Source organism: Pelomonas sp. Root405 (genome assembly GCF_001425165.1).
Taxonomy (GTDB): Bacteria; Pseudomonadota; Gammaproteobacteria; order Burkholderiales; family Burkholderiaceae_C; genus Pelomonas.
In genome coordinates this window covers 1-56,277 of sequence record NZ_LMDU01000003.1, presented here as the reverse complement: position 1 = coordinate 56,277, position 56,277 = coordinate 1, and the positions used below count along the sequence as shown (strand labels likewise).

The window sequence follows — 56,277 nt, the reverse complement described above, 5'->3', positions numbered from 1 at the left end:
ACCTGTTCCAGTGCGTGACCGACCGGTAGTTCTGGTCCTTGTATGAGCCGGTCAGCTCGGGAAAGTGCTTGACCTCCGCCTTGTATTCGCCGATCAGTACCGGGATACCCCGGTCGGTGAAATACTTCATCTTGGCGAGTTGAATATCAATGAGGCTTTCGTCGTTGCCCGCCGCGACATTGCGATTCGTCAACTGATTGGCCACTTTATAGTTATATCCCCAGAAGGCTTTCCAGGTCCCCCATGTCTCGTCCGTTGTCATCAACGTGTAGTCGAAGGGGTCATAAAAGTGCACTTCGACCATCCGCTTATTTGCCGGATCCGTAGGCAGATTCTTTCCCCAATTGATCGTGTTATCGATATTGGTGTTCGGCCCTTGGACGATCAGCCAGCGAACGGCATTGCCGCCGCCATTGGCGCGCATGGCATTGATCCAGTTCTGCTGGTACTGGTAGAGCACATTGGTCTGAGCCTGGGATGGCGCATCAGGTTCGTTCGCGACAGCGAAGGACAATTTATCGCTGTCGTACCATTTGAAGGTGTTCGCAACCTGGGTCCACATATTGATCAACTTGGCGTTGATCGCGGGGTCGTAGGAATGGAAGCCGTTGCGCTCGAACCAGCCAAGGTCATAGTGGTCGTTGATGATGACGTACAGGCCCGCGGCGAGGGCCCAGTCGACCGTCTGCTTGACCTGGGCCATGAACGCCGGATTGATCGTTCCGTTGGTGGAATTGAAATCCCACGCAACGGGTATGCGCAGGGTCTTGAACCCCCTATCCCTGATGGAATCGATCAGCGCCTTGGTCGGCGGCGTATACCCCCAGAAGGAATCAAAAGTATTTCCCAGGTTGATGCCGGGATTCGGCATGACTTGGGTCTGCGCGCCAGGCACGGTGATCACGAAGGCCTGGGTGGTCTTGGCGCCGCAGCTGTTGGTGTAGGTGGCCGTGGCCGTGCAGCTGGCAACGGGCGTGATGGTCTGCTGGCGTGCCGAGCCCGACGTGCCGCAGCCGCTCCAGCCCCAAGAGCCGCTGGTGGCCGGCTGCGGGCCGAGGATGGCCGAGTTCCCCGCGGTGACCATGGCCGACGAGGTCTGCGTCCATGAGCCGTTGGTGCTGATGTAGGGCGTGATGGCCGTCGGCGCGCAGCTGCTGCCGCGCGTGGCGCTGGCCGAGCCGGAGTTGTAGCTGCCGGCGCTGGTCGTGAACTTGACCCAGTACCAGTAGGGCGTGCCGGTGTTGGCCGAGGCGTCGGCGTAGGTCCTGGCGCTGGTGGCTGGCACGGCGATGCGGGTGCGGCCCGCGGGGTTGGCGTCGGTGTCGCGGTAGACCTCCAGGCGCGAGACGTTGCCGCTCACGGTCCAGTTGAGCTGGTTGTCGTTGGCCGAGCCGCTGGCGCTCAGGCAGACGGTGGCGCCGCCGCCGCTGCCGCAGCTTTGCGCCTGCGCGAGGCTGCCTGCGCTTGCGCCGAAGGCAAGCAGCAGTGCTGGTATCAAGGTTCTCATGTTCTACCTTTCAAGGTTGAAAGTGCTCGGCCGGTTGTCTCCTCCGGACACGAGCGTTATGAAGACGCAGCTCAATGCATGGGCTACATCCCGACGACGCGGTAATAGTCAAAGTCCACACGGCCGCCGGCGGTCTTGGTCGAATAGAAGAAGAGGCCGTAGCGATAACCCATGAAGTGCTTTGGGTAGGAATAGGTCAGGCGCGAGGGACGCCCGATGGGGGTCCAGGTCTTGCCGTCGAGGCTGTACGAGAACCGGGCGAGTTCGGGCGCAGGTTCGAACTCGGAATCGACCTTGAGGTGGACGGTCTTGGCCTTGAGCGGAATTGACGCGATCTCCTCGGGCTTGTCGGAGTCCGCGCTCACCATGACGAGCGACCGGACGCCGTCGGTCATCTTGACGCCGACAAAACCGTACAGCTTCTGGAAGACGGTGAGGCCGGCCACATCGCCGTCCTTCATGCCGCTCACATCGAGGCTTGTGGTGGCGGAACTGGCAGGGCCAAAGGTGCGCTGGGTGAGGGTGTTCGTGGCCTCCGGCAACGAGGCAACAACCCGGCTGGTGACGAGGCTCAGGTGGCCTGGGCGCTTGGTGAGCGACCAGTCATTGGGCCTCGGGTTGTGATTCCATTGCCAGGCCAGAGGCAGCGCGGGGTCGCCAGGTTCGCGATTGAATTCGTCGGAGGCGACGATGCCCGAGGCGCCTGAGACGCCCTGTGCACCGGCCGCGATGTCGAGCGTCATGGGCACCTTGCCGTCTTTGCCGAACACGGGCCAGCCGTCCCTCCAGGTCACGGGCACGAGGTAAGGGATGCGACCGACGGCGCCGTTGCCCTTGAAGAGGTAGGCGTACCACTTGCCGTCCGGGGTATCAATGAGGCCGCCCTGGGCGATGCCACGGTCATCAAGCACGATGCGACCCTCGTAGGGGCCGTCGATGCGGTCGGCGCGGTGGACGATGACGGTGGGCGCCCAGCGGCTGCCGGGCGAGGCGATGTTGAAGAAGTAATAGCGGCCGTTGATCTTGGAGAGATGCGTACCTTCGCCATTGAGCCCGCCCAGGTCGGTGCCGAAGATGGTGTTGACGTTCTCGATGAGAACCTTGTTCACGCCGCCGGGCTTGATGCCGGAGAGATCGGGCTTGAGCTCGACCAGCGTGATGCGACCGCCGCCGTAAACCATGTAGACGCGCCCGTCATCGTCGAAGAACAGGCTGTGGTCGTGGAGCACGGGCTCGAAGCTCGTCTCCTTCCACGGGCCGCGCTCCGGATCACGCGTGGTGTAGATGTGGGTGCGTCCGCTGGTGTACGAGAACGTCGAGGCATAGAACACGCCATCGTGGTAACGCAGGCTGGGGGCCCAGGAGCCGGCCGCGTAGGCGTCCTTGCCGTTGTCGAGGCGCATCGCGTCGTTGTCGGCAAGGGTTTCGTAGGCGTACGAGGCCATGCGCCAGTTGACGAGATCCGTCGATTTCATGATCGGCAGGCCCGGGCTCATGTGCATCGTCGTGCTGCTCATGTAGTAGGTCTTGCCGACACGAATGATGGCGATGTCCGGAACGTCGGCCCAGATCAGCGGGTTGTGAGCACGAGCTGCCTGTGGTGCAGGTGCTGCCTCCGCCGCCGGAACCGCCTGAGACCCGACGCAGACGACGAGGGCAATCAGAAGCGAAAGAATCGGGCGGTTCATGAGGCGGGTTGGAGAGCCGGCGCAAGGGCGGCTCAGCTTGTCAGCGTGTTTGTCCATGTTTTGTCGGGATCAGTCAGTGCGGGTCAGAGCCGCCATCAAGGCGGCATGCCGCCCGGCCTGCGGCCGTCTCAGCGCGCGTACAGCGCGAACGCAAAGTCCGCAGGGCGACCGCTTTCCTTGTCCTTCAGCGGCCGGTCATCGAGGGTCGCCTCGCCGTCGGCATAGACGTCGCTGCGGCTGGCGCGCAGGTTGATCGTCACGGCGTCCTTCTGGCCTTGCAGCGCCAGCGCATAGCGGCGGCCGGCCTTCAGCACGACGGACGGATGGGCGCTGAAATCGAAGCTCAGCAGCCCGGCACCTTGCGGCCGGTAGGCGATGGCCAGGCCATTGCCGGCGCCGAGCAATTCGGTGCCCGCCTCCACGTCGCGCAGCGACAGGCGCAGCGAGCGCGTGGCGTCGGTGCCGTGGCCGTCACCGGCATACAGGCTCAGCCGGCCCAGTGATATGTCGGCACGCGGCACGAAGGTCTGCGTCAGGCGGGTCGAGCCGCCGTCTCGGTTGAAGCCGATGGGCTCGGGCGTCTGCTCGAAAGGCCGGGTGACCGAGGCCAGCGCCGGGCTGCCCGGCCAAGTGTCGGGATAGCCCTGGGCGAACTGCTGGACGGCCACACGCGGGTCGGAGCGGCCCGGGTCCGGCAGCGTCGGCACTTTGCCGGTGGGCGGCTGCGGCGGCTTGCTGATGCCGGCTTCCGTCTGCGTGACCGGCCACATACGGCCGTCGGCGTCGTAGTGGAGATATTCCATCGCGACGGAGCGGCGGGAGGTGCCGCCGGTCTCGCCGTTCAGGGTCAGCGCGGCGTTGTGATAAACGAGATAGGACTGGCCCTTGAAGTCGTCAATGACGCCCGCGTGGATGGTGTAGCTGTTGGGCACCGGGCCGGTCAGAAGACCTTGATAGGTCCACGGCCCGCGTGGGCTGGGCGCGGTGGCATAGGACAGGTGCTCAAACAGGCCCTGTTGCGCCATGGACGCGTAGGTCATGTAGTACGTGCCCTTGCGCTTGGACAGCCACGGCCCCTCGGTGTAGTTGGGCAGCGAGATTTTCTCGATGGGGCCATCGATCTCGATCATGTTGGCCTTCAGCTTCGCCAGGTAGAGGACCGGGTTGCCCCAGGCCATCCAGGCGGTGCCGTCGTCGTCGATGAAGACGGTCGGGTCGATGTCACTCCAGCCGTAAGGGCTGGGCGTGGACGCGTCCGTGATCAACGCCGTGCCGCGCGCATCCTTGAACGGGCCCAACGGGTTGTCGGCCACCGCCACGCCGATGGCCTTGCCGTACTGCGTGTTGTCGTGCTGCACGGTGGTGTAGAAGTAAAAACGGCCATTGCGCTGCACCACCTGCGCGGCCCAGGCATCGCTCACCGCCCACTTGAAATCGGTGGGCTTCATGACGGTGCCGTGCGGGGTCCAGTTGCGCAGGTCCTTGGACGAGTAGGCCAGCCACTCCTTCATCAAGAAGAAGGCGTCGCCCTTGGCCTCATCGCGGCCCACGTAGAGGTAAGCCGTGTCGCCCACCACCAGCGGCGCTGGGTCGGCCGTGAAGCGGTCGCGCAGCACGGGGTTGGCGCCCGGCGCCGGTGTAGCGGCCGGCGCGGCGGCGCAAGCGATGGCCGCGCAGCAAAGCGCGGTGTGTTGGAGGAGTCTGGCGAGGCGCATGACTAAGTGAGAACCTTGAAGTAGCTTGTCGGAATGCACGCGGAGCGAGGATCAATGCGAAGCGGCATGGACGCATTCCCAGCGGTAAAGCAGGGGTGTGAGAGTCGAATCCGGTCCAAATGACAGCAACGCTTCAGCATGGAAGCGGCGTGATTCGACGCCGAATCAACTAGAAAAAATGAAAGCGGTCTTACCGCTCGGCAATCTTAGTTTGGTCGACCGTCGAACTAAGTAGGGAAAAACCTAGCAGCCGACCGCTGCATCTACCGGCTCAGGGAATGGTCACCGGCGCGTTTCGAGGACCCGGCAGCGTTCGGCCCGAAACGATTTCGACCGGCAGAACGATGTCACGCGGGCCCGGATACGCCTCCCCACGGCGCTGCGCCTCGATCAATTGCATCAGCACGTCGACCGCGCGACGCCCCATCTCCAACAGGGGCTGGCGCACCGTTGCCATGCGCAAGGTGCGAGCCAGCAAGGTGTCGTCGAAACCTGCAATCGAAATGTCATGCGGAACATTCAATCCGCAAGCTTCCAATGCATCAATGCAGCCGAAGGCGATGTCGTCGCTGCCGCAGCAGAGCGCCTCGGGCAACGGCTGACCCCGGTGCCGTTGCAGCCATTCCTGCATGGCCTGCTTGCCGCCTTCGGCGGTGAACCACGTGCGGATCACATGATCGGAAGCGACTTCCACCCCGGCTTCGGCATGGGCGCGCAGAAAGCCGTCCACACGGCAGTCTGCTCCCTTGGCGCTCACCGGCCCCCCGACACAGAGGATCCGGCGATATCCGAGCCCCAGCATGTGACGCGCCATCGCATAGCCGCCCGCTTCATCGTCGGCCTCGACGTTCACCTGGGCCCGCAACAGCCTGCCCGCGTGGATCGTGACCATGGGCGTATGCGGCGGTAGCCAGGTCGTGTTGTCATCTTCCAGGTAAGGCGCCAGCACGACGAGCCCGTCAACGCGGCCATCGCACAAGGCGGGAATGCGCTTCGGCGCTTCTTCCCAGCCACTGAGCGGAAAGATGCACGTGGTCTGGTGGGCCTCCGTAGCGCCCCTCACGACGCCGTTGAACACTTCAAGGAAGTAGAGGTTGGGCGCCTCATTGGCAATATTGGCAACGAAGCCGATGGCATTGGTGCGTTGGTACGTCAGCGCCCGTGCGTTCGCGTTGGGCCGGTAGCGCAAGCGCTCCGCCGCTGCCAGCACCCGCGCCCGTGTCTCGGCCGACACGCGCGTGGAACCCCTGGGGCCATTGAGCGCGCAGGACGCCGCCACATCCGAAACCCCCGCCTCTCGCGCAACGTCGGCCAGCGTGGGCAACTTGTGACGACGGCTCTTTGGTGGCTTGGAAGGCTTGGGTATTGCGGACACTGTCCGGTCGGCGGGAAGAAGGGGCGAGGCACTCTAGCACTGGGTCGCCGGGAGCCGTCCCATGGAACGCGAGGCACCGCGCCAAAGACGCCTAGCCAGGCTGCGGCGCCGTCGTTCCGCCCGTCGCCGTCTTGCCGGCCCGCCCTTCCGGAGGATCTTGATGCCCGCCCGGACCGTCTTCAAGCGCCCGGCAATCCGTTCTGGCTTTCCCTAGTTAGTCCGGCCGTCGAACAATCTACGATGCTCGGGCGGCACAGCCGCAATCATTTTCAGCAGTTGATTCGGCGTCAAATCACAGCACTGACCTTCCAGGCGTTTCTATGTCCACATCCACTTCGAACATGCGCTTCTCGTCGGCGGATTCATCGGCTGCATATGCGGGCGGCTACCGTCTGGAAGACCCCGTTTACCCTCTTGGGGAGCACGACAGCCTAGCCGTCGGGGCGGACGAGATGGGCGGGCCGTGCTCCGCCTGTCGCCCCAACATGCCAACCAGCTTGAGTGGCTGCGACGACCTTGGCGTCGCAACGACCGAAGCCGGCTTCTTGGCCAATGCGCGCCTCATGGCTGAGCGCCGCTCGCCCTTCGGCGATGACATCGCGATGGTCGGGCCCCGGTGGTACGCGGCGCCGGCTTCAGCTTCCGGCTGCCGACCTTTTGCGCCGTTGGAAATGGATGCCCATGGCCGACCGCAGCCCACGGCAGACCGGTTCCCCAGCGCCATGGAAGGCCTCGGCTTCGCGCCGCTCGCATCTCAGGTCCACCGCCTCGGCTTGCGTTTCGGTGTCCATCTGACGCGCGGCGTCCCCCGTCAGGCGGTCGAGCGCGGTCTGCCTATCGCCGGCAGCCCATGGCGTTGCGATGAGATCGCCAACCCAGGCTCGACTTGCGCGTGGAACACCGACATGTGCGACATCAACCCCGACCACCCCGGCGCTTTTGACTGGTATCGCGCCTGGTTTGCTCAACTGGCAGCCTGCGGCGTCGACGCAGTCGCGCTCGACGACGTCGCGTCACCGACCGCACATGCTGGCGAAGTTGCGTTGATCCGCCGCGCGATCGACGCCATTGGCCGCCGCATCGAGCTGGCCGGGTGTCTGCCGGCAAAGCCTCGTGATGTCAGCGGGCGCCTTGGCAGACCGCCGCGCCGGAATGCCGGAGCGGAAATGCTCCCGTGACCATGACCGAAGTCGATCTGCCGTCTTAGCCGCCGTCCGCCTCTCCAGTCGTTTCCGGCGCATCGCCATGCCAGCGCCGCAGGGCCCGTTGGAAGAACAGGCTGTTGGGCAACTGCAGCTGGGTACCGTTGCTCGCATCCCCGCTTTCGCGCAGCGTGGTGTAGACGAGGTTGATGTCGGCGACCCGTCCTTTGACGAGGGGCGTGCCGCCGGGTTCCAGCAATTCCACGACGTCACCCACGCGGAAGGCGCGGGTGACGTAGATGAGCAGCGCGCAGAAGAGGTTGGACAGAACGCTCCACACCGCGAAGAAGGCGACGGCGGCGACGGTGGCGAAGCCGGTGAACGCCGTCCACAGCACGGTGCCCGAAACGCCGAACCGCTCCAGCGCCCACAGCAAAGCGCCGCCGTAGACCAGCACGGCCGCGATGCGCAGGAAGAGGGTGGCGAAACTGATGGGCAGGCCATAGGTGCGGCTGGCGCGGCGCATCAGCTGTCGGGCCAGCCGCATCACCAGCCATGCGGCGACGCTGATGAGCAGCACTTCCAGCAACGGCACCAGCGTGTCGAGCCAGTCTGCTGCCCAGTCGGGCAGGCGGTCATGCAGGGACTGCAGCAGTTTTCTCATGGGCGTTGGAGTCGTGAGCGCCATGCCGTAGCGCCGAGGCGTTAGTTTCGCCGCTTCCGGTGTGGCCATCCTGCCGGCGCCGCCCTACCCGGCTTTTGGGCTTGGCCGCACCGAAGCGCAACCAAACACAGCCTGGTTACATCTCTCCAAACACATCCGAGACGGACGTCACGGCGCCTCGCCGCTGCAAGCTACCAGACAGACAAGGGCTGGCCGAAGATGCTGCGACCGCAATGCCGCCAGGCATTGAATACCAACGTGCGCGAGGATTTCTTTGCTCCATCTGCCTTTCCGGACGCAGAGCGCCGGGCTCCGGTTGGGCGCCCGACTTTGCGCTTTCGCTGTCGCCCTGACCTGCCTGTCCACCGATGCCAGCGCGCAGGATGCGCTGCTGGACGACGCGCGCGCCAAGCTGACCCGGCGTGACGCCGCGGGGGCCTATGCCCTGCTCGCCGACGCCGAGATGGCACGGGCCGGCGACGCCCGCTTCGACTACCTGCTGGGCGTCGCGGCGCTGGATGCGGGCCATGTCACGCGCGCCATCTTTGCGCTGGAACGCGTCGTGGAGCGGCAGCCCGACAACATGCTGGCCCGCGCTGAACTGGGGCGCGCCTACCTGGCCGCGGGCGATGCCGACGCCGCGCGCGAGCAGTTCCGCCTGGCGCGCAGCGCCGACCTGCCGGCAGGCGTGGCGGCCGCCATCGAGCGCGTGATCGGCGTCGTCAACCAGGTGGCGCCGCCTACCGGCCCGCAGCTGTTGGGCTATGTGGAGTTCGGCGCGGCCTACGACAGCAATGTCAACAGCGCCACCAACCAGGGCGAGTTCGCGATCCCCGCCTTTGGCGGCATCGTGTTCCAGACCGCGCCGGAGAACCGCCAGCGCCACGACCTCGTGGCCTCCGCAGCGGGCGGGGTGAACGCCGAGAAGGCGCTGTCGCCTGCGTGGAAGCTGGTGGGCGCGGCCAACCTGCGCGCCACCATGGGCCGGGTCGTGCACGACATGAACACCGTCTTCTTTGACGCCACGGCCGGCCTGCGCCACACGGCCGGCACGCAAAGGCAGCTGATCGCCCTGCAGAACAACACGGCCTGGGTCGGCGGCAGCCGATACCGCACGGCCAACGGCTTGGCCGCCCAATGGCAATCGCAGTTCGACGCCGCCTCGCAGGCCAGCGTGTTCGGGCAGTGGTCGCGCCAGACTTATCACGGCCAGGCCGAGCGCGACACCGACCGCCTGCTGCTTGGGCTCGGGCTGGCGCGCCAGTTTGGCGGCGCCGGCCCGCTCGTCTACGGCAGCGCCTATGGCGTGCGCGAGCGCACCCGCCAGGCCGAGGTCGCGCACTTCGGCCACCAGGGCGCGGGCCTGCGGCTGGGCGTGGAGCAGCGCCTGGGCGCCGCCCTGTCGGGCTTGGCCGAGTGGCAGTTCGAGCGGCGGCGCTACGGCGGCACCGAGCCTTTCTTCGACGTCGCCCGCCAGGATCGCCAGAACGATGTCGCCGCCGGGTTGCGCTGGAGCGCCGACCCGCACTGGCAGGTTGTCGCGCAGGCGCGCCGCTCGGGGGCCGGGTCCAACGTCGTGCTGTACGACTACTCGCGCAACGTGTTCCAGATCACCGCCCACAGGAGTTTCCAATGAGCCGCATGCATGGACCGCCGAGCCGGCGTGGTGGGCATCGCGGCAGCACGCCCGCGCCGACCAACTGCCTTCGCAATGTTTTGGCGATGGCGGCGCTGTGCGTCGTCAATGGTCTGGCCTGGGGGGCGCCGGCGGCCACGGCCATCTTCACCAGCGGTGACGTTCGCGTCGTCTCGGCCAAGGGCGTGGTTCGCGAGCTGAAGACCGGCCAGAGCGTCGAGTCGGGCGAAACCGTGCAGACCACCAAGGGCCGCGTGCAACTGCGCATGGTCGATGGCGCCATGATGGCGCTGGGCGAGCGCACGACGCTGCGCCTGGATGACTACCGCCTGGCCGGGCCGGCGGGCAACGATGAACGCGGCTTCATGAGCCTGCTGGGCGGCGGCCTGCGCACCATCAGCGGCAGCATCGGCAAACCCCGCACGGACAACTACAAGCTCGAGACGCAGTCGGGCACCATCGGCATCCGCGGCACGGAATACACCGCTGACGTCGACAACGGCCTGCGGGTCGGCGTGACCGGCGGTCGGGTGGCCGTCTGCAACGACGGCGGCTGCGTCGACGTGCCCAAGGGATCGTCGGCCTTTGCGCCGAACCGGTCGGTCAAGCCGAACGTGAGCGCCAAGCCGCTGGTACACCTGCAACCGGCCAATGCGGCCGAAGCGCCCGCCGAGGCCGCCGCCGAGTCCGGCGCGGAAACCGCTGCGGCGCCATCGCCTGCAGCCAGCCCCGCCCCTGCGGCGGCACGGCCCACCTCGGGCGAGAAGACCGCCCAGGAACTCGTGACCCAAGCGCAGAACCCGCCGGCGCCTGTGCCGGTCCCTGCGCCCACGCCCACGCCAGCTCCTGCGCCAGCGCCCGTCCCTGCACCCGCACCCACGCCAACACCGGCTCCCGCACCGGTTCCCGGGCCCGCACCCGTACCAGCGCCGGCTCCTGCTCCCGCGCCGACGCCAGTGCCCGTCCCACCGCCGGCACCGGAGCCAGCGCCCGTTCCTCCGCCTGAGCCGGCACCGGTACCCGTCCCACCGCCTGCACCGGTACCAGCGCCAGCGCCCGTTCCTCCGCCTGCGCCGGCACCAGTACCCGTCCCGCCGCCTACACCGGTACCAGCGCCAGCGCCCGTTCCTGCGCCGGCACCGGTACCCGTCCCACCGCCCGCACCGGTGCCTGCGCCAGCGCCTGCCCCAACACCAGCACCAGCGCCCGTTCCCGCGCCTGGGCCAGCCCCCACGCCTGCACCGCCTCCCACTCCCACGCCGCCGCCGGCCCCGACGTCACATGTCACAGCCGGTCTGGTCTGGAGCAATGACAAGGGCGACATCGCGGCCGATCTGATCGGCGGCACCGCGCAGTTCGACGCCAGCGGCGGCTTGCTGTCGCTGAAAGATGCCGCAACGGGCAGGACCATCCTGGAAAACGGCACATCGACCGACGCGGGCGTCGACGGCGTCATCGCCTGGGGTCGCTGGATCGGCGGGCAAGCGGGTAACAACCGCAACGGCGTTGGCGATGGCAATCTCACCACCCTGCAGTACTTCACCGCGACATCGACGCCGACAGGGCCGACGTCAGGGCTGTTCACATCATTCGCATCGACATCACCGACCGTCCAGTCCAACGGCAACATGGTTGCCACTGGCACCGTCAACAGCGCCAGCGGCAGCTTCGCCGCCGCGCTGACCCTGCAGACCTCCGGCACCGCCATCTACACGCTGACGGTACCAGTGCCCGGCCAGACCTTCACGCTGACCGGCACGGCGACACAGACTTCGCTGTCGACCTTTGCAGGCGTCTCGCTGATCACCAGCACAGGCACCGCTTGCCGCAGCGGCTGCACCGGCAGCCTTGGCAACAACGTCTCGGTCATCGGCCAGATCGCCGGTTCGGCGGGGACGCATGCCGGCGTCATCTACGGCTTCGACAGCCGCCTCGGCAACGTCTCCGGCGTCATCGTCTTCAAGCGCTGAATTCATGAATTTTCCAGGCCCCCATCCGCAGCCATCGCCTTTCGGCGCGGAGCACACGAGCGCGGCCGGCGGCATCCTGGTTGTGCAAGGCACCGAGCCGCATGCGGACCGCAGCCTCATCGACGGCCTGCGCCGGGCGCGCTTCGTCGTTCGCGACTGCGGCGCGGCCGACGCGCTCGCGCAGGTGGACCGCGGCGACTGGGACGCCGTGGTGCTGGATGCGCAAGCCGACTTCGACGCCGCCGTCGTGCTCGCCGCCGCGATCCGCGCGCGCTATCCCGCGACCGTGCTGCCCATCGTCATGCTCGCCACGCGGTGCATGGGCAGCGAGCAGCAACGCGCCTTCGACGCGGGCGCGAGCGACTGCATCGGCTGCCCGGCGGACGTGGCCGAGGTGGGCCGGCGCCTGTCCACCCTGGCCGAGCTGCGTCGCCTGCGCCGCAAGAGCGCGATGGAGCAGAGCCGCTTCGGCGCGGAGCTGTCCTCACGCTCACTGCGCCTGAACGGCCTCATCGAGACCTGCATCGCGATGTCGATGTGCCGCGACCGCGCGGCGCTGCTTCAGCAGCTGCTCAGCGAGGGCCGCCATCTGCTGAACTGCGACGGCGGCACCATGTACATGGTGACCGAAGAGCAGACGCTGCGCTTCGAGTTGCGAACCCGCAGCGACCCGCTGCCGGCGACGCAGATCCCGCTGTACGACCCTGGCACGGGCAACCCCAACGAGAACTACGTGTCCGTCTACACGGCCTTGCACAACCAGGCTGTCCGCATCGACGACGTCTACGCGGAAACCCGATTCGACCTCAGCGGCACCCGCGCCTTCGACGACGCCAGCGGCTACCGCACGGTCTCCATGCTGACGGTGCCTATCGCCCCGCGCGGCGGCTCGCCCATCGGCGTGCTTCAGTTCATGAATGCGCTCGACCCGTTCACGGGTGCCATCGTGCCCTTCGACCCCGAGGCGGGCGCGCTGGTGGAGGCGCTGGCCGCGCAGGCCGCGGTGGCCCTGGACAACATGGAGTTGGTTGACTCGCAAAAGCAGCTGACCGAAAGCCTCATCCGGGTGCTCGCCACGACCATCGACGCCAAGAGCCCGCACACCGGCCGCCATTGCGAACGCGTGCCCGAGTTGGCGATGCGCCTGGCGCAGGCCGCGTGTGATGCCAGTGACGGGCCGCTCAAGCACTTCGCGTTCCGCTCCGAGCGGGAGTGGGAGGAGTTCCGCATTGGTGCCTGGCTGCATGACTGCGGCAAGGTGACCACGCCCGAGTACGTCATCGACAAGGCCACCAAGCTCGAAACCATCCACAACCGCATCCATGAAGTCCGCATGCGTTTCGAGGTGCTGCACCGCGACCTCGAGATCGCGCGGCTGCAGGCCCAGGTGGCCGGCACGTGGAGCGACGCGCAGCAGGCTGCCCATGCCGCCGAACTCGCGCGCCTGAAGCAGGACTTCGAGTTCGTCGCGCGCTGCAACGTGGGCGATGAGGCGCTGGAGGACGACGCCATCGAGGCGCTGGCGGGCATCGGCGCGCGCCAGTGGACCCGGCACTTCGACGACCGCCTGGGCCTGTCAGCAGTGGAGCTGGCCGCCCGCGCGGCGGAGCGCGCCCCTGCCCTGCCCTGCACCGAACCGCTGCTGGCCGACCGCCCGCGCGACATCGTGGCGCGGCCCGAAGGCGAGCGGCTTGATCCGGCCTTCGGCTTTCGCATGGACGTGCCGGAGCACCTCTACAACCGCGGCGAGCTCTACAACCTGTCGGTGCGCAACGGCACGCTGACGCGCGAGGAGCGCTACAAGATCAACGAGCACATGGTGCACACGGTGATGATGCTGGAGCGCATGCCCTTCCCCAAGCATCTCAAGCGCGTGCCGGAGTACGCCGGCACCCACCATGAGCGCATGGATGGCAAGGGCTATCCACGCCAGCTCGGGCCCGAGCAGCTGTCCGTGCCGAGCCGGATCATGGCGGTGGCGGACATCTTCGAAGCGCTGACCGCTGCGGACCGGCCCTACAAGAAACCCAAGCCCCTTTCCGAGGCGTTGACCATCATGCAGCGCATGGCCGGCACGCACATCGACGCCGACATCTACAACCTCTTTCTGCGCTCCGGCGTCTACCTGGCGTATGCGCACAAGCACCTCGATACCGAGCAGATCGACGTCAGCGACCCGACGCCGTTCTGCGCCACTGCGCCGCATGCCTAGCCCCGCCGCCGGCCACGGCATGGCAGGCCTGCGGGCCGCGGTGGCAGCGGGCGCGGCGCCACGCGTTGCCAGCGAGCTGCTGGCGCTGTTCGAGCATGTCGCGCAGCGGCCGGACAAGCTGCAGTGGGTCAATGCCGAGATGACCGCCGACCTCGGCGGCGCCATCGACCCGGCGCTGGCGCGTGCCGGCGCCGCCGTGGCCGCCGCCATCGACGCGCAGCCCGACACGTTCGACCGCCACAGCTATCACAACCGCCAGCACTTCTGCGAGGTCGCATTGACGGCCTACGGCCTGTGCCTGCTGGCCCGTTTGAGCACGCAGGCGACCCAGCTCGTCGTGCTTGCCGCGCTGGTGCATGACGCCGTCCACGAGGGCCGCCCGCAGGCCGCCTTCGTCCAGGAGCGCGCCAGTGTCGACAGCCTGCGCGCGCTGCTGGCTGCGGCCGGCCTTGCCGCCGCGCAGACCGACTGCCTGATGGTGCTGGTGCTGGCCACCGAGACCGGTGGCGGCACCGCCTACATGTCGGCCGTCTGCCAGGCCCACGCCGGCCGCGCCGCGATGCCGCTCGCGGCACCGGCGGGCGCGCCGGAGCTCGCCGCACTGGTGACCGACCCCGAGCTGGCCCAGCTCGCGCGCATCCTGTGCGAGGCCGACGTGTTGCCGTCGATCGGGCTGGACGACGGGCATGCACTGCGCATGCAGGAGCGGCTGGCGCGCGAATGGGGCCGCCCGCTGGGCCCGCGCGACAAGCTGGCCTTCATGGACGGCGTGCTGCAGCAGGGCTACATCGGCGGCTTCTTCCTGCCGTGCGTCCGCGCCATGCACGCGGCGCTGGCCGGCGGCCTGCATGCAGTCGCCCAAGGCTGAACCGGGGCTGGCCCGCTGGGCCTGGGCGGTGCCGCTTGGCATGCTGCTGCTGGCCCTGTTCATGGCATGGGCCGACCCACCCGCACTGCGCGGCCTGCGCTACGCCAGCTTCGACCAGTTCCAGCGCTGGCATCCCCGGCCGCACGACGACGCGCCGGTGCGCATCGTCGACATCGACGACGAAAGCCTGCGCCGCATCGGCCAGTGGCCCTGGCCGCGCGACCGCGTGGCCCAGTTGCTGGCCGCCATCTCGGCACAGCAGCCGGCCTCGGTGGCGGTCGACATCGTCTACGCCGAGCGCGACGGCAGCACGGCCGTCGGCGGCGATGCCGCACTCGCCAGCGCGCTGGCGCAAGGCCATGTGGTGCTCGGTTTCGGCTTGAGCCACCAACCGGCTGCGCCGCGCGTCGGCGTGGACCCGGGCGACGACGGGCTCGCGCTGAAGGCGGGCTACTTCCCGCTCGGCGGCGATCCTGCGCCTTTCCTGCCGACCTTCGCCTCCAGCGTCGCCAACCTGCCGGACCTGCAGCAGGCCGCCGCAGGCCAGGGGGCCATGACCTTCATCCCGGACGTGGACGGCATCGTCCGCCAGGTGCCACTGCTGCTCAATCTCGATGGGCGCCTGGTGCCTTCGCTGACCGCCGAGGCGCTGCGGCTGGCCGCCGGCGTCAGCCACTACACGGTGCGCAGCGCCGGCGACAGCGGCGGCGTCATCGACGTGCGCATCGGCGAGCGGCTCATCGCCACCGACGCCAGCGGCGCCGTCTGGGTGCACTACGCCCGCCCGCAGCCCGCGCGCTACATACCCGCATGGCGGGTGCTCGACGGCAGCCTGCCGGCCGACGCCCTCAAGGGGCGGATCGTCCTCGTCGGCACCTCGGCCCAGGGTCTGATGGACCTGCGCTTCGGCCCGCTGGGCGGCATCATCCCCGGCGTCGAAGTCCATGCCCAGGCGCTGGAACAGGTGCTGACCGGCCAGCCCCTCGGCCGCCCGGGCTGGACGCCGGCGGTCGAATGGATCGTCACGCTGCTCGGCTGCACCGCGGTGGGCCTGCTGGCGATGAAGCGCAGCGCCACCGTCTCGTCGGCCGGCTTCCTCGTGCTGGCGGGCGCCGTGGGCGGGGCAGCATGGGCGGCCTTCGTGCACGGCGGCGTGCTGATCGATGCGGTCACGCCGATGCTCGCCATGGCACTGGTGTTCATCCCCACCACGGTGATGCGCTATCTGCAGAGCGAGCGTCGGCAGCGCTGGATGAAGCAGACGTTCTCGCGCTATGTGTCGCCCAACCTCGTCGAGTACCTGATCACCCACCCCGATGCCCTCGTGCTGGAGGGCCGGCGCCAGCGCTGCAGCTTCGTTTTCACCGACCTGGCCGGCTTCACGCGCCTGATGGAAGGCATGGACCCGGCGAAGGCGGTCGGCCTGGTCAACGCCTACCTCGACCGCATGATCGCCATTGCCTTCGAGCACGACGGCACGCTGGACCGCATCGTGGGTGACGCCGTGGCCATCATGTTCTCAGCGCCTGTCGAGCAAAAAGACCATGAACAGCGGGCCCTGCGCTGCGCGCTGGCGATGCACGCCTTCTCGCGCCGCTATGTCGACGACCTGGGGCGCCAGGGCATCGCGTTCTCAGAGACGCGCATCGGCGTGCACACCGGCGAGGTGACGGTCGGCAACTTCGGCGGCGAGGCGATCTTCGACTACCGCGCGCTGGGCGACCCGGTCAACACCGCCTCCCGGCTGGAAGGCGCGAACAAGCACCTGGGCACGCTGATCTGCGTGTCCGAGGCGACGCTGGCCGGCTGCCCCGGCGCCGCGGCGCGCCCCATCGGCAGACTGCGCCTGGCCGGCCGCACCGGCTATCTGATGACCTTTGATCCGTTGCCGGAGGCGCCGGATGCGGCCTATCAACAGGCCTTCGATTTGATGCGCGATGGCAGCGGCGACGCGCTGCCCGCATTCGAGGCCCTGGCGAACGCCCGGCCGGACGACCCGCTCGTTAAATTGCATCTGGCGCGTCTGCGTGCGGGCGATCAAGGCGACGCCATCGAGCTGGCCGAAAAGTAGCCACAGCCCTGACGAGTTCTAGCGCCTCGGCCTCATCGCCAACATCACGACGGCAATCCCCGCCGTGACGATCAGCGCGTCTTCGATCAGCCCGCTGCGGGTCTGGCCGATGCGGGCCATAGCCTGCTTGCGGGCACCCAGGGTGGCATAGGCCAGCGGGACGGCGGTGCTGACCGCGACGGCCGCGCCGGCACTTTCCCTGCCGCGCGGGGCCAGTGCCGCGCCCGCGATGCCAGCGCTCATGACGCGCGCCAGGAGCCCGAGAAAGACGGTGCGATCGGGCGCCGTCTTCATCTTGTCGCCCAACAACTCACCGATGCCCATGGCCAGCGCGCCGAACTTGAACAGCGGGCGGTCCAGCAGGACCAATTGCCCCGGCGTGCGGCGGCCAGCCAGACGGGCGGCGGCGATGGAGGCCATGGGCGTCATCGAACGGGCGCTGGCGACGGCGCCGATCAACAGGGAAGACAGCAGGCTGCGAAAAGGCATCTTGATCACTCCCGTGCCTTCACCGGCGCGGAGGCCGCGAGGCTGCGCTCACAGGCCGCCCGCTCGGTGGCGCTGCGGGCCGCGATGCAGCGGGCGGCGCCGTCGTTGACGCCCCCCGCCAGGCTGCCGGCGGGCGCCGATGCCGTGGTGGCAGCCGTGGCACCGGCATTCCTGCCCTTGAGCGGCAGGGACAGCTGTGGGATCACCCGTTCCTCGGGTCGCTGCACGCCGGGCTCCTTGGCGTTCTCGGATGCCAGGATGGCCGGGTTGCGGTTCGGCATCACCCGAGATGCCGCGGTCATCGGCGCCGGCGCCGACGCGGCAGACGCTGCTGGCGCCGTCTGTGCGCCTGCGGGGCCGGCAGCCGCCATCGCAACCAAGGCGCCCAGCAGGGCGAGCGATGCGTTCTTCATGGGGCACCACGCTGGAAAGTTCCGATGCGACAAGCGTCGTCCCACAGCGCAAGGCACCGTGTAGGACGCCGGCTTGCGATGCGATGGCACAGCCTCCGATACAGGCTGCGGCGCCGCCACTCGCCGCTTACTTCCTGACGTTGTCCAGATTGGGCGGCGGCGTGTAGCCCAGGTCCCGTGCGCGTGCTTCGAACTGCGAAGCCAGCAGCGGCTGGCCGTTCTTGCGGAAATGCAGCGCCAGCTCGTAGCTCGCGATGCCGTTGCCCAGCGCGACGGCGAACTGCATCCAGCCTTCGTAGCGCGACTGCGCGGACGACGCGCGGCCATAGCCGTCGCCGCCGCCGCTGCTCTCGCCGCGGAAGCGCCATGCCATGCGCGCGGCCGCATCCTTGTCGCCACGGCCGCAGCGCAACAGGTCCTGGCGCTGCTCGTTGGGCATGTCCTCGTTGAGCGAGAAGGCGGTGCGGAACAGGCGCACGTCGTTGCGCCGCAGTGCTGCAAGCGCCGCACGTGCGCCGTCGCGCGCCACCTGCACGCCGGGGGCGAAGGGGCTGTCGGGGCGCGCCTTCAGGAAGGCCTCGGCCACCTGCACGACCTCCGCCGGCCAGGCGAGTTGCTCCAGCTTCTTGAGCTCGGCCTCCTCATTGATGTCGGGGCCGGCTGGCGCTGCAGCGCCCTCACGCTTGGGCTCCACGGTCAGGCGCACGCGGGTGTGGTCGGCGATGAAGGGGTCTTGCGCCAGTTCGCGGACGGCGGCGACCGGGTGGTTGAGCATCGTCTCGCGCACATCGCTGCGCACCAGCTGCATCAGCTCGGGGAAGGTGGTCTGGTCGGACACGCTGTTCATCAGCTTGACCAGCGAGCCGGTGTAGAAGGTGTTTTGCGTTTCGACCGCGGGCGCGATGGCCGGCTTGCCGGCGCCGGTGGAGAAGGTGATGAGGCAGCCGGGCGGCGCCTCGACCTGGTTCAGGCCCACGACTTCACCGGCCCGCAGACCGGTACGGCAGGCATCAACAACGGCAATGATCATCCCCTCGCGCCGCGCCGGCAGGCGGCGCACGACGTCACTGAGCAGCTGCACGCTGCCAGTCTGCAGCAGCTCGCCCTTGGCCGACGGGTTCAGGCCCGCGGGCAGCAGCAGGTTGGATGCATCGACCTGGATGCCGTGGCCGCCGAAGTAGAAGAACACCGTCGTATCCGCCGGGCTGGCCGCCGCCTCGGCGATGAACTGTTCCAGCACGCGGCGGGCGGCGGGCAGGTCCAGGTCCAGCGCCGACGTGACCTGGAAGCCGCGCCGCGCCAGTACCGCTTCGAGGTCGCGCAGGTTCTTGGGAATGGGCGGCAGGTCGAAGGGCGTCGGGTAGCTGCGGTTGCCCATCAGCAGCGCCAGGCGCACCTCGGCGCTGGGCAGCGGCGCGGCGGCCGCGGCATCGGTAGCGGGCAGCAAGGGCGCGGCCAGGCTGCCAAGCAGCGAGCCGCACACCCGGCGCCGCGGCAGGGAGATGGGGGAATGGGGACGGATGGTCATGAAGCCAACGGCTACTTGCAGCTGAGGACGGGCTGGGACGAAGGATCGCACTGCTCGGGCGGTTTTGCACCCTCGCTGCCCTGGGTGGACGGCCGGCCGGGGCCGACCTCGGCGATGACGCCCGAGCGCAGCCGCACGGTGACGTTCTCGGTGCGCACCGTTTCCTGGAAGCGCGCGCGGCGGGCGTCTTCGGCGTCGCCGTTGATGGACGACAAGGCGCCCGAGGCCGCCGGCGTCAGCGGCAGCACGCCGTTGTAGACGACCGGAACCTCGATGGCCTGGCTGGCGCCGTCATGGAAGAAGCGATAGCCCGGGCCGCCGGCCGCCAGCGCGCTGCCCACCTTGGGGCCGACTAGCACGACGGCGGTCGAGCCCTGCGCGCCGGCCTTCGGCAGCACGGTCAGGTAGCCGGCGTTCGGGCCGGTGGTGCGGCCACCGGTGTCGGTCGAGCCGACCTCGACCTGGATGGGCTGGCCGTTGATGCTGCCAAAGCTGCCGGGCAAGCCGAAAGCTGCAACGCTCAGCTCCAGCGTCATGCCAGGTGCCGACAGCGCCCGGCCGAGCACGATCTCGTCGAACGGCAGTCGGGCGACCAGCTTGGCGCCGCCCGTCGTGGCGAGCTGGTCGGCGCGGATGTAGACCGTGTCGGCCTCGATGCCGCTGCCGCCGATCAGCAACTGCTGGCCGCTCACGCGCACCAGCGACTGCACGGCCTGCGCACCGCGCACATTGGGCAGCCATCCGGCGTTGTAGCCGGCCCCGCTGAGTACCGATAGCTGGCCCTTGAAGCTGTTGCCGTCCAGCCCCAGCAGGACCGAGCCGCCGCCGCTGGCGGTGACGGCCAGGCTCGCGCCCTCGGCCAGCGTGATGACGCCGCTGGCGCCCTGCTGCACGGTGGCCTCGGCCACCGCGAGCGGCTGGCCGGCGACGGGCACCTGCAGCGGAGCCTGCGGCAGCGCCTTGGCGTCGTCCGGCGTGGCCGTCGCGACGAGGCCGAGGCTGCCGCCGCTGAGCTGCAACGCGCCGTTGAGCGCGAGGCGCTCGGCTTCGATGCGACCGCCGCCCGACAGGCTGACCTGGCCGAGCTGCAGCGTCTCCTTCAACGTCAGCAGCGCCTGGCCCCCGCTCAGGGACAGCGGCGCGCCGGCGAACTGGTTGGTGCTGCGGCTCGCATCGATCAGCGTGCCGGCCAGCGTCAGGCCGGCGGCGTTGGCCAGCGTCAGGCTTCCGGTGTAGACCTGCTCGGCGCGCGTCGTCAGGTTGCCCGCCAGCCGCACGCTGCCGGCCGCCTGCAACGAGGCGATGGTCTCGTTGCCGCCGAGCTGCAGTTGCGCGCCGGCGGCCACCTGCACGGCGCTCGCATCGGGCAGGCGCTCGGCCGCCGTCGTGACGAGGGCGCCGCCCAGCACCTGGGTCGCGCCGGTGTAGCTGTTGGCCGCGTTGGCGAGCGTCACCTGCCCCTGGCTGACGACGAGGCTGCCGCTGCCGCTGACGGCTTGGTCAAGCGTCATCGCGCCGCTGCGATCAAGGCGAAGTTCGCTTTGGTTTCGGATGTCGCCGGCACCCAGGCTGCCATTGCCAGCCAGGCGCAGCGCGCCGGCCTCGATGACGGTGGCGCCGTTGTTGCTGCTGGCGGCGGTCAGCGTCAACGTGCCGGCGCCCTGCTTGACGAGGCTGCCGCTGCCGCTGACTGCGCCGTCGAAGCGACTGTCGCTGCCGCCCGCGCCGCTGGACAGCTTGGCGCCGTTCAGCACCAGGCTGCCCGCGCCGGTGAGCGACGCGACGGCCTGGGCCGCATTTACCTGCACGCTGGTAGGCGCATCGATGACCAGCGCACTGGCCCCGGCCAGGGCCTGGGCGGTGTCCAGCACCAATGTGCCGCCGCTGGCCACAGTGGCGCCGGTGTAGAGATTGGCGCCGCCCAGCGTCAGGATGCCGCTGCCGGCCTTGGTGAGCCCGCCGCTGCCTTCGGCCACGCCGTCGAAGCGGCTGTCGCGGCCGCTGGCACCGAGCGTCAGCGTGTAGGGGTTGAGCAGCACGCGGCCGCTGCCGGACAAGGCACCCAGGCTCTGGTCGGCCAGCAGTTCCAGCGTCGCACCGCTGGCCACGCTGACGCCTGCCGTCAGCGGCAGCACCGCGAGCCGGCGCACACCCGCCGCGAGCGCGTTGACGCCGCTGCCTTCGAGCTGCAGCGTGCCGGCCTGAACCTGCAGGTCACCGCCCAGCGTATTGCTGCCGCCAAGCGTGAAGGCGCCGGCGCCGAGCTTGGCCAGCCCGCCGGGGCCGGTGATGGCGCCCGCGAAGCGGGTGCTGCTGCCGTTGCTGCCGACGCTGAGCAGCGGCGCCTGCACATCGACCGTGCCGAAGCCGGCCAGCGACCCCAGGCTGGCGTTCTGTTGCACCGTCAGCCGTGCGCCGGCATCCACGCTCACCGCAGTGATGTCGTTGAGCGCCGTGCCCGTTGCCAGAACCAGCTCGCCCGCGGCCACGCGCGTGGCACCCGTGTGCGCGCCGTGGCCGGCCAGCGTGAAGCGGCCACTGCCCAGCTTGGTCAGCCCGCCGCTGCCGGCTAGCTTGCCGCTGAAGCTGCCGTCCTGACCGTCCAGGCCGGTACCCAGCGTGAACCTGCCGAGTTCGACGTTGCCGGCGCCGCTGAGCGAGCCGATGGCCTGGTCGCGGCCCAGCGCCAGCGTGGCACCGGCCGCCAGCTGCACGGCGCTCGTGGCGGGCAGCTCGCCCGCCACACGCAGGGTGCCGGCAGCAATGTCGGTCGGGCCGCTGTACTGGCTGCTGCCGGCCAGGGTCAGCGTGCCGCTGCTCGCCAGGCGCAGGCCGAAGCCGGCACCACCGTCGCCGACGGCGCCACGGATCGTGAGGCCGCCGACACCGGGCAGGAACTCCGTCATCGGCGCCTGCAGCGTCACCGCGCCGGCCAGCGTGCCCGCGCCCGAGGTGTTCAGCACGCGGCCGCCCTGGGCGACCAGCTCGGCCCCCAGCGTGGCGCCGTCGCGCAGGTCGAGCTGACCGGCCGCGCCCAGCTGCACCGCGCCACTGCCCGCCTGGGCCGCTGCGCCGTGCAGCACCACGGTCCCGGACTCGATGCGCGTGCCGCCGCTGTAGCGCTGCGCCGTCGTCATCGTCAGGCTGCCGCTGCCGCGCATGACCAGCTCGCCGCTGCCCGACAGCGGGCCGACCAGGTTGATGGCGCCGGTGCCGCCGAGTTCCAGCCGGGTCGAGACATTGCTCGCGTTCACCGTGTAGCCAGCCGCGCTGACCAGGCTGGCGATGCCGGCACTGTCCACTGCGAAGCCCGGCAGGCTGTTGTCGATGCGGGTCAGCGTGATGTTGCCGCCGCCGGCCTTCAGCGTCGTCAGGCCGCTGACCGCCAAGGCACCGCTTTGCGTGATGGCTGCGCCGGTGGCGACGGTGTCTGCCGTCAGGCTGCCGTAGCTGCCGCCCCCGAAATCGAGAGCGCCGGCCGACGTGACCTCCAGGGTCGCGGCATCGCCGGTGACCTTCAGTCCGTCGCCGCGGCTGCCGTCGCCATCGCGCAGCTGCACGCGGCCCATGCTGCCGCCGGCCTCGGCCTTCAGTTCCACGCGGTTGAGGTCATTGCCCGCGCCGCCGGTGGCCAGGTCGACCGGGACGGCCACGCCTCGGGCGATCAACGTCGTCAGGCCGCTCACCACCAGCGGGCCGGTCAGGACGATGCCCTGGGCCGCCGCGGCGCTGAGAGTGTCGCTGCGGCCTCCGCCCAAAGTCAGCAGGCCGCCGCTGCTGAGCTTGAGCGTCTGCACATCGCCGCTGAAGCTCAGGTCCAGCGCGCTACTGATGTCGGCGCTGGCGAAGCGGCCGCCGTTGACGCCGCGCATGGCGATGCCGCCCAGCAGCTGGTTGCCTGGCTGGTCGAGTACCAAAGTCGCGAGGCCGCCGTCGGCGACGAAGTTGGCCACGCCGCGCACCGTCAATGCGGCGGACTGGCTGATCCGGCTGCCGCGCGTCGTCGCCGTCAGTGCGCCGTTCCCGGTTCCGCCACCGAGGTCGAGGTCGGCGCCGGCGCTTGCCCTGAAGTCGTTCGCCGTGAAGCTGCCCAGGCGCAGCGCGCCGCTGCTGGCCAGGTCCACATCGCCACCGACCAGGCTGACCGCGCCGCCGAAGGCATTGCCCGCGTCCGCGAGATCGATGCGGCCGCCGCCGGCGCCCAGCGTCGACACGCCGCTGACCGTCAGGCCGCCGGCCGCCTGCGTGATGGCCGTGCCGCTGGCATTGAGGCCGCCCGCCACCGCGCCTGTCCCCAGGCGCAGCGCGCCAGAGGCAGATGCCGTCAGTGCCGCCACGTTGAGGTTGCCTAGGTTCAGCGCGCCCGCGCCGGTGATGATGGTATTGCCGCCGCGCAGGTCGACGCCGCCGCCAAAGCTGTTGCCCGCCAGGCTGAGCGAGATGCCGGCACTGCCTGCGTTCAGGCTGGTGCCGCCGCTCACCGACAAGGCGCCGGATTGGCCGATCGCCCCACTGCTGATGGCCATCAGCGTGCCGCCGACGCTGCCGCTGCCGAGGTCCAGCGTGCCGGCGGCGTTCAGCGTCAGCCCGGCGGTGGCCAGCGTGCCCAGGCGCAGGCCGGCGGCGTTGGTGATGGCGCTGGCACCGCTGCTCAGGTTCACGATGCCGTCCAGCCGGTTGGCCGCATCCGTCATCGTGATGCCGGCGCTCGCCTGCAACGTGGCGTCGCCCGCCACGGTGAGGCCGCCGGCCACCTGCGTGATGGCGCCGCCCAGCGCGCGAGCCGTCAATGAGCCACTGAGCGCACCGCTGCCCAGCGTGATGCTGCCGTTGCTGGTGGCGTCCAGGCTGTTGAAGCTCAGCATGCCGAAGCTCAGGCTGGGCTGGTTGAAGACGGTGACTGCATTGCCAGTCAGGCTCAGCGCACCCAGGAACTGGTTGCCGGCATTCGACAGCGTGATGTTGCCGCTGCCGGAAGTGAAATTGGCCGAGCCGGTCACGAGCAGCGCGCCGGACTGGCTGATGGCGCCATTGCCGCTGTGGGCCACCAAGTTGCCGCCGACATTGCCCTGGCCCAGGTTCAGCGCGCCCGAAGCGCCCGCCGTGAGGTCGCCTATGGCCAGGGTGCCCAGGGTCAGGCCGGCCGAGGTGGTCACGGTCGTGTTCCCACCCGTTAGCGTGACGAGGCCGCTGAGCTGGTTGCCGGTGTCGCCCAGCGTGATGGCGGCGCTGCCGGCATCCACGTTCAGAGCACCGGCCAGGCTGAGGGGCGCGCTCTGCGACACGGCGCCAGCGGCCTTTAGCTCGAGGGAGCGGATGCCGACCGAGCCGAGGTCGACGGCGCTGGCGTCGGTCAGGCGCACGTCGCGGCCGCTCAAGCCGACGGCGCCCGTCCAGCTGTTGGCGGCATCGTCCAGCGTGATGTCGGCCGTGCCGGCGTTGATGCTGGCGCTGCCGCTGACGCTCAGGCCGCCCGCGGCTTGCGTGATGGCGCCATTGCCGCTGGTGGCGGCCAGGTTGCCGGCGACCGTGCCGTGACCGAGGTTCATGGCGCCGGCGCTGTTGACCGTGAGCGCGCCGGTGTCCAGCGTGCCCAGCACCAACGCGCCGGTGGTGCGAACCTGCGTGGCGCCGCCCTTGAGCGTGACGACGACGCCCAGCTGGTTGCCGCTGTTGGCCAGGGTGATGGCCGCGCTGCCCGCGTCGATACCCAGCGGGCCGCTCAGCTGGACCGTGGCACCCGTGCCCTGGCTGATGGCGCCACCGGCCGTCAGCGCCAGCGAGGTGGCGTTGACGTTGCCGAGCGCGACGGCCGAGCTGCTTTCGAGCACGACGTTGCGCCCGGCCAGCGCCACGGCGCCGCCCCAGCTGTTGGCGGCGTCGCCCAGCGTGATGTCGGCGCTGCCGGCTTGGAAGCTGGCCGTGCCCGTCACGCTCAGCCCGCCGGCGCCCTGGGTGATGGCGCCGCCGCTGGTCGCGGTGAGCGCGCCGCCGACGCTGCCCGTTCCCAGCGTCAGCGCGCCGCTGGCCACGGCCTGCAGCGATCCGGTCGCCAGGGCATCCAGCCCCAGCGCGCCCAGGCCCCGGATCTGCGTGCTGCCGCCGGTCAGCGAGACCAGGCCCGCGAACTGGTTGGTCGCCGTGTTCAAGGTGATGGCCTGGCCACCGGCGTCGAAGCGGCTCGTGCCCGTCGCGCTGATGCGGCCGCCGCCGGTCTGGATGATGGCGCCGCCGGTGCCGGTCACGACGAGGGCGCCGGAGGCCGTGATGTCGTGCGCCAGCGTGGCCGACTGGCCCTTGAGCGTCACGGCACCGCCCTTGAGCGTGCCGAAGGTGCTGAAGACGCCGCCGCTGGACAGCGTCAGCGCCTCGGTCCCGGTGTCGATGTTGCTCGTGCCGGCCGGCAGGATGAGGGTGGCGCCGGCTTCCAGCTCCAGGCCCTTGTTGGCTTGTTGGGTCAGCGCGAAGAGATGGAGGTTGTTGGCGCTGCGCAGCGAGACGGCGCCGCCGGTGGCGGTGATGGCGCCTTGCAGGTGGTTGGTGGCTTGATTGAGCGTGATGTCGGCGGCACCGGCGTCCAGCGTCGTGAGGCCGGTCAGCGTGAGGCCGCCGGCCTGCGTGATCGCAGAGCCGTTGCTCGTGGCGTTCAAGCTGCCGTTGACGCTGCCCTGGCCGAGATTGAGGGCACCGCTCGACGTGACCGTCAGGTCCCCGGTGGCCAGCGTGCCGAGTGTCAGTGCCGCGCTGTCGACCAGGGTGGTGGCGCCCCCGCTCAGGCTGACGGCGCTGCCGAAGTGGTTGCCCGCCTGGTTCAGGCTGATGGCCGACGCACCGGCCGACACGGTCGTCGTGCCCGTCACCAGCAGGCTGCCGGCCGTCTGGTCGATGTCGCCGCTGGCCGTCGTCAGCTTCAGCGCGCCGCTGGCCGTGATGTTCTGGCCGAGGACCAGGCCGGTCTGCGCCTGCAGCTCGACATTGCGCCCGGCGAGCACGCCGCCCATCGTGAAGCTGCCGCCGCTGGTCAGCGTCAGGTCGGCCGTGCCGGTGTTGATGTTGGCGACCGGGCCGAGGATGAGGTTGGCGCCGGCCGACAGCGTCAAGGCGCGGTTGGCGGGCTGGGTCAGGCTGAGGATCTCGAGGTCGCCGGCCGAGCGCACATCGAGCGAGTTGCCGACAAGGTGGAGGCCGTGCCACTGGTTGCCGGTGTCAGGCAGGCTGATGTTGCCGGCCGTCGTGGCGTCCAGCGTTGCGATGCCGCTGACGGACAGCGCGCCGGTCTGGCTGATGGCGCCGCCCTGGCTGCTGGCCGCCAGCGTGCCGTTGACGCTGCCGGCACCCAGGTTCAGCGCAGCGCCGGCGGTGGTGTTGACGGTCAGGTCGCCGGTGTTCAGCGTGCCCAGCGTCAAGGGGTTACCGCCGCCGTTGCCGAGCACGGTGGTGCCGGTGGTGGACAGGCTCACCGCGGCTTGCAGGTTGTTGGCCGCGCTCAGCGTGATGTCGCCGCTGCCGTTGCTGAAGCTGCTGGTGCCGGTCACCGTCAGTGCGCCGGCCTGCGTGATGGTGCCGGTGCCCGTCGTCGTCGCGCCGAGGTTGCCGGTGATGGTGCCGCTGCCCAACTGCAGGTTGGCGTTGCTGGTGCTGGCGGTGAGGCCGTGCGTGTTCAATGTGCCCAGCGTCAGCGCGCGGCCATTGCCGTTGACGATCTGCGCCGTGCCGGTGGTGGTGACACTGACCGCACCCTGCAGGTCGTTGGCCGACGCGAGCGTGATGTTGCCGCTGCCGTTGCCGAGGCCGGTGGTGCCGGTCACCATCAGCGCGCCCGCCTGAGTGATGGTGCCCGCGCCGCTGGTCGTTGCGCTGAGGTTGCCGGTGACGGTGCCGCTGCCCAGGCCCAGGTTGGCGCCGCTGGTGCTCACCGTCAGCGCGCGCACGTTGAGCGTGCCCAGCGTGAGCGCGTTGCCGCTGGCATTGCTGAGTTGCGTCGCACCTGTCGTCGTGACGCTGACCGCCCCCTGCAGGTGGTTGCCCGAGGTCAGCGTGATGTTGCCGCTGCCGTTGCTGAGGCTGCTCGTGCCGCCCACCGTCAGCGCGCCGCTCTGCGTCAGGCTGCCGCTGCCCGTGGTCGTGGCGCTGAGCGCGCCGCCGATGGCGCCGCTGCCCAGGTTGATGCCGGCATTGCTGGTGCTGACGGTCAGCGCGCCGGTGTTCAGCGTGCCCATTGCCAAGGCCTTGCCGCTGCCGTTGACGATGTGGCTGGCACCAGTGCCGGTGATGTTCACCACGCCCCGCAGGTCGTTGGCGGACGTCAGGCCGATGCTGCCACTGCCATGGCCCAAGGTGGTCGTGCCGGTCACTGTCAATGCACCGGTCTGCGCGATCGCGCCGGTGCCGGTCGTCGTCGCGCTAAGGTTGCCGGTGACGGTGCCGCTGCCCAGGCCGAGGTGGGAGCCGCTGGTGCTGACGGTGAGGTCACGCGTGCTCAGCGTTCCGAGCGTCAACGCCTTGCCGGCGCCATTGCCGATCAGCGTGGTGCCGGTGGTCGTGATGCTGACGGCGCCCTGGAGGTCGTTGGCGGCGGCCAGCGTGATGTCGCCGCTGCCATTGCTCAAGGCCATGGCGCCCGTCACCGTCAAGGCGCCGCTCTGCGTGAGGGTGGCGTTGCCGGTCGCCGTCGCGCTGAGGTTGCCGCCCACCGTGCCGCTGCCCAGCACGAGATCGGCATTGACGGTGCTGACGGTCAGCGCGCCGGTGTTCAGCGTGCCCAGGGTCAGGGTGTTGCCGTTGGCATTGCTGAGCTGGGTCGCGCCGCTGCTGGTGATGCTCACCGCGCCTTGCAGGTCGTTGGCCGAGGTCAGCGTGATGGCGCCGCTGCCATTGCTCAAGCCGCTTGTGCCCGTCACCGTCAGCGCGCCGGTCTGGGTGATGGCGCCGGTGCCGCTCGTGGTCGCGCTGAGGTTGCCGGTGACCGTGCCGCTGCCCAGGTCAAGGTCGGCGACGCTGGTGCTGGCGGTCAGCGCCCGGGTGCTCAGCGTGCCCAGGGTCAGCGCCTTGCCGGCGCCATTGCCGATCTGCGTGGCACCCGTCGTCGTGATGTCCACGGCGCCTTGCAGGTCGTTGGCCGCCGTCAGCGTGATGTCACCGCTGCCGTTGCTGATGTCGCTCGTGCTCGTCACCGTCAGCGCGCCGGCCTGGGTGATGGTACCTGCGCCCGTCGTCGTCGCGCTCAGAGTGCCGGTGACCGTGCCGCTGCCGAGGATCAGGTTCGCCCCGCTGGTGCTGACCGTCAGCGCATGCGTGTTCAGCGTGCCCAGCGTGAGCGCGTTGCCATTGGCATTGCCAAGCTCGGTCGTGCCGGTGCTGGTGATGCTCACCGCGCCCTGCAGGTCGTTGACCGCGGTCAGCGTGATGTCGCCGCTGCCGCTGCTCAGACCCGTCGTCCCGGTCACGGTCAGCGCACCGGTCTGCGTGATCGTGCCGGTGCCGGTCGTCGTCGCGCTGAGGTTGCCGGTGATGCTGCCACTGCCGAGGTCCAGATCGGCATTGCTGGTGCTGACGGCGAGGCCGCCGGTGCTCAGCGCGCCCAGCAACAGGGCCCTGCCGCTGCCGTTGACGAGTTGCGCGTCGCCGGTGGTGGTGACGCTCACCAGACCACGCAGGTCGTTGGCCGCGGCCAGCGTGATGTTGCCGCTACCGTTGCTGAGCGCCGTGGTGCCGGTCACCGTCAGCGCGCCGCCCTGGGTAATGGTGGCAGTGCCGGTCGTCGTCGCGGTCAGGTTGCCGGTGACCGTGCCGCTGCCGAGGTTCAGGTTGGCGCCGGTGGCGCTGGCGGTGAGGGCGTGCGTGTTCAGTGCGCCCAGGGTCAGCGCGTTGCCGCTGGCATTGCTGATCAGGCTGGTGCCGGTGGTGGTGAGGCTGATGGCCCCCTGCAGGTTGTTGCTGGCGGCCGTCAGCGTGATGTTGCCCGACCCCGTGGTGACGCCCGTCGTGCCGGTCACCGCCAGGCCGCCGGCCTGCGTGATCGTGGCGTTGCCGCTGGTGGTGACGCTGACATTGCCGGAGACGGTGCCCGTGGGCAGCACCACGTCGCCACCCGCAGTGTTGATGGTCAGCCCCGCGCTGGTGACGCTGCCGAGCGCGATGGTGCCGGCGCCGGTGCTCGTCGCGGCGAGGGTGCCGCCGCCGGTGTTGACGGTGTTGCCGGTGATGTTGCCGCCGGCTTGCAGGTTGACGTTGAGCGCCCCCGCGCCCGCGCCGATGCTGCCGCCACCCGTGCCGAAGTTGATGTGGCGGACGGCGATCAGGTTCAGCGTGGCCGCGCCGGTGGGCACGATGGCGGCCTGCACGTCGATGTCGCCCTGCTGGTTGTTGCTGCCGGACGAAGTGGTCTGCACCGTGACCGACGTGCCGCCGGAAAGCGCGTTGTTGAGGGCGCCGACGTCAACCACGGCGCTGTCGTCCGTGCTTGCAAAGTTGGGCGCAGCGCCGACGTTGGTGTTGGTGCCGCCGTTGGCCCTGATGACGACGTCATTGGGATCGAGCAACCACTGCCCCGGCCGCCCCTGTGGCGCGCTGGCATCGACCTGGCCGAGCACGTTGAGGCGCTGGCCGCCCGAGGTCTCGACCATGCCGCCGTTGCCACCCAGGCGCCCGCCGCGGGCCCGGATGCTGCCCAGCATGTCGGTGCGCTGGTCGGCCCAGACGGCGATGCGGCCGCCATCGCCCTGTTCGGTGGCGTCGGCACGCAGTTCGGCACCCGCACCTATCCAGGTTTGCGCTGCGTTGTGCTCGGTGCCCTGGCCTTTGAAGCCGCCACCCACCTGCAGCGTGCCGCCACCCAGCCGCCCCGAGGCGTCGAGCCGCGCCGCGTCCAGCAAGGCCAGCTTCTGGCCCAGCACGGTGATGTGGCCGCCGCGCTCACCGCTGGCGTCCAATGCGCCGTTGACGGTCGTGATGCCCACCGTACCGCCATCAATGACGATGCGCCCGCCCTGCTGGCTGAAGGCCCGCGCCTGGACGATGCCGTCCATGTTGAGCACCTGGCCGGCCGCACCGGCGCGGGCCTGGGCGCGCAGTTCGGCGCTGCCGCCATCGACCTGCACGCGGCCGCTGAACTTCAGCGCGGTTTCCCCATTGCTGCGCGCGTCGTCGTTGCGCAGGTTGAAGAGCACGAGGCCGTCGCCTTCGACGTCCACCTGCACGGTGCTGGCCGCGGCGAGGCCGACGCGGCGGGCCTCGATGCTGCCGGACACACTCAGTTGGCGCGCCAGCAATGAGACCGTGCCGCCCGCGGCCGTGATGTCGCCGTCGGCCTGCAATGCACCGGCCTGGCTGCCGGCCGAAAAGCGGTAGCTGCCGGCGAGGAAATTCGTGTCCGACAAGTCCAGCGTCGACGCCACAAGGCCGCCCACGTCGACCTGCGAGCCGCGTCCGAAGACGATGCCACGCGGGTTGACGAGGAAGACGCGGCCGTTGGCCTGCAGCTGGCCGAGGATCAGCGACGGATCGCCGCCGACGACACGGTTGAGCAGCACCGAGTTGACGCCGGGCTGCTGCACGCGCAGCGTCTCTCCGGCCGCGATGGAGAAGCTCTGCCAGTTGACGATGGCCTTGTCGCTGCCCTGCTGGATCAGGCCCGGCTTGATGGCGACCTGCCCGTGCACGACCTGCGCGCCCAGTGGCAGCGCCGCCGCCGAGGGGTAGGCGAGCGCGAGGCTCAACGCCAAACCGAGGGGTGTGAAGCGCTTCATCAAAAGCTCCATGACCCTTGCGCGTAGAAGCGCAGCTTGCGGTCCTGGGTCGCGCTGCTGGCTTCGCCGTAGGTGGGCGTGGCCAGGCTCATGCGGAAGGAGTACTGGCTGCCGCGCGCCCACACCAGCGACACCCCAGCGCCGCCCAGCCAGGTGCGGTTGACGTAGCCGGGCTCGCGGACGGTAAGGCTGGGGTCGTGGCGGAGTTGCACGAAGGCGGCGTCGTAGAAGGCTGCGAACACCAGCTCGCTGGCCCAGCGCCCGAGCAGGCTGGCCGGCGGCAGCCAGCGCAGTTCCAGGCTGGCGACGGCGCCGCTGTCGCCAGTGCCCTCTCCAGGCGCAAAGGCGCGCACGCCGTTGGGCCCGCCGGCGCGGAACTGCTCGGTCGAATCGAGGTTGTGCAGGGCCCACTGTCCACGCACGGTGACGTAAGCCAGCAGCCGGTTGCTGACGACGTTCTGCAGCCGCGATGCGGAAAAACCGAGCTTGGTGAAGCGCCTCGCATCGTCGCTGCCGCTCGGCGCGCCGCCGTCGAACTGCAGCCGGCCCTGGGCAAGGCTGAGCTCGAAGGTGTTGACGCTGCCGGTCAGCAGGCTGTCGCGGAAATCGCCGCTGACGCCGATGTTGACGTCGTCGACCTGCTTCTTGGTCGCCAGCGCGGCGACGTTGTCGGCATACCGCTTGGCGTTGACGGCGCCGAGAGCGAAAAGGTTGAGGTTGCGCGAGCGTACCCAGGGGTAGAGCGCGAACAGATTGAAGGTCGTGCCGGTGCCGTCCAGGCCGAGGGGGAAGTCGCCCTTGTCGAGCTGGTAGCGCACTGCCGACAGCGAGGCGCCAGCCTTGAAGCCGTCGGCGCCGATGGGGCTGGTGTAGCCCAGCAGCGCGAACAGCAGCCCACCCGTGTGCGAGCTGAGCACGGACGCAGACAGGCCGTCGCCGCGGCCCAGCGGGCTGGCCATGATGGCCTGGGCACCGATGCGGCCGGCGCCGATGAACTGCGAGCCATTAGCGTCGGCGTCGACGCTGCCGCTGTAGCGGGCCTCCGCCCGCGGCGTGAATTCGAGGATCGCGGTGCCGGGCGTGGCGCCGGCCTTGACTTCGGCGCGCGTGACGATGCCGCGCAGGTCGTTGATGAGGAAAACCGTGCGCTCGACAGCCTCGACCGTCAGCACGTCGCCCGGCTTGAGCCGCGCGAGATAGGCCTCGACGACCTCGCGCTCGACGGGCAGGCCTTTGGGTGAGTTGGGCCAGTTCAGCACGACGCGGTCCAGCCGCCCCTCCAGCACGGCGATGCGCACAGTCTGGCCGTCGAAGACCTGCTCGGGGATGTAGGCATAGCCCAGGTAGAGCCCCAGGTCGCGCTGCAGGAAGCGGGTCACTTCATTGGCGGCGTTGACCAGGTCCTCGAAGCCACGGTCCTTGCCGACGAAGGCGGCCGTCAGCCGCGGCAGTGCCGCCCGCAGCGCGGCCGGGGCGTCGGGCGACAGGCTGTAGGCGGGGACGTCGATCCTCAGCTCGTCTTCGGGTTTGCCAAGTTCCCGAGCAGCGGCCGGCCTTTCGGGCGGCAACTCGGTATTGCGGCTGCCCGCGGGCGGCCGGGCCAGTTCGGCCGGCGTGGGCACGACAGGCGGCGTGCTGGCGGCCCAGGCCGGCATGGCGGTCGCCCAGGCCATGACCAGCGCGGTCAGGCAGGCGGGGCGGCGGCGGTGCGGGCGGGCGGGCGGCAAGGCAGGGTCCGGACGGTTGAAGGCGGGGCTGGCGCAGGCTCAGACTGAGGCCCATCCGGGTCGCGGCCTGCCATGGACCTGGCGGTCGCACGCGGGGTGAGTAGCGACAACGGCCTTTGAGTTCCGCCTTGTCCCGTAAATGAGCGTGTGCGCGCCGGGGCCAAGGTGCCGTCCGACAGCGGCGCCGCGGCGGCGTCGGCAAACTCGCCGCATGGCCAGCCGCCCCGACCTGATCACCCGCCGCCCCGAGGGTTTGTATTGCGAGGCGGGCGATTTCTACATCGACCCCTGGCGGCCGGTGTCGCGCGCCGTCATCACACATGCCCATGCCGACCACTGCCGCGAGGGCCACGAGGCCTATCTGGCCCACCGGGACGCCGAAGGCCTGATGCGCTCGCGCGTCGGCCCCGACATGCGGTTGCGGGGCCTGGCCTATGGCGAGGCGCTGCAAGTCGGCGATGTGACGATCAGCCTGCACCCGGCCGGCCACGTGCTGGGCTCGGCCCAGGTGCGCGTCGAGCACCGTGGCGAGGTGTGGGTGGTGTCGGGCGACTACTTCGTCAGCGGCGCGGGCGATGCCAACACCACCTGCGCGCCCTTCGAGCCGGTGCGCTGCGATGTCTTCATCACCGAGGCCACCTTCGCCCTGCCCATCTACCGCTGGGCGCCGCAGACCGAGGTGATCGGCGAGATGCGCGCCTGGTGGGCCGATTGCGCAGCCCAGGGCAAGCATGCGCTGCTGATGGGTTACAGCCTGGGCAAGGCGCAGCGCCTGATCGCCGGGTTGGCCACGGCCGACGCGCCGGGGCCGGTGCTGGTGCATGCCGCCGTCGCACGGTTGAACGCCGCCTATCGCGAGGCCGGCGTGGCCCTGCCGGATGTGGAGACCGTGACGCCGGAGACCAGCTTCAAGGCGCTGCGCGGCGCGCTGGTCATTGCGCCACCGGCGGTGCAGGACAGCCGCTGGGCCAAGGCGCTGGGCCCGCACAGCGATGCGTTTGCCAGCGGCTGGATGCGGCTGCGCGGTGCGCGGCGCCGCCGCAGCGTGGACCGCGGCTTCGTGTTCAGCGACCACGCGGACTGGCCGGGGTTGCTGTCGGCCATCCAATCGACGGGGGCGCAGCGCGTCATCGTCACGCATGGCGACGAAGGCGCGCTGGTGCGCTACCTGGGCGAACTCGGTTTGCAGGCCGAGGCCTTTGCGACGGAGTACGGCGACGAGGCCTTGGCGGGCGCGGAGAGCGGCACATGAAGCGCTTCGTCGCCCTCTACCTCGCCATCGACGCGAGCACGTCGACGCTTGCCAAGGTGGCGGCGCTGAAGCGCTATCTGGCTGATGCCCCGCCGCGCGATGCGGCGTGGGCCGTCTATCTGCTGGCCGGCGGCACGCCGCGCCGGGCGGTGCCGACCAGTGAGCTGCGCGCGCTGGCCTGCGAATCGGCGGGCCTGCCCGAGTGGCTGTTCGAGGCCGGCTACGCCGCGACCGGCGACCTGGCCGAGGCGATTGCCTACGTGCTCCCCGACCCTGAGGACAAGCTCGACGAGCCGCTGGCCGACTGGATGGAGCAGCGCATCCTGCCGCTGCGCAAGGCCGACCCGGTCACGCGACGCGAGGCCGTGCTGAGCGCCTGGCGGGGGCTGTCGGCCGACGAGCGCTTCATGTTCGTCAAGCTGGTCGGCGGCGGCTTTCGCGTGGGGGTCAGCAAGCTGCTGGTGCAGCGGGCGATTGCCGAGTGGTCGGGCAAGGATGTGGCCGGCATCGCGCAGCGCATGATGGGCTACACCGACATCGACACACCGCCGACGGCCGAGCGCTTCCAGGCGCTGCTGAATGAAGACAGCAGCGGCGCGCGCGGCGGCCAGCCCTACCCGTTCTTCCTGGCGCATGCACTGCCCGGCGAGCCGGCGGCGCTGGGCGAGCGCGGCGACTGGCTGGCGGAATGGAAGTACGACGGCATCCGCGCCCAAGTCGTCAAGCGCGACGGCCAGGTGTGGATCTGGTCGCGCGGCGAGGAGTTGGTGACGGAGCGCTTCCCCGAGGTCGAGGCAGCGGCGAGCACCTGGCCGGACGGCACAGTCGTCGATGGCGAGTTGTTGGCCTGGCTGCCGGGCGAGGCCGAGCCGGCGCCGTTCGCGCTGCTGCAAAAGCGCATCGGCCGCACCAAGTTGTCCAAGGCTATCCTGGCGGAAGCGCCGGTGCGGTTGCTGGCCTACGACCTGCTGGAAAGCGAAGGCGTCGACCGGCGCGCCGAGCCCATGCATGTGCGCCGCGCACGGCTGGAGCAACTGGGTATCCCGACATCGCCGCTGGTGGACGCCGGTGAGTGGGCCGGTCTTGCCGCTGCTCGGGAGCAATCGCGCGAAAGGCGTGTCGAAGGGCTGATGCTCAAGCACCGAGAGTCGGCCTACGGCATCGGGCGCACCGTCGGCGCGTGGTGGAAGTGGAAGGTCGCGCCGCTGAGCGTGGACGCCGTGCTGATCTACGCCCAGGCGGGGCATGGGCGGCGGGCCAACCTGTACACGGACTACAGCTTCGCCGTCTGGAACCGCACGCCGCGCGATGCTGAAGAGGCCGAAGCGGCGCTCGACTCGACGGGCGGCGAGTTGATGTTGGTGCCGTTTGCGAAGGCCTATTCGGGGCTGACGGACGAGGAGATCAAGCGGGTGGATCGGGAGATCCGCCGCACGACGGTCGAGAAGTTCGGGCCGGTGCGACGGGTGCGGCCGACGATGGTGTTCGAGCTGGGCTTTGAGGGCATCCAGGCCAGCACGCGGCACAAGAGCGGCATCGCGGTGCGGTTTCCGCGGATGCTGCGGATTCGGGAGGACAAGCCGCTTCATGAGGCGGATACGCTCGATTCGCTGAGGGAGCTGATGGAGGTGGTGGGTTGATGTTGCGTGTTTTTTCGACTGTCCCTTCGACTCGGTGTCGGGTTCCCGGGGCTCCCGGCAAACGTGGCGTCGGCCGAAAGCAACGAGGAATCAACGCCATCTGCCCACTAGCGACTGGTGCAGCCCCGAATGCCTAACCCGACGACCGCCTGGCTGGAAAGCAAAGGCTGGAAGGCCTTCCCCTTCCAGAAAACCGTCTGGAAGGAAATGAAGCAAGGCCACTCCGGCCTGCTCCACGCCACCACCGGCTCCGGCAAGACGCTTGCTGTCTGGCTCGGCGCGCTGCAAGCCTTCAGCGACGTCAACGAACCGCTGAGCGTGTTGTGGGTGACCCCCATGCGGGCCCTGAGCCATGACACGCTGCTGGCGCTGCAAGACGCAGCCAGCGTCCTTGCGCCGAAGTGGACGCTGGCCGCACGCACCGGCGACACCACCAGCAGCGAGCGCGCTTCGCAGCAGCGCCGCTGGCCCACCGGCCTCGTCACCACGCCGGAGTCGCTGAGCCTGATGCTGTCGCGCGCGGACGCGCCCGACATCCTGAAGCGCGTGCGCCTGGTCGTCGTCGACGAATGGCATGAATTGCTCGGCACCAAGCGCGGCGTGCAACTGCAGCTGGCGCTGGCAAGGCTGCGCAGATGGAACCCGGCGCTGCTGACGTGGGGGCTGTCGGCGACGCTCGCCAACCTCGACGAAGCGCGCGACACGCTGGCGCCCGGCGCCGTCATCGTGCGCGGCGCGCAGGACAAGAAGATCTTCATCGATACCCTGCTGCCCGAGCGCATCGAGCGCTTCGCCTGGGCGGGTCATATGGGCCTGGAGATGCTGCCCGGCGTCATCGAGCGGGTCGACGCCGCGGCGAACTCGCTGGTGTTCACCAACACGCGGTCCCAGTGTGAGCGCTGGTTCCAGGCGATGCTGGACGCGCGGCCGGACTGGGCCGGGCTGATCGCGCTGCATCACGGCTCGGTCGATGCCGAGATGCGGCGCTGGGTTGAGGCGGCGATGAAGGCCGGTCAGCTCAAGTGCGTGGTTTGCACGGCGAGCCTGGACTTGGGTGTGGACTTCCTGCCGGTGGAGCAGGTACTGCAGATCGGCTCGGCCAAGGGCGTTGCGCGGCTGCTGCAGCGAGCCGGCCGCAGTGGCCACGCACCCGGACGGCGCTCGCGTGTGACCATGGTGCCGACGCACAGCCTGGAGATCGTTGAGGCGTCGGCGCTGCGCGCGGCTGTCGAGGCCGGCCGCATCGAGCCTCGCCGGCCGCCGGACGCGCCGCTGGACGTGCTGGTGCAGCACCTTGTCACGATCGCGCTCGGCGGCGGCTTCCGGCCCGAGGAACTGCTGCCCGAGGTGCGCTCGGCGCCAAGCTACCGAGGCTTGAGCGATGCGGCCTGGGCCTGGGCGCTGGCCTTCGTGCGCCACGGCGGCGAGACGCTGCGGGCCTACCCGGATTTCCAGCGCGTCGTGCCTGATGACGAAGGCGTCTGGCGCGTGCCAGATGTGCGGCTGGCGCGGCGCCACCGCAGCAACATCGGCACCATCGTGTCGGACGCGGTGGTGAGCGTGCAGTTCATGACCGGCGGCCGTATCGCGACGGTGGAGGAAAGCTTCATCTCGCGATTGCGCAATGGGGACGTCTTCCTGCTGGGCGGGCGCGCGCTGGAGCTGGTGCGGGTGGAGGGGCTGACGGCCTATGTACGCGTCGCCAAGCCGGGCAAGGCGAAGCTGCCGCGCTGGGACGGAGGGCAGTTTCCGATTTCGGACACGCTGTCGGATGCGATGCTGGATCGATTCGCCGAGGCGGCCGAGGGCCGCTACACCGACAAGGAGATGCGCTTTGTCGCGCCACTGCTGAAGCTGCAGGTCGAGTGGTCCGCACTGCCCGGGCCGCAGAGGCTGCTGGCCGAGGTGATGACATCGGGCGACGGCCATCATCTGTTCCTTTATCCGTTCGCGGGCCGCGTCGTGCACCTCGGACTGGCGTCGCTGCTGGCCTGGCGGGCCGGCCGCGACACGCCGGCCACCTTCACGATGGCGATCAACGATTATGGGCTGGAGCTGTTGAGCGCAACCGAGATCGACTGGGCTGGACAGTTGCCGAAGCTGCTGGCGCCGGTGGAGCGCGCGACGCTGCGCGAGGAAGTGCTGGCGAGCCTGAACGCGAGCGAGATGGCGCGGCGGCGCTTCCGGCAGATCGCCCGCATTGCCGGGCTGATCTTCCAGAGCCACCCGGGCGAGGCGCGCAGCCAGCGGCAACTGCAGGCGTCGGCCTCGCTTTACTTCGACGTGTTCCGCCGGCACGACCCGGAGAACCGGCTGCTGCGTCAGGCGGAGGCCGAGCTGCTGTCCGCGGAGCTTGATGTCGACGCCTTGGGCCGCACCTTGGCTCGCATGGCGGCACAGACTTTGGACCTGCAGAAGCCGGCACGGCCGACGCCGCTGGCGTTCCCGCTGCTGGTGGAGCGGCTGCGCGAGCGCGCGTCGACGGAGTCGCTGGCGCAGCGGCTGAGCCGCATGCTGGTCGAGCTGGAGGAGGCGGCCGGCGGCCGGGCGCCGTCACAAGACGTCGCTGCTCGGCTCGTCTTTGGCAAGGCGCCGGAGAAGGCACCGAGATCGCGCGGCCGCCGGAGGCCGCGATGAGCCTGCGCGTCGACGCAGCGGGTGAGACGCTGTGGTTGCTGGCCGATGGTGCGGTCTGGTGGCCCGAAGGCCGCACCGTGTTCGTGGCCGACCTGCATCTGGGCAAGGGCGCGGCCTTTCGGGCGCAAGGCCAGGCGGTACCGGCGGGCAGCAGCGCACAAACGCTGTCGCGCTTGCATGATCTCGTCGTCAGGCACGACGCCGACCGGCTCGTGGTGCTCGGCGACTTCTGGCATGGCGTCCAGGGGCTGAACCCGGCCCTGCTGAGTGCCGTGGCCGCGTTCGGCCAGCGCATCGCCACCGTGCTCGTGCTCGGCAACCACGACCGGCACATCCATCCGGCGGGACTGCCACTGCAGGTGGTCAGCGGGACCTTGTCGTTAGGTTCCTTGACCGCCGCTCACGAGCCGCCACAGGCCGGCGCGCCGGGCTTCACGCTGGCGGGCCACTTGCATCCCGCGGTGTCCATCAGCAGCCGTGCCGGCGACCGCCTGCGGCGGCCCTGCTTCGTCTGCTATCCGCACGCTCTGGTCCTGCCAGCCTTCGGCGGTTTGACGGGCGCGCTGACGCTTCATCACGGCGACCTCGCACGCCAGGGCGCCGATGTTGCCGTGCTTGGCGACGGCAGTCTGCATTGGCTGCCGCGACGCAGCTGATCAGATCTTGTGCTGGGGCGGGCCTTTGGGCGCTTCGCGCGCCGTGCCGTCCGGTTGTCGCGCAGGCTCCTTGGCCTGCTTGGTCAGTGTCTGGCCCTGGGTCGACTTGGTGGTCGCGAAATCGCTGACCTTGTGCTCGACCGGGCCGGCGCGATTGCCATGGGTCTTGGGCATGTCGGCTCCTTCTCGCGCCCGGCCGGAACAGCCTGCCTGCCCGATCCTGCGCGGTTCCAATATGGGCCGGGCCATCACGCCACGCAGTCGGGCCAGGCGAATCCCGGCGGTAGGAGACAGCCGACGCAGGCGTGAAAAAGCCCGCACGAGGCGGGCTTGGCGGATCAGCACAGGCTGAACTTATTCGACGGCGTCGCCGGCAGTTTCGCCTTCAGGGCGATCAACCAGCTCGACGAAGGCCATGGGGGCGTTGTCGCCGACGCGGAAGCCCATCTTCAGGATGCGGGTGTAGCCGCCCGGACGCGCCTTGAAGCGCGGGCCCAGTTCGTTGAAGAGCTTGCTGACGATGTCGCGGTCGCGCAGGCGGTCGAAAGCCAGGCGGCGGTTGGCCAGCGTGGGTTCCTTGGCAAGCGTGATGAGGGGCTCAACGACGCGACGCAGTTCCTTGGCCTTGGGGACCGTGGTCTTGATGGCTTCGTGCTGCAGCAGCGAAACGCACATGTTGCGGAGCATGGCAGCGCGGTGGGCGCTGGTGCGGTTGAGTTTGCGGAGGCCGTTACGGTGACGCATGGTGCTTGTTACCTTTCACTTTGTTAATGCCGGCAGCCGGATCAGGTACTGCCGGGGCACGATCAAACGCACCGGGGTGCGTTTGTCATCAGAGGACGGCCTTCAGGCCGTCTTTTCTGTTGGAGCGCAGCGGATTACCGCTTGTCGAGACCTTGGGGAGGCCAGTTCTCGAGACGTGCGCCCAAGGTCAGGCCGCGCGAAGCGAGGACTTCCTTGATTTCGTTGAGCGACTTGCGACCCAGATTGGGGGTCTTCAGCAGCTCGGTCTCGGTACGCTGGATCAGGTCGCCGATGTAGTAGATGTTTTCGGCCTTCAGGCAGTTGGCCGAACGCACGGTGAGTTCGAGCTCGTCGACCGGGCGCAGCAGGATCGGATCGAAGCTGCTGGAGCGCTGGGCCGGCTGGTCGAAGGCGTCGACGAGGTCGGTGCCTTGCAGCTGTGCGAACACGGCCAGCTGTTCAACCAGGATCTTGGCCGAAGCACGGATCGCTTCCTCGGGCGAGATGGCGCCGTTGGTTTCGATTTCCATGACCAGCTTGTCCAGGTCGGTACGCTGCTCGACGCGGGCGTTCTCGACGGCGTAGCTGACGCGCTTGACGGGCGCGAACGAAGCGTCGAGGACGATGCGGCCGATGCTCTTGGTCGGCTCGTCGCCGAAGCGGCGCATCGTGCCCGGCACATAGCCACGGCCCTTCTCGACCTTGATCTGCATGTCCAGCTTGCCGCCTTGCGACAGGTGGGCGATGACGTGCTCGGGATTGATGATCTCGACGTCGTGCGGGGTCTGGATGTCGGCGGCGGTGACGGGGCCTTCGCCTTCCTTGCGCAGGACCAGGGTCACTTCTTCACGGTTGTGCAGGCGGAAGACGACGCCCTTGAGGTTCAACATGATGTGAACCACGTCCTCTTGCACGCCGTCGATGGCCGAGTACTCGTGCAGCACGCCGGCGATCGTCACCTCCGTCGGCGCATAACCCACCATCGACGAGAGCAGCACACGGCGCAGGGCGTTGCCCAGGGTGTGACCGTAGCCGCGTTCGAACGGCTCCAGCGTGACCTTGGCGCGATGACCGCCCAGGGGCTCCACGTTGATGGATTTGGGTTTGAGCAAGTTGGTTTGCATGAGGTCTTTCTTTCAATACCCTCGGCTCGTTACACCGATAAGGCTGAGGACCAGCCGGGTTGAGCCTTCGAAGGGCCCCGATGAGGCGGAAACCCGGACGAGGAAACGCCGACCGCGCCCCAAGAGGCGTGGTCGGCGGGGAAATCATTAACGCGAGTACAACTCGACGATCAGCGATTCATTGATCTCGGCGCCGAACTCGTCGCGGTCCGGAGCCTTCTTGAACACGCCTTCGAGCTTGGTGCCGTCGACAGCCACCCAGGCCGGCAGGCCGATGGAGTCAGCCAGCTTGAACGACTCGGTCACGCGCAGCTGCTTCTTGGCCTTGTCGCGCACGCCGACGGTGTCTCCGGCCTTGACCAGGTAGGACGCGATGTTGACGACTTCGCCGTTCACCGTGACGCCTTTGTGCGAAACCAGCTGGCGGGCTTCTGCGCGGGTCGAGCCGAAGCCCATGCGGTAGACGACGTTGTCCAGGCGCGATTCCAGCAGTTGCAGCAGGTTCACACCGGTCGAGCCCTTGCGGCGCTCGGCTTCGGCGAAGTAGCGGCGGAACTGGCGCTCCAGCACGCCGTACATGCGCTTGACCTTTTGCTTCTCACGGAGCTGCAGGCCGAAGTCGGACGTGCGCTGGCCGGAGGTGCGGCCATGCTGGCCGGGCTTGGAGTCGAACTTGACCTTGTCGCTGATGGCGCGGCGGGCGCTCTTCAGGTAGAGGTCGGTGCCTTCACGGCGGGAAAGTTTGCCCTTGGGGCCGAGGTAACGTGCCACTTTGCGTGTCCTTGTTCAATCTGACGTCGGGGCTCGGAAACCGAGTTGCCTGACGCGAGTCCAGCCAGTGTTTTTGTGGGCTTGGACGGTGGGCTTGTGAGTCGCCGCCAATTGAGATCCAAATGGGATCGACTCAAGACTGAAGCCGGCGCAGCACCTGAGTGCCCGCCGGCTCCGGGAAAACGCGCGATTATCGCACCGTCATCCGAATCTGCAATATCCCTGTCACCGAACGGTGAAGGAGATCAGATCCGACGACGCTTCTGCGGACGGCAGCCGTTGTGCGGCACCGGCGTCACGTCAGAGATCGAGTTGATGCGGATGCCCAGCGCAGCCAAGGCACGCACCGACGATTCGCGACCCGGGCCTGGGCCCTTGATCTTGACGTCCAGATTCTTGATGCCCTGCTCTTGCGCAGCGCGACCCGCGACTTCAGCCGCCACCTGGGCTGCGAAAGGCGTCGACTTGCGCGAACCCTTGAAGCCTTGGCCGCCCGACGAAGCCCAGGACAGGGCGCCGCCTTGACGGTCGGTGATCGTGATGATCGTGTTGTTGAACGATGCGTGGACGTGCGCGATGCCGTCAGCAACGTTCTTGCGGACCTTCTTGCGAACGCGCTGAGCCGCCGAATTGTTGGGAGCCTTTGCCATATTGACCTTCTTTCAGTTCGGGCAGCTTACTTCTTGCCGGTCGCAGCCGACTTGCGCGGACCCTTGCGGGTACGGGCATTCGTGCGGGTGCGCTGGCCGCGCATCGGCAGGCCACGGCGATGACGGAAGCCGCGGTAGCAACCGAGGTCCATCAGACGCTTGATGTTGATGGACTGCTCACGGCGCAGATCGCCTTCGATGGTCATCTGGTTGACGACATCACGGATCTTTTCGAGATCGGAGTCGTTCAGGTCCTTGACCTTCTTGTCGAACGGAATACCGCAGGTCGTGCAGATCTTCTGGGCGGTCGTACGGCCGATGCCGTAGATCGAGGTCAGACCGATCTCAGTGTGCTTTTGCGGCGGAATGTTGATACCAGCAATACGTGCCATGGTTGTCCTCTAGTCCTGTCGTGCGCGCTCGGGCTTAGCCCTGGCGTTGCTTGTGGCGCGGGTCGGTACAGATCACGCGCACCACACCCTTGCGGCGGATGATCTTGCAATTGCGGCACATCTGCTTCACGGATGCCGAAACTTTCATGGTCTGCTCCTTGGCCTAACTTCTTCTGCGCTCACACGCAATCCGGGGGTTCAAACAGCTCACTTCGCCCGGAATACGATGCGAGCACGACTCAAATCGTAGGGTGTCAGTTCAACGGTCACTTTGTCGCCGGGGAGGATACGGATGTAGTGCATCCGCATCTTGCCGGAGATGTGACCGAGCACGACATGCCCGTTTTCCAACTTCACTCTGAACGTGGCGTTGGGGAGGTTCTCAAGAATCTCGCCCTGCATCTGTATGACGTCGTCTTTCGCCATGCCGCACGTTCAGGATTGTGTTGCTGGAATCAATCTTGGTTAACGATCAGCTCCTCGCCCTCAGGTGGGTTTGAAGCTGGCCTTCTTCAGCAGTGATTCGTACTGCTGACTCATGATGTAGCTCTGTACCTGGGCCCAGAAGTCCATCGTCACGACAACGATGATCAACAGGGATGTACCACCGAAGTAAAACGGAACGTTGTACTTCAATGTCAAAAATTCGGGCAGCAGGCAGACCAGCGTGATGTAGATCGCACCAGCCAGCGTGAGCCGGGACAGGATCTTGTCGATGTGCTTGGCGGTCTGCTCACCTGGACGAATGCCCGGGATGAACGCGCCGCTCTTCTTCAGGTTGTCTGCCGTCTCACGGCTGTTGAACACCAGCGCCGTGTAGAAGAAGCAGAAGAACACGATGGCCGAGGCGTACAGCAGCACATAGATCGGCTGACCCGGGCTGACTGCGTTGGCCAGATCCTTCAACCAGCGCAGGCCATCACCCGTCGCGAACCAGCTCACGACCGTGGTCGGCAGCAGGATGATGGACGACGCGAAGATCGGCGGGATCACGCCCGACATGTTGAGCTTCAGCGGCAGATGCGACGACTGACCACCGTAGACCTTGTTGCCAACCTGCCGCTTGGCGTAGTTCACCAAGATCTTGCGCTGACCACGTTCGACGAACACGACGAAGTAGGTCACCAGCACGACCAGGGAGATCACCACCAGCGCCGCGCCGTAGCCCATCGCACCGGTACGCACCAGCTCGAACAGGCCACCGATGGCGCTCGGCAGGCCGGAGGCAATACCGGCAAAGATCAGGATGGAGATGCCGTTGCCCAAACCACGCTCGGTGATCTGCTCACCCAACCACATCAGGAACATCGTGCCGGCCACCAGGCTGGAGACCGCCGTCAGCCGGAAGCCGAAGCCAGGGCTCAACACCAGACCAGAAGATCCTTCAAGCGCCAGCGCAATCGACAGGCTTTGAAACAGCGCCAGTCCCAGCGTCGCATAACGCGTGTACTGCGTGATCTTGCGACGGCCGGCCTCACCTTCCTTCTTCAGTTGCTCCAGCGTCGGGACCACATAGGTCATCAACTGCAGCACGATGGAAGCCGAGATATAGGGCGTGATTCCCAACGCGAACACGGTGAAGCGCGACATCGCGCCGCCCGAGAACATGTTGAGCAGGCCCAGGATGCCGCCACCCTGATCCTTGAAGAACTGCTGCAGTTGGACCGGGTCGATACCGGGCACGGGGATATGCGCGCCGATGCGGTAGACGACCAGGGCCAGCAACAGGAACACAAGCCGACGACGCAGGTCGCCGAACTTGCCGCTCTTGGCCAGCTGATTCGCGTTGGTAGCCACGCTGGATCGGTTCCTTGTCGATTAAGCGACCGAGCCGCCCGCCGCCTCGATGGCCGCCTTGGCGCCCTTCGTGACGTTCACGCCCTTGAGCGTGACCTTGCGCTCGATAGCGCCTGCCAGGATGACCTTGACCGATTTAGCCAACTGAGGCACCAGGCCGACAGCCTTCAGCGTCGACATGTCGATCTCGTCGCCGGCCAGACCCTGCAGGTCCGACAGCGTGATCTCGGCGTTGTACTTCAGCGTCAGCGACTTGAAGCCACGCTTGGGCAGGCGACGCTGCAGCGGCATCTGGCCGCCTTCGAAGCCGACCTTGTGGTAGCCACCAGCGCGGGACTTCTGGCCCTTGTGACCGCGACCTGCGGTCTTGCCCAGGCCCGAGCCGATGCCGCGGCCGACACGGCGCTTGGCATGCTTGGAGCCCTCTGCGGGCTTGATCGTGTTGAGTTCCATCGTCTTGTCCTCTTGGTAAGCAGTGCTTAAAGCACCTGCACCAGATAGGCGATCTTGTTGATCATGCCGCGCACTGCCGGCGTGTCTTCCAGGGTGCTCTGGCTGTTCAGCCGGCGCAGGCCCAGGCCGACCACGGTGGCGCGGTGCGAGGCGCGGCAGCCGATGGGGCTACGCACCAGCTTGACCGTCACGGTTTTCTTGTCAGACATCTTGTGCTCCGCTTTGGCGATCAGTTGAAGATTTCTTCAACCGTCTTGCCGCGCTTGGCAGCGACTTCCGACGCCGTCGTGGCGCGCTTGAGCGCATCCAGCGTGGCGCGGACCATGTTGTAAGGGTTGGTCGAACCGTGGCTCTTGGTCACGATGTCCGTCACACCCATCACTTCGAAGACGGCGCGCATCGGGCCGCCGGCGATGACGCCGGTACCGGCAGGAGCCGGTGCCATGATGACGTGCGCTGCACCGTGCTCGCCCACCACGTTGTGATGGATGGTGCCGTTCTTCAGGTTGACCTTGACCATGTTGCGGCGGGCGGCTTCCATGGCCTTCTGCACTGCAACCGGCACTTCCTTGGCCTTGCCCTTGCCCATGCCGATACGGCCATCGCCGTCGCCGACCACGGTCAAAGCAGCGAAAGACAGCGTACGGCCACCCTTCACAACCTTGGTGACGCGGTTGACCGCGATCATCTTTTCCTTCAGGCCGTCGTCGTTGCCTTCAGCCTGAGCGCCGCGGGGTTGAAACTTTGCCATTTCTTATTCCTTGATGCGTCAGAACTGCAGGCCGGCTTCGCGGGCTGCTTCGGCCAGGGCCTTGACACGGCCGTGATAGGCGAAGCCCGAGCGGTCGAAAGCGACCTTCTCGACGCCAGCAGCCTTGGCCTTTTCGGCAATCAGCTTGCCCACCAGCGTGGCAGCAGCGACGTTGCCGCCACCGCTGCTCAGCTGCTCGCGCACCGACTTCTCGGCCGTGGAGGCTGCCGCCAGCACCTTGCCGCCGTCGTCCGAAACGACTTGAGCGTAGATATGCAGGTTGGAGCGGAACACCGTCAGACGGGCCACGCGCTGGATCGCAATGCGAACGCGGGTCTGGCGCGAACGACGCAGGCGTTGTTCTTTCTTGGTCATCATGGCGCTGCTCCTTACTTCTTCTTGGTCTCTTTGAGGGAGACCTTCTCATCCGAGTAACGGATGCCCTTGCCCTTGTAGGGCTCCGGCGGACGGAAGGCACGCACCTCGGCGGCAATCTGGCCGACGACCTGGCGGTCAGCGCCCTTGATGATGATCTCGGTCTGGGTCGGGCACTCAACCTTGATACCAGCCGGCATGTCCTTCACCACAGGGTGAGAGAAGCCGATCTGCAGGTTGAGCTTCTGACCCTGGGCTTGGGCGCGAAAGCCCACGCCGACCAGATTCAGCTTCTTCTCGAAGCCCTTGCTGACGCCGTTGACCATGTTGGCCACCAGCGCGCGCATCGTGCCGCTCATCGCATCGGCTTCGGCCGATTCGTTGGCGGGCACGAAGCTCAGCTTGCCGGCTTCGTTCTTGACGGTGACAAGCTTGTTCGACGTACGCACCAGCGTGCCGAGCGAACCCTTGACGCTGATCGACTCAGCACCGACGGTCACATCCACGCCTTGCGGGACGTTGACCGGCATTTTTCCAACGCGGGACATTGTTCCTACTCCTTCGCTTAGGCGACGTAGCAGAGCACTTCACCACCGATACCGGCGGCACGTGCTTTGCGATCCGTCATCACGCCCTGGGGGGTCGTGACGATCGCCACACCCAGGCCGTTCTGGACCTGGGGAATGTCGTGGCGGCCCTTGTAGATGCGCAGGCCGGGACGGCTCACGCGCTCGATACGCTCGATGACCGGGCGGCCGGCGTAGTACTTCAGCGCGATTTCCAGCTCAGGGCGGGCAGCTTCGCCACGCACCGCGAAGTCGTCGATATAGCCTTCGTCCTTCAGGACTTTGGCAATCGCCACCTTCAGCTTGGACGACGGCATTGCGACGCTGGTTTTCTCGACGATCTGCGCATTACGAATGCGGGTCAGCATATCGGCGATGGGATCACTCATGCTCATTTGCGATTACTCCTATCGGCCGATTACCAGCTGGCCTTGACGACACCGGGGATGTCGCCCTTGAAGGCCAGTTCACGAATCTTGTTGCGGGCCAGACCGAACTTGCGGAAGGTGCCACGCGGGCGACCGGTCAATTCGCAACGATTGCGCAGACGGGTCGGGTATGCGTTACGGGGCAGCTTCTGCAGCTCGAGGCGAGCGGCGTAGCGCTCTTCATCCGACTTCTTGCTGTCGTTGATGATGGCCTTCAGGTCTGCGTACTTCTTGGCGAACTTGGCGACGAGTGCTTCGCGCTTCAGTTCACGTTGCTTGATGGAAGTCTTAGCCACAGATCACCTCAGTTCTTGAACGGGAACTTGAACGCAGCCAGGAGAGCCTTGGCTTCGTCGTCCGTCTTGGCAGTCGTCGTGATGCTGATGTTCAGACCACGCAGAGCATCCACCTTGTCGTATTCGATTTCGGGGAAGATGATCTGTTCTTTGACGCCGATGTTGTAGTTCCCACGGCCGTCGAACGAGCGACCGGAGATGCCCCGGAAGTCGCGAACTCGCGGCAGCGCGATCGTCACGAAGCGGTCCAGGAATTCATACATTTGGACGCCGCGCAGCGTCACCATCGCACCGATGGGCACCGCGTCACGGATCTTGAAGCCGGCGATGGCCTTCTTCGACTTCGTGACGACAGGCTTCTGGCCGGCGATCTTGGTCAGGTCACCCACGGCGTGGTCCATGACCTTCTTGTCGGCGACGGCCTCGCTCACACCCATGTTGAGCGTGATCTTGGTGATGCGGGGCACCTCCATGACCGACTTGTAGCCGAACTTCTCGACCAGGCCGGGCACGATGTTTTCGCGGTAATGCGTTTGAAGACGAGCCATGACGACCTCTTAAGCCTTGATCTCTTCGCCGGTCGACTTGAACACGCGCACCCGCTTGCCGTCGACGAGCTTGACGCCCACTCGATCAGCCTTGCCGGAAGCGGCGTTGAAGATCGCCACGTTGGATTGATGGATGGGCATGGTCTTGTCGACGACGCCGCCGGTGGTGCCCTTCATGGGGTTGGGCTTGACGTGCTTCTTGACGACATTGATGCCGTCAACCACCACGTGGTCGACATCGGTGCGGGCGGACACGGTGCCGCGCTTACCCTTGTCGCGGCCGGTCAGCACAATGACCTGGTCGCCGGTACGAATCTTGTTCATGGCTTACCTCAGACAGTGGGGGCTCAAAGCACCTCGGGCGCCAGCGACACGATCTTCATGAACCGCTCGGTACGCAGTTCACGCGTCACCGGGCCGAAGATGCGGGTGCCGATCGGCTCCAGCTTGGCGTTGAGCAGCACGGCGGCATTGCCGTCGAACTTGACGAGCGAGCCGTCCTGGCGGCGCACGCCCTTGGCGGTACGAACCACCACGGCGCTGTAGACCTCGCCCTTTTTCACGCGACCACGCGGGGCAGCTTCTTTGATGCTGACCTTGATGATGTCGCCAATGTGCGCATAACGGCGCTTGGAGCCGCCCAGCACCTTGATGCACTGAACGGACTTCGCACCAGTGTTGTCCGCGACATCAAGCCGCGATTGCATTTGGATCATGTCTGTCCCCAACTTGCCCCGAGTTGCAGCGCCCTTGCAGGCATTGCGCGTCGGTCAGTCTTGGGCCCGTAAGTCAAACAGCCGGCGGCTTGGCGCCACTTGCTGCCCAACGGTTGTGGGCGGATCCGAAGCCAGCTTGAGGCTCTGCGTAGCAGGAGCACTGGCGTTCGGCGAAGCTGCGCATTATGCAGCGAGAACCTTTGAGGCGTCAATGCCTGACACAGAAGTATTTGCAAGGCCGGCTGCTGCCGACCCGCGGAACTCCCGATGGCTCAGGCGCCTTTGACTTGCGCCAGCATCGTGCCGGCGTCGCTGACCTCGAACTTGCCAGGGCCTTCGACGTTCAGCGTCTTGACGATGCCGTCCTTGACCAGCATGGAGTAGCGCTGCGAGCGCACGCCCATGCCCTTGGCGGTCAGGTCCAGCGTCAGGCCGGTCGCGTTGGCGAACGCGGCGCTGCCGTCAGCCATCATGCGCACCTTGCCGGCAGTCTTTTGCTCGCGTCCCCAGGCGCCCATCACGAAGGCATCGTTGACCGACACACACCAGATCTCGTCAACGCCGGCAGCCTTCAGCAACTCAGCTGATTCGACGTAGCCGGGCACGTGCTTGGCCGAGCATGTCGGCGTGAAAGCACCGGGTAACGCGAAGATGGCGATGGTCTTTCCGGCCGTGGCCTTCTCGATGTCGAAGCTGTTGGGACCGAGCGAGCAGCCCTCGCCCTCGACTTCGATGAATTCCTGCAGGCTGCCTGCGGGCAGCTTGTCGCCAACGTTGATCATGGTGTCGCTCCTGATTGAGGGTTCTGAAAATGACTAGGCGCCTGCGCGTCGGTTCGAAACGCCGGACTCGTCGCGAGCAACAAGCGTTGCTCGCCAAAGGTTCACGCGCAATAGCCAAAAAAAAACCGGCGCGCCAGTTACCCAGCGTGCCGGTTGTGCAGCGGTCATGCGACCGGTGTCTTTAGACGATCTCGGCCTTCTCGACCAGGCGGGTCACGACCCAGCTCTTGGTCTTGGAGATCGGACGACCTTCGCTGATCTCGACCACGTCGCCATTCTTGTACTCGCCCTTTTCGTCGTGGGCGTGGTACTTGCGCGAACGGGCCACGATCTTGCCGTAGAGCTCATGCTTGGCGCGACGCTCGACCAGGACGGTGACCGTCTTGGCGCGCTTGTCGCTGACCACGCGGCCCACCAGGGTACGCGTGTTCTTGGCTTGGACTTGGGCCTCAGTCATTTCGTGGCCTCCTTGTTCTTTTGCGCCAGGATGGTCTTGGCACGTGCGATGTCGCGGCGGGTCTTGCCCAGCTGGCTGTGATTGGTCAGCTGCTGGGTGGCCTTTTGCATGCGCAGGCCGAAGTGGGCCTTCAACAGGTCGGTCACTTCCTTTTCGAGGGCAGCGACGTCCTTGGCGCGGAGTTCAGTTGCTTTCATGGTGTCCTTCCTCAGGTGCCGACCTGGCGGGCCACGAAGGTGCAGCGCAGCGGCAGCTTGGCAGCAGCCAGCGTGAACGCTTCGCGAGCCAGCGTTTCGGGCACGCCATTGACTTCGTAGATCACCTTGCCGGGCTGGATTTCAGCCACGTAGTACTCAGGGTTGCCCTTGCCGTTACCCATCCGGACTTCGGCGGGTTTTTGCGAGATGGGCTTGTCCGGGAACACGCGGATGAAGATCCGACCGCCACGCTTGATATGGCGCGAGATCGCGCGGCGAGCCGCTTCGATCTGGCGGGCCGTCAGACGGCCGCGCTCGGTGGCCTTGAGGCCGAAATCACCGAAAGACACCGCGGCGCCACGGGTTGCAACACCAGTGTTGCGGCCCTTCTGCTCTTTGCGGTATTTACGACGAGCGGGTTGCAGCATGTTTATTCTCCTTTGGCCTCGCCACCGGCTGCGGGGACCTTGCGGACCACGCGCTTGGCAGCGGGCTTGGCTGCGTCACCCGTGGGGGCGGCGGCAGCGGGCTGATCTGCTCCGTCACGCGGGCCACGGTCGCCACCCGGACGGCCACGGCCACCAGGAGCACCCGGACGGGCGTTACGGCGCGGGCGACGATCGTCTTCGGCGCCTGCGGGGGTGTTGATGACCGGAGCCTCGCCATTGGCAAGACGGTCACCGCGATAGACCCAGACCTTGACGCCGATGACGCCGTAGGTGGTCTTGGCTTCGGAGAAGCCGTAGTCGATGTCGGCCTTCAGGGTGTGCAGGGGCACACGACCTTCGCGATACCACTCGGTACGAGCGATTTCGATGCCGTTCAGGCGACCAGCGCTCATGATCTTGATGCCCTGGGCACCCAGACGCATCGCGTTCTGCATCGCGCGCTTCATGGCGCGGCGGAACATGATGCGCTTTTCGAGCTGCTGGGTGATCGAGTCGGCGATCAGCTGAGCATCGACTTCAGGCTTGCGCACTTCTTCGATGTTGACGGCGACGGGCACGCCCAGACGCTTGGTCAGTTCAGCCTTCAGCGCTTCGATGTCCTCGCCCTTCTTGCCGATCACGACGCCCGGACGAGCCGAGTAGATCGTGATGCGTGCGTTCTTGGCGGGGCGCTCGATGAGGATGCGCGAGACGGCAGCATTCTTGAGCTTGGCCTTCAGGTACTCGCGAACACGCAGGTCTTCGGCCAGCATCGTGGCGAAGTTCTGGTTGTTCGCGTACCAGCGCGAAGCCCAGTTACGGGTGACAGGAAGGCGGAAGCCAACCGGATGGATTTTTTGTCCCATAGTCTTCTTACGCCTTAGTTGCCGACGGCCACGAAGATGTGGCAGGTGGGCTTGCTGATGCGGTTGCCGCGACCCTTGGCGCGAGCCGAGAAGCGCTTCAGCGTGGCACCCTGCTCGACGTAGATCGAGGTGACCTTGAGCTCATCAATGTCAGCGCCGTCGTTATGCTCGGCGTTGGCGATGGCGCTTTCCAGCGCCTTCTTGATGATCACAGCGGCCTTCTTCTGGGTGAACTCCAGGATGTTGAGCGCGTGGTCCACCTTCTTGCCGCGGATCAGGTCAGCCACGAGGCGACCCTTGTCACACGAGAGGCGAACGCCACGAACGATTGCTTTGGTTTCCATCGTCGGCATCCTTACTTCTTCCCGGCCTTCTTGTCGGCCGGGTGGCCCTTGAAGGTGCGGGTCAGCGCGAATTCACCCAGCTTGTGGCCGACCATCTGGTCAGACACATAAACCGGCACGTGTTGCTTGCCGTTGTGCACGGCGATCGTCAGACCGATGAACTCGGGCAGGATCGTCGAGCGGCGCGACCAGGTCTTGATGGGCTTCTTGTCTTTGATGGCAACAGCCTTGTCGACCTTGGCCATCAAATGGTGGTCAACGAAGGGGCCCTTCTTCAGCGAACGAGTCATGGCCTAGCCCTTACTTCTTGCGACGCGAGACGATGAACGTCTGCGTGCGCTTGTTGTTGCGAGTGCGGTAGCCCTTCGTCAGGGTGTTCCACGGCGACACGGGGACCTGGCCCTCGCCAGTGCGGCCTTCGCCACCACCGTGCGGGTGATCCACCGGGTTCATCGCCACACCTCGAACGGTCGGACGAATACCCTTCCAGCGGATCGCGCCGGCCTTGCCGTACTGGCGCAGGCTGTGCTCTTCGTTGCTCACTTCACCGATGGTGGCGCGGCAGTCGATGTGCACGCGGCGAACTTCGCCGGAGCGCAGTCGGATCTGGGCGTAGACGCCTTCACGAGCCATCAGGACAGCGGAGGTGCCGGCCGAACGGATCATCTGGGCACCCTTGCCGGGCTGCAGCTCGATGCAATGGATCGTCGAGCCCACCGGGATGTTACGGATCGGCAGCGTGTTGCCAGCCTTGATCGGCGCTTCCGAGCCGCTCAGGATGGTTGCACCCACTTCGAGACCGCGCGGTGCGATCACGTAGCGGCGCTCGCCGTCGGCGTACACCACCAGCGCGATGTGAGCGGTGCGGTTCGGGTCGTACTCGATGGTCTCGACCTTGGCCGGAATGCCGTCCTTGTTGCGCTTGAAGTCGACCACGCGGTAGTGGTGCTTGTGACCACCGCCCTTGTGGCGAATCGTGATGTGACCGTTGTTGTTGCGGCCCGAGTTCTGGATTTGGGGCTCAAGCAAAGCTGCATGGGGCGCGCCCTTGTGCAGGTGCTTGTGCACCACCTTGACAACGCCACGGCGACCGGGCGAGGTAGGTTTGACTTTGACGATGGCCATTTACGCGGCCTCCCCGGAGAAATTGAGCTCTTGACCGGCCTTGAGGGCGACGTACGCCTTCTTGACGTGGTCACGGCGGCCGGCGCGGCCACCGAAGCGCTTCGTCTTGCCCTTGACCTGGACGACGTTGACCGACTCGACCTCGACCTTGAACATCAGTTCAACAGCGGCCTTGATCTCGGGCTTGGTGGCGTCGCGCAGGACCTTGAACAGGACCTGGTTGTGCTTCTCGGCAATTTGCGTGGCCTTCTCGGACACGATGGGCGCGAGCAGCACGGAGGCGAGACGGCCTTCGGAATACTTGGTGACGCTCATGCCAGCATCTCCTTGAGTTGCTCGACCGCGGCCTTGGTCACCAGCACCTTCTTGTAGAAGACCAGCGACAGGGGGTCGGCGTAGCGCGGCTCGACGACCAGCACATTGGCCAGGTTGCGCGAAGCCAGCAGCAGGTTGTCATCGACGACGTCGGAGATGACCAGTACCGAGTCCAGACCCATGGCCTTGAACTTGGCGGCCAGCAGCTTGGTCTTGGGGGCTTCGACCGAGATCGAATCCACCACGGCCAGGCGGCCTTCACGGGCCAGCTGCGACAGGATCGCAGCCATGCCGGCGCGGTACATCTTCTTGTTCAGCTTGTGCGAGAAGTTCTCGTCAGGCATGTTCGGGAAGATGCGACCGCCGCCACGCCACAGAGGCGACGAGGTCATACCGGCGCGAGCGCGGCCGGTACCCTTCTGGCGGAAAGGCTTCTTGGTCGAGTGATGGACCTGTTCACGGTCCTTCTGGGCGCGGGTGCCTTGGCGGGCGTTGGCCTGGAAGGCCACGACCACCTGGTGCACCAGGGCTTCGTTGTAGTCGCGAGCGAAGATGGTGTCAGGCGCTTCCACCTTGGCGGTGGCCTGACCCTGCTCGTTCAGGAGCTCGAGCTGCATCAGTTGGCTCCCTTCTTGACTTTGACCTTGACGGCCGGGCGAACGACGATGTGGCCGTTCTTCGAACCCGGGACCGCACCGCGGACCAGCAGCAGTTGACGAGCCTCGTCAACGCGCACGATGTCCAGGTTCTGGGTGGTGACGGTTTCGTCGCCCATGTGGCCGGTCATCTTCTTGCCCGGGAACACACGCCCCGGGTCCTGCGCCATAGAGATCGAGCCCGGCACGTTGTGCGAACGGCTGTTACCGTGCGACGCGCGCTGCGAGCTGAAGTTGTGGCGCTTGATGGTGCCCGCAAAGCCCTTGCCGATGGACGTGCCCTGCACGTCGACCAGCTGGCCGGCGGCGAACAACGTCACCGGAACGGTCGCGCCAGCTTGGTACTGGGCGGCGACGTCGGCTTCGACGCGGAATTCCTTGAGGATTTCACCGGCTTCGACGCCCGCCTTGGCGAGGTGGCCAGCTTCGGGCTTGGTGACGCGCGATGCCTTGCGCGTACCGAACGCCACTTGAACGGCGCTATAGCCATCGGTCTCTTGGGTCTTGACCTGGGTCACGCGGTTGTTGGACACGTCCAGCACCGTCACAGGGATGGCATCGCCATCGTCCGTGAAGATGCGCATCATGCCCACCTTGCGGCCCAGCAAACCGAGACGGTTGCTCAGACTCATGTTTTTCTCCAGCCCCTGCCGCTTTCGCGACGGAAGCTATTGCGAACACCCGACATCGATTGGCCGGGCTGACTTTGCAAAGCCGTAAAACGACATTGCGCGAACCCCGAGCACGCATAGGCGAGCCCAGGAAAGCTGGCGAGTATAGCTTGCGGAAGAGACTCGATGCAAGCCTCAAGCATGGATGGCCAAAAAGACAAGGCTCCGGCCTGTCGAAACAGGACGGAGCCTTGGGATCACAAGCCCGAAGGCCGGCGAATTACTGCAGCTTGATCTCGACGTCGACGCCGGCGGGCAGGTCGAGCTTCATCAGCGCGTCGACCGTCTTGTCGGTCGGATCGACGATGTCCATCAGGCGCTGGTGGGTGCGGATCTCGAACTGGTCGCGGCTCGTCTTGTTGACGTGGGGCGAACGCAGGATGTCGAAACGCTCCATGCGCGTCGGCAGGGGCACGGGGCCCTTGACGATGGCGCCGGTGCGCTTGGCGGTCTCGACGATCTCGAGGGCCGACTGGTCGATCAGCTTGTAATCAAACGCCTTCAGGCGGATGCGGATCTTTTGCTTTTGCATGACGGTTCCTTAAAGAGCAGGTGGTGAGCACCAGGCGGCAGCCGCCCGGCGCACGTCACGCATTGATTAGGCGAGGATCGTCGCGACGACGCCCGAGCCGACGGTACGGCCGCCTTCACGGATGGCGAAGCGCAGGCCCGTCTCCATGGCGATCGGCGCGATCAGCTTNGCGAGGATCGTCGCGACGACGCCCGAGCCGACGGTACGGCCGCCTTCACGGATGGCGAAGCGCAGGCCCGTCTCCATGGCGATCGGCGCGATCAGCTTGACCGTGATGCCGACGTTGTCGCCGGGCATGACCATTTCCTTGTCCTTCGGCAGCTCCACAGCACCGGTCACGTCCGTCGTGCGGAAGTAGAACTGGGGACGGTAGTTGTTGAAGAACGGCGTGTGGCGGCCGCCCTCTTCCTTGCTGAGGACGTAGATCTCAGCGGTGAAGTGGGTATGGGGCTTGATCGAGCCGGGCTTGGCCAGCACTTGGCCGCGCTCGACGTCTTCACGCTTGGTGCCGCGCAGCAGGATGCCGACGTTGTCGCCTGCCTGACCTTGGTCGAGCAGCTTGCGGAACATTTCGACGCCGGTGACGGTGGTCTTTTGCACGTCGCGGATGCCGACGATTTCGATTTCTTCGCCGACCTTGATGATGCCGCGCTCGACGCGACCGGTCACGACGGTGCCGCGGCCGGAGATCGAGAAGACGTCTTCAACCGGCAGCAGGAAGGCGCCGTCGATGGCACGGTCCGGCTGGGGGATGTAGTTGTCCAGGGCATCGGCCAGACGCATGATGGCTTGCTCGCCCAGATCGCCCGTGTCGCCTTCCAGCGCCAGCTTGGCCGAACCCTTGATGATGGGGGTGTCGTCGCCGGGGAAGTCATACTTGGACAGGAGCTCGCGCACTTCCATTTCGACCAGCTCGAGCAGCTCGGCGTCGTCGACCATGTCGCACTTGTTCAGGAAGACGATGATGAACTTCACGCCGACCTGGCGAGCCAGCAGGATGTGCTCGCGGGTCTGGGGCATCGGGCCGTCAGCGGCCGAGCACACCAGGATGGCGCCGTCCATCTGGGCGGCACCGGTGATCATGTTCTTGACGTAGTCGGCGTGGCCGGGGCAGTCAACGTGCGCGTAGTGGCGGTTGGCCGTCTCGTACTCGACGTGGGCGGTGTTGATCGTGATGCCGCGGGCCTTTTCTTCGGGCGCTGCGTCGATCTGGTCGTAGGCCTTGGCCTCGCCGCCGAACTTCTTGGACAGCACGGTCGCGATCGCTGCCGTCAGCGTCGTCTTGCCGTGGTCAACGTGACCGATCGTGCCCACATTGACGTGCGGCTTGGTCCGTTCAAACTTGCCTTTTGCCAT

Annotated in this window: 52 protein-coding genes and 1 pseudogene (1 of these 53 only partly in view); 10 read left to right on the top strand and 43 right to left on the bottom strand. The window is 67.5% G+C overall.

What is annotated here, in order from left to right; all coding sequences use genetic code 11:
• From ASC81_RS07765 to ASC81_RS07750, 4 genes are all read right to left on the bottom strand, one after another.
• A protein-coding gene (locus tag ASC81_RS07765) for a glycoside hydrolase family 5 protein (RefSeq protein WP_156391886.1) crosses the window boundary here: on the bottom strand, nt 1-1,507 show its 5' portion. Its footprint begins 155 nt before the window's first position; 1,507 of the gene's 1,662 nt are visible here — the first part of the coding sequence; it begins with the start codon at nt 1,505-1,507; its stop codon lies beyond the left edge, outside the window.
• 83 nt (nt 1,508-1,590) lie between these two features.
• Nucleotides 1,591-3,195 carry a glycoside hydrolase 43 family protein gene (locus ASC81_RS07760; protein WP_056264857.1) on the bottom strand — a complete coding sequence of 535 codons (1,605 nt, stop codon included), beginning with the start codon at nt 3,193-3,195 and terminating at the stop codon, nt 1,591-1,593.
• A gap of 128 nt (nt 3,196-3,323) precedes the next feature.
• Nucleotides 3,324-4,910 carry a glycoside hydrolase family 43 protein gene (locus tag ASC81_RS26475; protein ID WP_082536354.1) on the bottom strand — a complete coding sequence of 529 codons (1,587 nt, stop codon included), beginning with the start codon at nt 4,908-4,910 and terminating at the stop codon, nt 3,324-3,326.
• A 271-nt stretch (nt 4,911-5,181) separates the two neighbouring features.
• Nucleotides 5,182-6,234, bottom strand: coding sequence for a LacI family DNA-binding transcriptional regulator (locus tag ASC81_RS07750; protein WP_162245868.1), 1,053 nt, complete (start codon nt 6,232-6,234; stop codon nt 5,182-5,184).
• 536 nt (nt 6,235-6,770) lie between these two features.
• Here ASC81_RS07750 and ASC81_RS07745 point away from each other — a divergent pair.
• On the top strand, nt 6,771-7,463 hold the full coding sequence (locus tag ASC81_RS07745; protein WP_156391884.1) for a hypothetical protein: 693 nt from the start codon (nt 6,771-6,773) through the stop codon (nt 7,461-7,463).
• Nucleotides 7,464-7,488: 25 nt separating this feature from the next.
• Here ASC81_RS07745 and ASC81_RS07740 read toward each other — a convergent pair whose 3' ends face one another.
• Nucleotides 7,489-8,091, bottom strand: a complete 603-nt coding sequence (locus ASC81_RS07740) for a mechanosensitive ion channel family protein (RefSeq protein WP_200946734.1) — start codon at nt 8,089-8,091, stop codon at nt 7,489-7,491.
• Nucleotides 8,092-8,407: 316 nt separating this feature from the next.
• On the opposite strand from ASC81_RS07740, the gene ASC81_RS07735 reads away from it, so the two are divergent.
• Genes ASC81_RS07735 through ASC81_RS07715 form a run of 5 tightly spaced genes read left to right on the top strand, consistent with a single transcriptional unit; the run spans nt 8,408 to nt 16,848 of the window.
• A complete protein-coding gene (locus ASC81_RS07735) occupies nt 8,408-9,727 on the top strand; it encodes a surface lipoprotein assembly modifier (protein ID WP_056264849.1) in 1,320 nt (439 codons plus the stop codon).
• Complete coding sequence (locus tag ASC81_RS07730; protein ID WP_082536352.1) at nt 9,724-11,697, top strand: FecR domain-containing protein; 1,974 nt, start codon at nt 9,724-9,726, stop codon at nt 11,695-11,697. Before ASC81_RS07735 ends, ASC81_RS07730 begins: the two co-directional genes overlap by 4 nt.
• A gap of 4 nt (nt 11,698-11,701) precedes the next feature.
• On the top strand, nt 11,702-13,909 hold the full coding sequence (locus tag ASC81_RS27780; protein WP_235533594.1) for an HD domain-containing phosphohydrolase: 2,208 nt from the start codon (nt 11,702-11,704) through the stop codon (nt 13,907-13,909).
• Nucleotides 13,902-14,777 carry a 3',5'-cyclic nucleotide phosphodiesterase gene (locus ASC81_RS27340; protein ID WP_162245867.1) on the top strand — a complete coding sequence of 292 codons (876 nt, stop codon included), beginning with the start codon at nt 13,902-13,904 and terminating at the stop codon, nt 14,775-14,777. The genes ASC81_RS27780 and ASC81_RS27340 overlap by 8 nt, the downstream gene beginning before the upstream one ends.
• Complete coding sequence (locus ASC81_RS07715; RefSeq protein ID WP_056264841.1) at nt 14,758-16,848, top strand: CHASE2 domain-containing protein; 2,091 nt, start codon at nt 14,758-14,760, stop codon at nt 16,846-16,848. The genes ASC81_RS27340 and ASC81_RS07715 overlap by 20 nt, the downstream gene beginning before the upstream one ends.
• Nucleotides 16,849-16,866: 18 nt before the next feature.
• Here ASC81_RS07715 and ASC81_RS07710 read toward each other — a convergent pair whose 3' ends face one another.
• The 5 genes from ASC81_RS07710 to ASC81_RS07690 form a co-directional block, all read right to left on the bottom strand.
• On the bottom strand, nt 16,867-17,268 hold the full coding sequence (locus tag ASC81_RS07710; protein WP_235533593.1) for a hypothetical protein: 402 nt from the start codon (nt 17,266-17,268) through the stop codon (nt 16,867-16,869).
• 74 nt (nt 17,269-17,342) lie between these two features.
• The gene (locus tag ASC81_RS07705) at nt 17,343-17,750 is read right to left on the bottom strand and encodes a hypothetical protein (protein ID WP_056264840.1); all 408 of its coding nucleotides are present in this window, start codon (nt 17,748-17,750) and stop codon (nt 17,343-17,345) included.
• 127 nt (nt 17,751-17,877) lie between these two features.
• Nucleotides 17,878-19,278: a caspase family protein gene (locus tag ASC81_RS07700; RefSeq protein ID WP_082536351.1), complete on the bottom strand. Its 1,401-nt coding sequence runs from the start codon at nt 19,276-19,278 to the stop codon at nt 17,878-17,880.
• 11 nt (nt 19,279-19,289) lie between these two features.
• Nucleotides 19,290-31,025: an autotransporter-associated beta strand repeat-containing protein gene (locus tag ASC81_RS07695; protein ID WP_056264835.1), complete on the bottom strand. Its 11,736-nt coding sequence runs from the start codon at nt 31,023-31,025 to the stop codon at nt 19,290-19,292.
• Nucleotides 31,025-32,752, bottom strand: coding sequence for a ShlB/FhaC/HecB family hemolysin secretion/activation protein (locus tag ASC81_RS07690; protein ID WP_056264831.1), 1,728 nt, complete (start codon nt 32,750-32,752; stop codon nt 31,025-31,027). Before ASC81_RS07690 ends, ASC81_RS07695 begins: the two co-directional genes overlap by 1 nt.
• A gap of 211 nt (nt 32,753-32,963) precedes the next feature.
• On the opposite strand from ASC81_RS07690, the gene ASC81_RS07685 reads away from it, so the two are divergent.
• The 4 genes from ASC81_RS07685 (at nt 32,964) to pdeM (ending at nt 38,937) form a co-directional block, all read left to right on the top strand.
• Nucleotides 32,964-34,004, top strand: coding sequence for a ligase-associated DNA damage response exonuclease (locus tag ASC81_RS07685; protein WP_056264828.1), 1,041 nt, complete (start codon nt 32,964-32,966; stop codon nt 34,002-34,004).
• Nucleotides 34,001-35,644, top strand: a complete 1,644-nt coding sequence (locus ASC81_RS07680; protein WP_056264825.1) for an ATP-dependent DNA ligase — start codon at nt 34,001-34,003, stop codon at nt 35,642-35,644. Before ASC81_RS07685 ends, ASC81_RS07680 begins: the two co-directional genes overlap by 4 nt.
• Nucleotides 35,645-35,773: 129 nt before the next feature.
• Nucleotides 35,774-38,281, top strand: a complete 2,508-nt coding sequence (locus ASC81_RS07675) for a ligase-associated DNA damage response DEXH box helicase (protein WP_056264822.1) — start codon at nt 35,774-35,776, stop codon at nt 38,279-38,281.
• A complete protein-coding gene (gene pdeM / locus ASC81_RS07670; RefSeq protein WP_056264820.1) occupies nt 38,278-38,937 on the top strand; it encodes a ligase-associated DNA damage response endonuclease PdeM in 660 nt (219 codons plus the stop codon). The genes ASC81_RS07675 and pdeM overlap by 4 nt, the downstream gene beginning before the upstream one ends.
• Here the strand turns inward: pdeM and ASC81_RS26915 are convergent, their stop codons facing one another.
• The 33 genes and pseudogenes from ASC81_RS26915 to tuf all read right to left on the bottom strand — a co-directional run.
• Nucleotides 38,938-39,111 carry a hypothetical protein gene (locus ASC81_RS26915; RefSeq protein ID WP_156391881.1) on the bottom strand — a complete coding sequence of 58 codons (174 nt, stop codon included), beginning with the start codon at nt 39,109-39,111 and terminating at the stop codon, nt 38,938-38,940.
• Between the two features lie 180 nt (nt 39,112-39,291).
• Nucleotides 39,292-39,681 carry a 50S ribosomal protein L17 gene (rplQ, locus tag ASC81_RS07665; protein ID WP_056264817.1) on the bottom strand — a complete coding sequence of 130 codons (390 nt, stop codon included), beginning with the start codon at nt 39,679-39,681 and terminating at the stop codon, nt 39,292-39,294.
• Between the two features lie 134 nt (nt 39,682-39,815).
• A complete protein-coding gene (gene rpoA / locus ASC81_RS07660; protein WP_056264815.1) occupies nt 39,816-40,805 on the bottom strand; it encodes a DNA-directed RNA polymerase subunit alpha in 990 nt (329 codons plus the stop codon).
• Between the two features lie 147 nt (nt 40,806-40,952).
• Complete coding sequence (gene rpsD, locus ASC81_RS07655) at nt 40,953-41,576, bottom strand: 30S ribosomal protein S4 (protein ID WP_056264812.1); 624 nt, start codon at nt 41,574-41,576, stop codon at nt 40,953-40,955.
• A 245-nt stretch (nt 41,577-41,821) separates the two neighbouring features.
• The gene (gene rpsK, locus ASC81_RS07650; protein WP_056194196.1) at nt 41,822-42,226 is read right to left on the bottom strand and encodes a 30S ribosomal protein S11; all 405 of its coding nucleotides are present in this window, start codon (nt 42,224-42,226) and stop codon (nt 41,822-41,824) included.
• A 26-nt stretch (nt 42,227-42,252) separates the two neighbouring features.
• Nucleotides 42,253-42,618: a 30S ribosomal protein S13 gene (rpsM, locus tag ASC81_RS07645; protein WP_056264810.1), complete on the bottom strand. Its 366-nt coding sequence runs from the start codon at nt 42,616-42,618 to the stop codon at nt 42,253-42,255.
• 34 nt (nt 42,619-42,652) lie between these two features.
• Nucleotides 42,653-42,766 carry a 50S ribosomal protein L36 gene (gene rpmJ, locus ASC81_RS07640; protein WP_056194202.1) on the bottom strand — a complete coding sequence of 38 codons (114 nt, stop codon included), beginning with the start codon at nt 42,764-42,766 and terminating at the stop codon, nt 42,653-42,655.
• A 59-nt stretch (nt 42,767-42,825) separates the two neighbouring features.
• Entirely contained in the window at nt 42,826-43,044 is a 219-nt protein-coding gene (gene infA, locus ASC81_RS07635) for a translation initiation factor IF-1 (protein WP_009855680.1), read from the bottom strand.
• Nucleotides 43,045-43,104: 60 nt separating this feature from the next.
• Nucleotides 43,105-44,415 carry a preprotein translocase subunit SecY gene (secY, locus tag ASC81_RS07630; protein ID WP_056264805.1) on the bottom strand — a complete coding sequence of 437 codons (1,311 nt, stop codon included), beginning with the start codon at nt 44,413-44,415 and terminating at the stop codon, nt 43,105-43,107.
• Nucleotides 44,416-44,436: 21 nt separating this feature from the next.
• Nucleotides 44,437-44,868 (bottom strand): 50S ribosomal protein L15, encoded by a 432-nt coding sequence (gene rplO / locus ASC81_RS07625; protein ID WP_056264802.1) that lies wholly within the window; start codon nt 44,866-44,868, stop codon nt 44,437-44,439.
• Nucleotides 44,869-44,894: 26 nt separating this feature from the next.
• Complete coding sequence (gene rpmD, locus ASC81_RS07620; protein ID WP_056194210.1) at nt 44,895-45,077, bottom strand: 50S ribosomal protein L30; 183 nt, start codon at nt 45,075-45,077, stop codon at nt 44,895-44,897.
• 20 nt (nt 45,078-45,097) lie between these two features.
• Complete coding sequence (gene rpsE, locus ASC81_RS07615; RefSeq protein ID WP_056264798.1) at nt 45,098-45,619, bottom strand: 30S ribosomal protein S5; 522 nt, start codon at nt 45,617-45,619, stop codon at nt 45,098-45,100.
• A gap of 18 nt (nt 45,620-45,637) precedes the next feature.
• A complete protein-coding gene (gene rplR / locus ASC81_RS07610) occupies nt 45,638-45,997 on the bottom strand; it encodes a 50S ribosomal protein L18 (protein WP_056264796.1) in 360 nt (119 codons plus the stop codon).
• An 11-nt stretch (nt 45,998-46,008) separates the two neighbouring features.
• Nucleotides 46,009-46,542: a 50S ribosomal protein L6 gene (gene rplF / locus ASC81_RS07605; protein ID WP_056264793.1), complete on the bottom strand. Its 534-nt coding sequence runs from the start codon at nt 46,540-46,542 to the stop codon at nt 46,009-46,011.
• 17 nt (nt 46,543-46,559) lie between these two features.
• Nucleotides 46,560-46,955, bottom strand: a complete 396-nt coding sequence (rpsH, locus tag ASC81_RS07600) for a 30S ribosomal protein S8 (protein WP_056264788.1) — start codon at nt 46,953-46,955, stop codon at nt 46,560-46,562.
• A gap of 23 nt (nt 46,956-46,978) precedes the next feature.
• The gene (gene rpsN, locus ASC81_RS07595; protein ID WP_056264785.1) at nt 46,979-47,284 is read right to left on the bottom strand and encodes a 30S ribosomal protein S14; all 306 of its coding nucleotides are present in this window, start codon (nt 47,282-47,284) and stop codon (nt 46,979-46,981) included.
• Nucleotides 47,285-47,292: 8 nt separating this feature from the next.
• Entirely contained in the window at nt 47,293-47,832 is a 540-nt protein-coding gene (gene rplE, locus ASC81_RS07590) for a 50S ribosomal protein L5 (RefSeq protein WP_056264783.1), read from the bottom strand.
• A gap of 9 nt (nt 47,833-47,841) precedes the next feature.
• The gene (rplX, locus tag ASC81_RS07585; protein ID WP_056264780.1) at nt 47,842-48,156 is read right to left on the bottom strand and encodes a 50S ribosomal protein L24; all 315 of its coding nucleotides are present in this window, start codon (nt 48,154-48,156) and stop codon (nt 47,842-47,844) included.
• A 23-nt stretch (nt 48,157-48,179) separates the two neighbouring features.
• Nucleotides 48,180-48,548 carry a 50S ribosomal protein L14 gene (gene rplN, locus ASC81_RS07580; protein WP_056194233.1) on the bottom strand — a complete coding sequence of 123 codons (369 nt, stop codon included), beginning with the start codon at nt 48,546-48,548 and terminating at the stop codon, nt 48,180-48,182.
• 272 nt (nt 48,549-48,820) lie between these two features.
• Nucleotides 48,821-49,330, bottom strand: coding sequence for a peroxiredoxin (locus ASC81_RS07575; RefSeq protein ID WP_056264777.1), 510 nt, complete (start codon nt 49,328-49,330; stop codon nt 48,821-48,823).
• 181 nt (nt 49,331-49,511) lie between these two features.
• Nucleotides 49,512-49,787, bottom strand: coding sequence for a 30S ribosomal protein S17 (gene rpsQ, locus ASC81_RS07570; RefSeq protein WP_056264775.1), 276 nt, complete (start codon nt 49,785-49,787; stop codon nt 49,512-49,514).
• Nucleotides 49,784-49,984, bottom strand: coding sequence for a 50S ribosomal protein L29 (gene rpmC / locus ASC81_RS07565; RefSeq protein ID WP_056264773.1), 201 nt, complete (start codon nt 49,982-49,984; stop codon nt 49,784-49,786). The genes rpsQ and rpmC overlap by 4 nt, the downstream gene beginning before the upstream one ends.
• Before the next feature lie 11 nt (nt 49,985-49,995).
• The gene (rplP, locus tag ASC81_RS07560) at nt 49,996-50,412 is read right to left on the bottom strand and encodes a 50S ribosomal protein L16 (protein ID WP_056264769.1); all 417 of its coding nucleotides are present in this window, start codon (nt 50,410-50,412) and stop codon (nt 49,996-49,998) included.
• A gap of 2 nt (nt 50,413-50,414) precedes the next feature.
• On the bottom strand, nt 50,415-51,278 hold the full coding sequence (rpsC, locus tag ASC81_RS07555) for a 30S ribosomal protein S3 (protein WP_056194248.1): 864 nt from the start codon (nt 51,276-51,278) through the stop codon (nt 50,415-50,417).
• Between the two features lie 14 nt (nt 51,279-51,292).
• Nucleotides 51,293-51,622, bottom strand: a complete 330-nt coding sequence (gene rplV / locus ASC81_RS07550) for a 50S ribosomal protein L22 (protein WP_056194291.1) — start codon at nt 51,620-51,622, stop codon at nt 51,293-51,295.
• Nucleotides 51,623-51,633: 11 nt separating this feature from the next.
• Entirely contained in the window at nt 51,634-51,912 is a 279-nt protein-coding gene (rpsS, locus tag ASC81_RS07545; protein WP_056194250.1) for a 30S ribosomal protein S19, read from the bottom strand.
• A 10-nt stretch (nt 51,913-51,922) separates the two neighbouring features.
• Nucleotides 51,923-52,747 carry a 50S ribosomal protein L2 gene (gene rplB / locus ASC81_RS07540; protein ID WP_056264766.1) on the bottom strand — a complete coding sequence of 275 codons (825 nt, stop codon included), beginning with the start codon at nt 52,745-52,747 and terminating at the stop codon, nt 51,923-51,925.
• Nucleotides 52,748-53,062 carry a 50S ribosomal protein L23 gene (gene rplW, locus ASC81_RS07535; protein ID WP_056264764.1) on the bottom strand — a complete coding sequence of 105 codons (315 nt, stop codon included), beginning with the start codon at nt 53,060-53,062 and terminating at the stop codon, nt 52,748-52,750.
• Nucleotides 53,059-53,679: a 50S ribosomal protein L4 gene (gene rplD / locus ASC81_RS07530; RefSeq protein WP_056264761.1), complete on the bottom strand. Its 621-nt coding sequence runs from the start codon at nt 53,677-53,679 to the stop codon at nt 53,059-53,061. The genes rplW and rplD overlap by 4 nt, the downstream gene beginning before the upstream one ends.
• Complete coding sequence (gene rplC, locus ASC81_RS07525) at nt 53,679-54,350, bottom strand: 50S ribosomal protein L3 (protein WP_056264758.1); 672 nt, start codon at nt 54,348-54,350, stop codon at nt 53,679-53,681. The genes rplD and rplC overlap by 1 nt, the downstream gene beginning before the upstream one ends.
• Nucleotides 54,351-54,609: 259 nt before the next feature.
• Nucleotides 54,610-54,921 carry a 30S ribosomal protein S10 gene (gene rpsJ / locus ASC81_RS07520; protein ID WP_056194266.1) on the bottom strand — a complete coding sequence of 104 codons (312 nt, stop codon included), beginning with the start codon at nt 54,919-54,921 and terminating at the stop codon, nt 54,610-54,612.
• A 66-nt stretch (nt 54,922-54,987) separates the two neighbouring features.
• Nucleotides 54,988-55,089, bottom strand: a pseudogene (locus ASC81_RS28250) (elongation factor Tu); the annotation flags it as partial.
• Nucleotide 55,090: 1 nt separating this feature from the next.
• Nucleotides 55,091-56,277: elongation factor Tu (gene tuf, locus ASC81_RS07515; protein WP_056265006.1), on the bottom strand; the 1,187-nt coding region annotated here is incomplete at its 3' end.

What these genes read in the sequence shown, in the direction of transcription:
- ASC81_RS07760 (WP_056264857.1), bottom strand. Translation starts at nt 3,195, where the DNA reads ATGAACCGCCCGATTCTTTCGCTTCTGATTGCCCTCGTCGTCTGCGTC.
- ASC81_RS26475 (WP_082536354.1), bottom strand. Translation starts at nt 4,910, where the DNA reads ATGCGCCTCGCCAGACTCCTCCAACACACCGCGCTTTGCTGCGCGGCC.
- ASC81_RS07745 (WP_156391884.1), top strand. Translation starts at nt 6,771, where the DNA reads ATGCCAACCAGCTTGAGTGGCTGCGACGACCTTGGCGTCGCAACGACC.
- ASC81_RS07740 (WP_200946734.1), bottom strand. Translation starts at nt 8,091, where the DNA reads ATGAGAAAACTGCTGCAGTCCCTGCATGACCGCCTGCCCGACTGGGCA.
- ASC81_RS07730 (WP_082536352.1), top strand. Translation starts at nt 9,724, where the DNA reads ATGAGCCGCATGCATGGACCGCCGAGCCGGCGTGGTGGGCATCGCGGC.
- ASC81_RS27780 (WP_235533594.1), top strand. Translation starts at nt 11,702, where the DNA reads ATGAATTTTCCAGGCCCCCATCCGCAGCCATCGCCTTTCGGCGCGGAG.
- ASC81_RS27340 (WP_162245867.1), top strand. Translation starts at nt 13,902, where the DNA reads ATGCCTAGCCCCGCCGCCGGCCACGGCATGGCAGGCCTGCGGGCCGCG.
- ASC81_RS07715 (WP_056264841.1), top strand. Translation starts at nt 14,758, where the DNA reads ATGCAGTCGCCCAAGGCTGAACCGGGGCTGGCCCGCTGGGCCTGGGCG.
- ASC81_RS07710 (WP_235533593.1), bottom strand. Translation starts at nt 17,268, where the DNA reads ATGGCCTCCATCGCCGCCGCCCGTCTGGCTGGCCGCCGCACGCCGGGG.
- ASC81_RS07705 (WP_056264840.1), bottom strand. Translation starts at nt 17,750, where the DNA reads ATGAAGAACGCATCGCTCGCCCTGCTGGGCGCCTTGGTTGCGATGGCG.
- ASC81_RS07700 (WP_082536351.1), bottom strand. Translation starts at nt 19,278, where the DNA reads ATGACCATCCGTCCCCATTCCCCCATCTCCCTGCCGCGGCGCCGGGTG.
- ASC81_RS07695 (WP_056264835.1), bottom strand. Translation starts at nt 31,025, where the DNA reads ATGAAGCGCTTCACACCCCTCGGTTTGGCGTTGAGCCTCGCGCTCGCC.
- ASC81_RS07685 (WP_056264828.1), top strand. Translation starts at nt 32,964, where the DNA reads ATGGCCAGCCGCCCCGACCTGATCACCCGCCGCCCCGAGGGTTTGTAT.
- ASC81_RS07680 (WP_056264825.1), top strand. Translation starts at nt 34,001, where the DNA reads ATGAAGCGCTTCGTCGCCCTCTACCTCGCCATCGACGCGAGCACGTCG.
- ASC81_RS07675 (WP_056264822.1), top strand. Translation starts at nt 35,774, where the DNA reads ATGCCTAACCCGACGACCGCCTGGCTGGAAAGCAAAGGCTGGAAGGCC.
- pdeM (WP_056264820.1), top strand. Translation starts at nt 38,278, where the DNA reads ATGAGCCTGCGCGTCGACGCAGCGGGTGAGACGCTGTGGTTGCTGGCC.
- ASC81_RS26915 (WP_156391881.1), bottom strand. Translation starts at nt 39,111, where the DNA reads ATGCCCAAGACCCATGGCAATCGCGCCGGCCCGGTCGAGCACAAGGTC.
- rplQ (WP_056264817.1), bottom strand. Translation starts at nt 39,681, where the DNA reads ATGCGTCACCGTAACGGCCTCCGCAAACTCAACCGCACCAGCGCCCAC.
- rpoA (WP_056264815.1), bottom strand. Translation starts at nt 40,805, where the DNA reads ATGCAAACCAACTTGCTCAAACCCAAATCCATCAACGTGGAGCCCCTG.
- rpsK (WP_056194196.1), bottom strand. Translation starts at nt 42,226, where the DNA reads ATGGCAAAGGCTCCCAACAATTCGGCGGCTCAGCGCGTTCGCAAGAAG.
- rpsM (WP_056264810.1), bottom strand. Translation starts at nt 42,618, where the DNA reads ATGGCACGTATTGCTGGTATCAACATTCCGCCGCAAAAGCACACTGAG.
- rpmJ (WP_056194202.1), bottom strand. Translation starts at nt 42,766, where the DNA reads ATGAAAGTTTCGGCATCCGTGAAGCAGATGTGCCGCAATTGCAAGATC.
- infA (WP_009855680.1), bottom strand. Translation starts at nt 43,044, where the DNA reads ATGGCGAAAGACGACGTCATACAGATGCAGGGCGAGATTCTTGAGAAC.
- rplO (WP_056264802.1), bottom strand. Translation starts at nt 44,868, where the DNA reads ATGGAACTCAACACGATCAAGCCCGCAGAGGGCTCCAAGCATGCCAAG.
- rpmD (WP_056194210.1), bottom strand. Translation starts at nt 45,077, where the DNA reads ATGTCTGACAAGAAAACCGTGACGGTCAAGCTGGTGCGTAGCCCCATC.
- rpsE (WP_056264798.1), bottom strand. Translation starts at nt 45,619, where the DNA reads ATGGCAAAGTTTCAACCCCGCGGCGCTCAGGCTGAAGGCAACGACGAC.
- rplR (WP_056264796.1), bottom strand. Translation starts at nt 45,997, where the DNA reads ATGATGACCAAGAAAGAACAACGCCTGCGTCGTTCGCGCCAGACCCGC.
- rplF (WP_056264793.1), bottom strand. Translation starts at nt 46,542, where the DNA reads ATGTCCCGCGTTGGAAAAATGCCGGTCAACGTCCCGCAAGGCGTGGAT.
- rpsH (WP_056264788.1), bottom strand. Translation starts at nt 46,955, where the DNA reads ATGAGCATGAGTGATCCCATCGCCGATATGCTGACCCGCATTCGTAAT.
- rplE (WP_056264783.1), bottom strand. Translation starts at nt 47,832, where the DNA reads ATGGCTCGTCTTCAAACGCATTACCGCGAAAACATCGTGCCCGGCCTG.
- rplX (WP_056264780.1), bottom strand. Translation starts at nt 48,156, where the DNA reads ATGAACAAGATTCGTACCGGCGACCAGGTCATTGTGCTGACCGGCCGC.
- rplN (WP_056194233.1), bottom strand. Translation starts at nt 48,548, where the DNA reads ATGATCCAAATGCAATCGCGGCTTGATGTCGCGGACAACACTGGTGCG.
- ASC81_RS07575 (WP_056264777.1), bottom strand. Translation starts at nt 49,330, where the DNA reads ATGATCAACGTTGGCGACAAGCTGCCCGCAGGCAGCCTGCAGGAATTC.
- rpsQ (WP_056264775.1), bottom strand. Translation starts at nt 49,787, where the DNA reads ATGACTGAGGCCCAAGTCCAAGCCAAGAACACGCGTACCCTGGTGGGC.
- rpmC (WP_056264773.1), bottom strand. Translation starts at nt 49,984, where the DNA reads ATGAAAGCAACTGAACTCCGCGCCAAGGACGTCGCTGCCCTCGAAAAG.
- rplP (WP_056264769.1), bottom strand. Translation starts at nt 50,412, where the DNA reads ATGCTGCAACCCGCTCGTCGTAAATACCGCAAAGAGCAGAAGGGCCGC.
- rpsC (WP_056194248.1), bottom strand. Translation starts at nt 51,278, where the DNA reads ATGGGACAAAAAATCCATCCGGTTGGCTTCCGCCTTCCTGTCACCCGT.
- rplV (WP_056194291.1), bottom strand. Translation starts at nt 51,622, where the DNA reads ATGGAAACCAAAGCAATCGTTCGTGGCGTTCGCCTCTCGTGTGACAAG.
- rpsS (WP_056194250.1), bottom strand. Translation starts at nt 51,912, where the DNA reads ATGACTCGTTCGCTGAAGAAGGGCCCCTTCGTTGACCACCATTTGATG.
- rplB (WP_056264766.1), bottom strand. Translation starts at nt 52,747, where the DNA reads ATGGCCATCGTCAAAGTCAAACCTACCTCGCCCGGTCGCCGTGGCGTT.
- rplW (WP_056264764.1), bottom strand. Translation starts at nt 53,062, where the DNA reads ATGAGCGTCACCAAGTATTCCGAAGGCCGTCTCGCCTCCGTGCTGCTC.
- rplD (WP_056264761.1), bottom strand. Translation starts at nt 53,679, where the DNA reads ATGCAGCTCGAGCTCCTGAACGAGCAGGGTCAGGCCACCGCCAAGGTG.
- rplC (WP_056264758.1), bottom strand. Translation starts at nt 54,350, where the DNA reads ATGAGTCTGAGCAACCGTCTCGGTTTGCTGGGCCGCAAGGTGGGCATG.
- rpsJ (WP_056194266.1), bottom strand. Translation starts at nt 54,921, where the DNA reads ATGCAAAAGCAAAAGATCCGCATCCGCCTGAAGGCGTTTGATTACAAG.